The 55771-nt window shown below is 71.1% G+C and carries 50 protein-coding genes (2 of these 50 cut by a window edge); 24 read left to right on the plus strand and 26 right to left on the minus strand.

What is annotated here, in order from left to right:
- On the plus strand, positions 1–224 hold the end of the coding sequence (locus tag ACIPTO_RS13690) for an abortive phage infection protein (protein WP_401191482.1). 949 nt of this gene lie to the left of the window's left edge; the window shows 224 of its 1173 coding nt (coding positions 950–1173); its start codon lies beyond the left edge, outside the window; the stop codon is at positions 222–224.
- Here ACIPTO_RS13690 and ACIPTO_RS13695 read toward each other — a convergent pair.
- Positions 176–703 (minus strand): GNAT family N-acetyltransferase, encoded by a 528-nt coding sequence (locus ACIPTO_RS13695; RefSeq protein ID WP_401191484.1) that lies wholly within the window; start codon positions 701–703, stop codon positions 176–178. The two genes, ACIPTO_RS13690 and ACIPTO_RS13695, sit on opposite strands and share 49 nt — an antisense overlap.
- 285 nt (positions 704–988) lie before the next feature.
- Here ACIPTO_RS13695 and ACIPTO_RS13700 point away from each other — a divergent pair, with 285 nt between their 5' ends.
- The 9 genes from ACIPTO_RS13700 to ACIPTO_RS13740 all read left to right on the plus strand — a co-directional run bounded on the left by ACIPTO_RS13700 (position 989) and on the right by ACIPTO_RS13740 (position 9999).
- Positions 989–1753: an SCO2525 family SAM-dependent methyltransferase gene (locus ACIPTO_RS13700; RefSeq protein ID WP_366313711.1), complete on the plus strand. Its 765-nt coding sequence runs from the start codon at positions 989–991 to the stop codon at positions 1751–1753.
- A gap of 84 nt (positions 1754–1837) precedes the next feature.
- Positions 1838–3679: an SCO2524 family protein gene (locus ACIPTO_RS13705; RefSeq protein WP_401191486.1), complete on the plus strand. Its 1842-nt coding sequence runs from the start codon at positions 1838–1840 to the stop codon at positions 3677–3679.
- A gap of 3 nt (positions 3680–3682) precedes the next feature.
- On the plus strand, positions 3683–4600 hold the full coding sequence (locus tag ACIPTO_RS13710) for an SCO2523 family variant P-loop protein (RefSeq protein ID WP_366313715.1): 918 nt from the start codon (positions 3683–3685) through the stop codon (positions 4598–4600).
- Positions 4597–5580: an SCO2522 family protein gene (locus tag ACIPTO_RS13715; protein WP_401191488.1), complete on the plus strand. Its 984-nt coding sequence runs from the start codon at positions 4597–4599 to the stop codon at positions 5578–5580. Before ACIPTO_RS13710 ends, ACIPTO_RS13715 begins: the two co-directional genes overlap by 4 nt.
- 1 nt (position 5581) lies before the next feature.
- On the plus strand, positions 5582–6550 hold the full coding sequence (locus ACIPTO_RS13720) for an SCO2521 family protein (protein ID WP_401191490.1): 969 nt from the start codon (positions 5582–5584) through the stop codon (positions 6548–6550).
- 168 nt (positions 6551–6718) lie between these two features.
- Complete coding sequence (locus ACIPTO_RS13725) at positions 6719–7669, plus strand: hypothetical protein (protein WP_401191492.1); 951 nt, start codon at positions 6719–6721, stop codon at positions 7667–7669.
- A 384-nt stretch (positions 7670–8053) separates the two neighbouring features.
- Entirely contained in the window at positions 8054–8269 is a 216-nt protein-coding gene (locus tag ACIPTO_RS13730) for a hypothetical protein (RefSeq protein WP_366313723.1), read from the plus strand.
- Positions 8270–8330: 61 nt separating this feature from the next.
- Positions 8331–9080 carry a DNA repair protein RecO gene (gene recO, locus ACIPTO_RS13735; protein WP_366313725.1) on the plus strand — a complete coding sequence of 250 codons (750 nt, stop codon included), beginning with the start codon at positions 8331–8333 and terminating at the stop codon, positions 9078–9080.
- A 73-nt stretch (positions 9081–9153) separates the two neighbouring features.
- Positions 9154–9999 carry an isoprenyl transferase gene (locus ACIPTO_RS13740; RefSeq protein ID WP_366314479.1) on the plus strand — a complete coding sequence of 282 codons (846 nt, stop codon included), beginning with the start codon at positions 9154–9156 and terminating at the stop codon, positions 9997–9999.
- A 125-nt stretch (positions 10000–10124) separates the two neighbouring features.
- Here the strand turns inward: ACIPTO_RS13740 and ACIPTO_RS13745 are convergent, their stop codons facing one another.
- From ACIPTO_RS13745 to ACIPTO_RS13760, 4 genes are read right to left on the minus strand one after another with little or no spacing between them, the layout of a single operon-like run.
- A complete protein-coding gene (locus ACIPTO_RS13745; RefSeq protein WP_200686659.1) occupies positions 10125–10535 on the minus strand; it encodes a Fur family transcriptional regulator in 411 nt (136 codons plus the stop codon).
- Positions 10536–10594: 59 nt separating this feature from the next.
- Positions 10595–11497, minus strand: coding sequence for a metal ABC transporter permease (locus tag ACIPTO_RS13750; protein WP_366313727.1), 903 nt, complete (start codon positions 11495–11497; stop codon positions 10595–10597).
- A complete protein-coding gene (locus tag ACIPTO_RS13755; RefSeq protein WP_401191496.1) occupies positions 11497–12297 on the minus strand; it encodes a metal ABC transporter ATP-binding protein in 801 nt (266 codons plus the stop codon). Before ACIPTO_RS13755 ends, ACIPTO_RS13750 begins: the two co-directional genes overlap by 1 nt.
- A 7-nt stretch (positions 12298–12304) precedes the next feature.
- The gene (locus ACIPTO_RS13760; RefSeq protein WP_401191499.1) at positions 12305–13261 is read right to left on the minus strand and encodes a metal ABC transporter substrate-binding protein; all 957 of its coding nucleotides are present in this window, start codon (positions 13259–13261) and stop codon (positions 12305–12307) included.
- A gap of 185 nt (positions 13262–13446) precedes the next feature.
- On the opposite strand from ACIPTO_RS13760, the gene ACIPTO_RS13765 reads away from it, so the two are divergent.
- Positions 13447–14829: a glycine--tRNA ligase gene (locus ACIPTO_RS13765; RefSeq protein ID WP_366313731.1), complete on the plus strand. Its 1383-nt coding sequence runs from the start codon at positions 13447–13449 to the stop codon at positions 14827–14829.
- A 66-nt stretch (positions 14830–14895) separates the two neighbouring features.
- Here ACIPTO_RS13765 and ACIPTO_RS13770 read toward each other — a convergent pair whose 3' ends face one another.
- On the minus strand, positions 14896–15942 hold the full coding sequence (locus ACIPTO_RS13770) for a chitinase (RefSeq protein WP_401191501.1): 1047 nt from the start codon (positions 15940–15942) through the stop codon (positions 14896–14898).
- Positions 15943–16119: 177 nt separating this feature from the next.
- Here ACIPTO_RS13770 and ACIPTO_RS13775 point away from each other — a divergent pair, with 177 nt between their 5' ends.
- Both ACIPTO_RS13775 and ACIPTO_RS13780 read left to right on the plus strand, forming a co-directional pair.
- Positions 16120–17130, plus strand: coding sequence for an aldo/keto reductase (locus ACIPTO_RS13775; protein ID WP_401191504.1), 1011 nt, complete (start codon positions 16120–16122; stop codon positions 17128–17130).
- A gap of 26 nt (positions 17131–17156) precedes the next feature.
- Positions 17157–17738 carry a TetR family transcriptional regulator gene (locus tag ACIPTO_RS13780; RefSeq protein WP_401191506.1) on the plus strand — a complete coding sequence of 194 codons (582 nt, stop codon included), beginning with the start codon at positions 17157–17159 and terminating at the stop codon, positions 17736–17738.
- Positions 17739–17756: 18 nt separating this feature from the next.
- Here ACIPTO_RS13780 and ACIPTO_RS13785 read toward each other — a convergent pair whose 3' ends face one another.
- From ACIPTO_RS13785 to ACIPTO_RS13800, 4 genes are all read right to left on the minus strand, one after another.
- Positions 17757–18146 carry a hypothetical protein gene (locus ACIPTO_RS13785; RefSeq protein ID WP_366313739.1) on the minus strand — a complete coding sequence of 130 codons (390 nt, stop codon included), beginning with the start codon at positions 18144–18146 and terminating at the stop codon, positions 17757–17759.
- Between the two features lie 86 nt (positions 18147–18232).
- Positions 18233–19381, minus strand: a complete 1149-nt coding sequence (locus ACIPTO_RS13790) for a serine hydrolase domain-containing protein (protein WP_401191509.1) — start codon at positions 19379–19381, stop codon at positions 18233–18235.
- Positions 19382–19453: 72 nt separating this feature from the next.
- Positions 19454–19660 (minus strand): hypothetical protein, encoded by a 207-nt coding sequence (locus tag ACIPTO_RS13795; RefSeq protein ID WP_401191512.1) that lies wholly within the window; start codon positions 19658–19660, stop codon positions 19454–19456.
- A gap of 135 nt (positions 19661–19795) precedes the next feature.
- A complete protein-coding gene (locus ACIPTO_RS13800) occupies positions 19796–21223 on the minus strand; it encodes an MFS transporter (protein WP_366313745.1) in 1428 nt (475 codons plus the stop codon).
- Between the two features lie 101 nt (positions 21224–21324).
- On the opposite strand from ACIPTO_RS13800, the gene ACIPTO_RS13805 reads away from it, so the two are divergent.
- The gene (locus ACIPTO_RS13805) at positions 21325–22275 is read left to right on the plus strand and encodes a helix-turn-helix transcriptional regulator (protein WP_401191515.1); all 951 of its coding nucleotides are present in this window, start codon (positions 21325–21327) and stop codon (positions 22273–22275) included.
- Between the two features lie 69 nt (positions 22276–22344).
- On the opposite strand, the gene ACIPTO_RS13810 is transcribed toward ACIPTO_RS13805, so the two are convergent.
- The gene (locus ACIPTO_RS13810; protein WP_401191518.1) at positions 22345–23790 is read right to left on the minus strand and encodes an MFS transporter; all 1446 of its coding nucleotides are present in this window, start codon (positions 23788–23790) and stop codon (positions 22345–22347) included.
- A 97-nt stretch (positions 23791–23887) separates the two neighbouring features.
- Here ACIPTO_RS13810 and dusB point away from each other — a divergent pair, with 97 nt between their 5' ends.
- Complete coding sequence (gene dusB, locus ACIPTO_RS13815; protein WP_401191521.1) at positions 23888–25066, plus strand: tRNA dihydrouridine synthase DusB; 1179 nt, start codon at positions 23888–23890, stop codon at positions 25064–25066.
- Positions 25067–25084: 18 nt separating this feature from the next.
- Here dusB and ACIPTO_RS13820 read toward each other — a convergent pair whose 3' ends face one another.
- From ACIPTO_RS13820 to ACIPTO_RS13830, 3 genes are all read right to left on the minus strand, one after another.
- On the minus strand, positions 25085–26653 hold the full coding sequence (locus ACIPTO_RS13820) for a sulfatase-like hydrolase/transferase (RefSeq protein ID WP_401192126.1): 1569 nt from the start codon (positions 26651–26653) through the stop codon (positions 25085–25087).
- A gap of 745 nt (positions 26654–27398) precedes the next feature.
- On the minus strand, positions 27399–29336 hold the full coding sequence (locus tag ACIPTO_RS13825; protein ID WP_366313755.1) for a glycogen debranching N-terminal domain-containing protein: 1938 nt from the start codon (positions 29334–29336) through the stop codon (positions 27399–27401).
- Positions 29333–30871 carry an MGH1-like glycoside hydrolase domain-containing protein gene (locus ACIPTO_RS13830; protein WP_401191524.1) on the minus strand — a complete coding sequence of 513 codons (1539 nt, stop codon included), beginning with the start codon at positions 30869–30871 and terminating at the stop codon, positions 29333–29335. The genes ACIPTO_RS13825 and ACIPTO_RS13830 overlap by 4 nt, the downstream gene beginning before the upstream one ends.
- A 78-nt stretch (positions 30872–30949) precedes the next feature.
- On the opposite strand from ACIPTO_RS13830, the gene ACIPTO_RS13835 reads away from it, so the two are divergent.
- Both ACIPTO_RS13835 and ppdK read left to right on the plus strand, forming a co-directional pair.
- Entirely contained in the window at positions 30950–32152 is a 1203-nt protein-coding gene (locus tag ACIPTO_RS13835) for an ROK family protein (protein WP_366313759.1), read from the plus strand.
- A 406-nt stretch (positions 32153–32558) separates the two neighbouring features.
- Positions 32559–35279 (plus strand): pyruvate, phosphate dikinase, encoded by a 2721-nt coding sequence (gene ppdK, locus ACIPTO_RS13840; RefSeq protein WP_401191527.1) that lies wholly within the window; start codon positions 32559–32561, stop codon positions 35277–35279.
- Between the two features lie 130 nt (positions 35280–35409).
- Here the strand turns inward: ppdK and ACIPTO_RS13845 are convergent, their stop codons facing one another.
- Positions 35410–35922, minus strand: a complete 513-nt coding sequence (locus ACIPTO_RS13845) for an excalibur calcium-binding domain-containing protein (protein ID WP_401191530.1) — start codon at positions 35920–35922, stop codon at positions 35410–35412.
- 168 nt (positions 35923–36090) lie between these two features.
- On the opposite strand from ACIPTO_RS13845, the gene ACIPTO_RS13850 reads away from it, so the two are divergent.
- Complete coding sequence (locus ACIPTO_RS13850; RefSeq protein ID WP_401191532.1) at positions 36091–37017, plus strand: oxidoreductase; 927 nt, start codon at positions 36091–36093, stop codon at positions 37015–37017.
- 37 nt (positions 37018–37054) lie between these two features.
- Here the strand turns inward: ACIPTO_RS13850 and nirD are convergent, their stop codons facing one another.
- Positions 37055–37423, minus strand: a complete 369-nt coding sequence (gene nirD, locus ACIPTO_RS13855; protein WP_401191535.1) for a nitrite reductase small subunit NirD — start codon at positions 37421–37423, stop codon at positions 37055–37057.
- Positions 37420–40035, minus strand: a complete 2616-nt coding sequence (gene nirB / locus ACIPTO_RS13860) for a nitrite reductase large subunit NirB (RefSeq protein ID WP_401191537.1) — start codon at positions 40033–40035, stop codon at positions 37420–37422. Before nirB ends, nirD begins: the two co-directional genes overlap by 4 nt.
- A 358-nt stretch (positions 40036–40393) precedes the next feature.
- Between nirB and ACIPTO_RS13865 the strand changes: the two genes are divergently transcribed.
- The 3 genes from ACIPTO_RS13865 to ACIPTO_RS13875 are packed head-to-tail and all read left to right on the plus strand — an operon-like array spanning position 40394 to position 43017.
- The gene (locus ACIPTO_RS13865) at positions 40394–40909 is read left to right on the plus strand and encodes a hypothetical protein (RefSeq protein ID WP_401191540.1); all 516 of its coding nucleotides are present in this window, start codon (positions 40394–40396) and stop codon (positions 40907–40909) included.
- 10 nt (positions 40910–40919) lie between these two features.
- On the plus strand, positions 40920–42317 hold the full coding sequence (locus ACIPTO_RS13870; RefSeq protein WP_401191543.1) for a sensor histidine kinase: 1398 nt from the start codon (positions 40920–40922) through the stop codon (positions 42315–42317).
- A gap of 52 nt (positions 42318–42369) precedes the next feature.
- Positions 42370–43017 (plus strand): response regulator transcription factor, encoded by a 648-nt coding sequence (locus ACIPTO_RS13875; RefSeq protein ID WP_366313773.1) that lies wholly within the window; start codon positions 42370–42372, stop codon positions 43015–43017.
- Between the two features lie 123 nt (positions 43018–43140).
- On the opposite strand, the gene ACIPTO_RS13880 is transcribed toward ACIPTO_RS13875, so the two are convergent.
- Together ACIPTO_RS13880 and ACIPTO_RS13885 are read right to left on the minus strand one after the other, a co-directional pair.
- The gene (locus ACIPTO_RS13880; RefSeq protein WP_401191545.1) at positions 43141–43758 is read right to left on the minus strand and encodes a class F sortase; all 618 of its coding nucleotides are present in this window, start codon (positions 43756–43758) and stop codon (positions 43141–43143) included.
- Positions 43759–43870: 112 nt separating this feature from the next.
- Positions 43871–44389, minus strand: coding sequence for a hypothetical protein (locus ACIPTO_RS13885; RefSeq protein ID WP_366313777.1), 519 nt, complete (start codon positions 44387–44389; stop codon positions 43871–43873).
- A 350-nt stretch (positions 44390–44739) separates the two neighbouring features.
- Between ACIPTO_RS13885 and ACIPTO_RS13890 the strand changes: the two genes are divergently transcribed.
- On the plus strand, positions 44740–45336 hold the full coding sequence (locus ACIPTO_RS13890) for an NADPH-dependent FMN reductase (RefSeq protein ID WP_401191547.1): 597 nt from the start codon (positions 44740–44742) through the stop codon (positions 45334–45336).
- Positions 45337–45431: 95 nt separating this feature from the next.
- On the opposite strand, the gene ACIPTO_RS13895 is transcribed toward ACIPTO_RS13890, so the two are convergent.
- The 4 genes from ACIPTO_RS13895 to ACIPTO_RS13910 all read right to left on the minus strand — a co-directional run bounded on the left by ACIPTO_RS13895 (position 45432) and on the right by ACIPTO_RS13910 (position 50259).
- Positions 45432–45677: a hypothetical protein gene (locus ACIPTO_RS13895; RefSeq protein ID WP_366313781.1), complete on the minus strand. Its 246-nt coding sequence runs from the start codon at positions 45675–45677 to the stop codon at positions 45432–45434.
- Positions 45678–46025: 348 nt separating this feature from the next.
- Complete coding sequence (locus tag ACIPTO_RS13900) at positions 46026–46943, minus strand: S-4TM family putative pore-forming effector (protein ID WP_401191549.1); 918 nt, start codon at positions 46941–46943, stop codon at positions 46026–46028.
- A gap of 171 nt (positions 46944–47114) precedes the next feature.
- Positions 47115–49331, minus strand: coding sequence for a hypothetical protein (locus tag ACIPTO_RS13905; RefSeq protein WP_401191551.1), 2217 nt, complete (start codon positions 49329–49331; stop codon positions 47115–47117).
- 202 nt (positions 49332–49533) lie between these two features.
- Complete coding sequence (locus ACIPTO_RS13910; protein WP_401191553.1) at positions 49534–50259, minus strand: TetR/AcrR family transcriptional regulator; 726 nt, start codon at positions 50257–50259, stop codon at positions 49534–49536.
- A gap of 176 nt (positions 50260–50435) precedes the next feature.
- Here ACIPTO_RS13910 and ACIPTO_RS13915 point away from each other — a divergent pair, with 176 nt between their 5' ends.
- Positions 50436–51944 (plus strand): MFS transporter, encoded by a 1509-nt coding sequence (locus tag ACIPTO_RS13915; RefSeq protein ID WP_401191556.1) that lies wholly within the window; start codon positions 50436–50438, stop codon positions 51942–51944.
- A gap of 89 nt (positions 51945–52033) precedes the next feature.
- Here ACIPTO_RS13915 and ACIPTO_RS13920 read toward each other — a convergent pair whose 3' ends face one another.
- The 3 genes from ACIPTO_RS13920 to ACIPTO_RS13930 form a co-directional block, all read right to left on the minus strand.
- The gene (locus ACIPTO_RS13920; protein ID WP_401191558.1) at positions 52034–52534 is read right to left on the minus strand and encodes a GNAT family N-acetyltransferase; all 501 of its coding nucleotides are present in this window, start codon (positions 52532–52534) and stop codon (positions 52034–52036) included.
- Between the two features lie 34 nt (positions 52535–52568).
- Positions 52569–53483, minus strand: a complete 915-nt coding sequence (locus ACIPTO_RS13925; protein ID WP_401191561.1) for an aminoglycoside phosphotransferase family protein — start codon at positions 53481–53483, stop codon at positions 52569–52571.
- A 92-nt stretch (positions 53484–53575) separates the two neighbouring features.
- The gene (locus ACIPTO_RS13930; RefSeq protein WP_401191564.1) at positions 53576–55219 is read right to left on the minus strand and encodes a M4 family metallopeptidase; all 1644 of its coding nucleotides are present in this window, start codon (positions 55217–55219) and stop codon (positions 53576–53578) included.
- 134 nt (positions 55220–55353) lie between these two features.
- On the opposite strand from ACIPTO_RS13930, the gene ACIPTO_RS13935 reads away from it, so the two are divergent.
- Positions 55354–55771 carry the 5' portion of a gamma-glutamylcyclotransferase family protein gene (locus ACIPTO_RS13935; RefSeq protein WP_366313796.1) on the plus strand. Its footprint extends 5 nt past the window's final position, so 418 of the gene's 423 nt are visible here — the first part of the coding sequence; its start codon is at positions 55354–55356; its stop codon lies beyond the right edge, outside the window.

Raw genomic sequence — 55771 nt, forward strand, 5'->3', positions numbered from 1 at the left:
TGGCCTTCGAGTTCGTCACCCCGGACGCCCCGCACCGCGCCCACGACCCCCGCCACGACCTCGACATGGCGAGCTACGCCCTCACCAGAACCGTCAAGGACCGTCCGTACGAACCGGGTTCACCGTGGCACTGGGAGCCCAAGGAGGCGTTCCACGCGCTGGCGGGGCGGTACCGTCAGAGGGCGAGTGTCATGAGGAGGCGGTGCTCGCCCGGCCCGAAGTAGTCCTTGAGCACGCCCTGTTCGGACGAGAACCCCAGCGAGCGGTACAGCATGATCGCGGCGGCGTTCGTCGGTTCCACCGTCAGGCGGACCTGGTGGACGCTCTCCGTGCGCAGCCGGCGCAGGGCCTCGACCATCAGGCGCCGGCCCAGCCCGTGGCCCTGCTGGTGGGGTGTGACGGCCAGGCTCATGATCCAGCTGACGTAGCCGTCCGAGGTGCTGACGAAGAGGATGTAGCCGAGGAGGCCCTCGCCGTCGTCCAGGACGAGGATGCGGTCGCCGTGGATGTCGCACAGCTGGCGGAGCACGAAGGTGGGGTACGGCTCCTCGGGGAAGGCCTCCCTGTCCACGCGCAGGAGTTCGGGCAGGTCTGCCTCGGTGATGCCCCTGAGGGTCAGGTGCCGGTCGGTGCGGTCGGCCAGGAATGCCTGTTCAGTGCGGCGCCCTACTGAAGGGAAACGTTCCTCCGGAAAGGGCGTCATTCTGCCTCCTGCGGGTAGGAAGTCAATGATGTGTTGACGGCTCGGGTGACTCGTACGGGTGGTACGGGCGAGACGCGTGTGTCCTGCCTTTCTGGTGTGTTCAGCAGGGTTCCACCCATCTTGAGTGGGGCAATCCGGCAGTTCAAGGCCGAATCCGGTCTCTTCAATGTATTCGCCACGATGCGCCCCTCGTGCGCCCCGGCCGTACCTGTGAGGTGGCATGGATTGCGCCGCGAAATTGACGAGTGGTGTACGCCGTGCCCGTGATGTTGTTAGGGTGGACTGGTGAAAAACGCGGAAGTCGCCTGGAGCGCGTTCGATTCGATCGCATATGTGGATCACAACTACCGTGACCTGCAGGCGGAGGACGCCGAGATCCTGACCATTGTCAGGGATCATTTCGCGGGCCATTTCCGGAATCAGGGCGTCGGCCCGGTCTACGGTATCGACGTGGGCGCCGGCGCCAATCTCTACCCCGCACTGTCCATGCTCCCGTGGTGCGACGAGATCACCCTCGTCGAGCGCTCCTCCTCGAACGTGGCCTACCTGGACAGCCAGGTCGACTCCTACGCCCGGAACTGGGACCAGTTCTGGGACGCCCTGTGCGGGAACGAGGACTACGCAGCCTTCGACATCGACCCCCGCGCACGGTTCCGCGAGGTCGTCAAGGTCGAGCAGGGCAACATTTTCGGACTCGAACGCTTCGGCGGCCGGTGGTCCATGGGCACGATGTTCTTCGTCGCCGAGTCGATGACCTCCTCGTACCAGGAGTTCACCCTGGGTGTGGAGCGTTTCATGTGCGCCCTCGCCCCCGGCGCCCCCTTTGCGGCCGCATTCATGGAACACTCCAAGGGTTATCACACGGGTGAGCAGTTCTTCCCCGCGTGCGACGTGGGGGAGGGCGAGGTGCGGGAGAGTCTTGAACCATTCGCGGACGAGTTCAAGGTGCAGCGGCTGAAAAGCGCGGCCGTGGTCCGGGACGGATATTCGGGAATGATCCTCTCCTATGGCTGGCGCGGGAATTCGGAGCCACAGGTTCCGATCGGCTGACAGGACGGTCGACCGGTGAATCTTCACAACAGAAGAGGGATATTCCTCGGCTGATGGCAGTGCGGTCTGTGTGAGGGGCATGGAATGGAGATCAAGCCGCGGCAGCATCTGCTGGACATCTGGCAGGCGGTCGCCCGCTACTCCTTCGACGGGGGGCAGTGGGCATGGGGGAAATGGGGCGGTGAGAGCAGCGTCGCCGACGCCGAGCGGCTGCTCTGCCTGCTGTACCCGGCGACCGAGCTGCCCTCGTTCCGGCTGGACGACCCTGACACCACGCTGACCGACGTGCAGCAGACGCTGAAGCGGGCGGGCGGGCGGCTGGAGATCCCGGCCAACCTCGTCACGGCCGCCGTCGAGTTCATGCGCACCCACACGGACGGCAAGAGGCCCACGTTCGCGGGCGGTTACTACTTCCAGTCCCGGGACAAGGAGCAGGACCTCACCGAGGAACAGCGCCAGCTCGGCGTCACCGACTCGTTCTCGATGTCCATCACCCTCTGTCTCGCCCTGCTCGGCTTCCTCAAGGTCTACGAGTCCAAGACGCGCCGCGGCGACATGCAGGAGACCATCCGCGACCTGAGGATCGCGACCAGCAACCGGCTCACCGCCGCCATGGTCAGCCTGCTGCGGTCCTTCACGGTCAACGTCTACGACACCGACTCCTCCCAGGGCCAGACGCTCTGTGAACTCCTCGGCCAGGGACAGCTGTCGACCCGTCAGGTGACGGAGCAGTTCCAGCGCCGGTTCCGGCCGCTGCGCGCCGCCATCATCGAGAGCTTCATCCTCGGCGTCGACGTCCAGGAGGCGCTCAAGGACGAGAGCCAGCTCTTCGAGTGCGGCTGGGCCTGGAGCCTGGTGCGGGACGCGCCCGAGGTGGAGACCGACGAGGCCATCGGGCCGCAGCCCGGCGGCGTCGCCAACCCGGTGCCGTACCTCTACTTCACGGTGGTCGCGCTCGACGGCATCCAGGACCTGTTCTCCGACCGCACCCTGACCCTCGGCCTGCTCAACGCCGAACAGCAGAAGCTCGCCGAGGCGCTGCGACTGCGCTGGGAGATCACCCAGCAGTACTGGTCGCGCATCGCCCGCTTCGACGGCGACCGCTGGCCCCTGGAGGACATCCCCTGGCGTACGACGGGACAGCGGCTGGAGTCGGAGTACTTCTCGCTCTCGGTCGCCGCGATCCTCGTGCACGACCTGATGCGCCGCCGGGCCACCGACGACGACCTGACCCGCACCGTCCGCGTCATGGAACGCCTCGCCGAGCGCGGCCGGATCACCAGCCGCATGACGCGCGACGACCCGATGATCCAGCTGCACAACCCGGGCGTCACCCTGCCCCTCCAGGGCGGCGGCACCATCGGCCCGCCGATGGACTGGACGATGAGCGACTTCTCGGCCCAACTCCTCAAGCGCACCGTCCAGTTGTGCACGCTCTCCCGCAACCTCACCGCACACGACCGGCTGCTCAGGCTGGCCGAGGACATCTTCGGCCATGTGTGGCGCCGCCGCATGGGCGAGGGCGACGGCGTCGGCCTGTGGGACAACGTGCACGCCATCTACCCCGAGGCCTCCCTCACCGACGGCCCGGTGTCCTGGAGCATCACGGAGCGGGTCACCGAGGTGATGGTCCAGGTCCACAACATGTACGCGCAGCCACCGATCCGCAGCCTCGAACTCACCGAACTGGCCAAGGCGTTGCTCAGCGAGTCCACCCACCTCCTGGGCAACGAACAGATGGCGCCCGCCCCCAACTCCGACGGCAAACGGGGCATGCAACTGCGGGGCATCGAGGTCAAGTTGCGCCGCGCCCGCGCCCTCATCGACGAACAACCCGGCACCGCCTACTCGTTGGCCCTCGACGTGCTCGGCCAGCTCGACGCACTCGCCCGCGCCCGCGAGGCCGCCGCGGTCCAGGGAGTGTGAGCCGTGCTGATCTTCGCGGCCTCCGACAAGGGAGGCACGGGCCGCTCCGTCACCAGCGCCAACCTCGCCTACCAGCGGGCGCTGACCGGGGACGACGTCTGCTACCTGGACTTCGACTTCGGCTCGCCCACCGCCTCGGCCGTCTTCGACGTGCCCGAAGCCCGCCAGGCCTCCGAGGACCGCGGACTGCACTCCTACCTGATAGGCGAGATCAGCGAGCCCGTCCGCATCGACGTCTGGGCCGACACCGAACACCGGGTCCTGCGCAACCAGCCGCCCGGAGCGGGCCGGCTGATCCTCATGCCGGGCGACCTCAGCGGCGGCGAGTTCGCCACCTCCGGCGACAATCTGCGCCGCTGTGTGGACCTCCTGCTGCGCCTCAACAGCGAGTTCGACCTGATCGTCGTCGACCTCAGCGCCGGCCGCAGCTACGCCGTCGACATGGTCCTCGCGGCCACCTCGCAGCGCGCGATGAGCGGCGTCGAGGCCCGCTGGCTGGTCTTCCACCGCTGGACCCGCCAGCACGTGGAGGCCGCGGCCAGCCTGGTCTACGGCAAGCGCGGCATCCTCGCCGGCGGCGTCGCCCGCGGCCACGACGAGGACGCGCTGCGCGGCGCGATCCGCTTCGTACGGGCCGCCGTACCCGATCCCGACTCGGCGCTGTGGTCGCAGGCCACGCCCACCCAGTCGGCGTGGATGGAGCAGTGCGACACCGAGCTGAAGCACCTCGCCTCGCACCACGGCATCGGCTACAGCCAGGTGCTGGGCTCGGTGCCGCTGGAGCCGGTGCTCCAGTGGCGGGAGCAGCTCATCACCGACGAGGACGTGCTGGACAGCCAGATCGCCACCATGGAGACCTGGCAGGCGCTCAGCGACCTCGCCGCGCGGCTGACCGACGACAAGTACTGGGAGGAGGCATGACGGACGCCGTCTTCCGGGAGACCACCGCGGATCCGCGCACCCAGTCGGTGCCGTTGGCCCATCTCTCCCTGGAGCTGGGCCACTTGTACATGGAGGACTTCGAGGCGGGCCCCGAGCGGCTGCGCGAGCACTTCGCCGAGGTCCGCATCTGGGTGGAGGCGGCCCGCGCCTCCGCCGCCCGCCGCACCAGCGGCAAACGCCCGCGGATCAGCACCTGTTTCCTCATCGACGACTACTTCAGCCGCTTCTCCACGCCCGCCGAACTCGTCCCGCTGGTCCTGGAAGAGGCCGAGAAGGCCGGGCTCGTCATCGACTACCTCGCCCGCGAGTCGGGCTGCGCGGTCGCCGACCGCATCGAACTGGCCGAGTCCGTCATGCACCGCCTCGTCGAGTCCCCGCCGCCCGGCAGCCACGGCTCCCGCCCGCCGGTCAGCCAGACCGGCTGGCTCGCGAACGGCGAGCGCACCACCCCGACGCGCAGCGCCCTGGCGGAGATCGTCACCTGGCAGCCCCCGCACGAGACCGCGGCCCGCAACCACTCCGTCTTCATGGACGTCGAGCTGTGGTCGGAGACGGACAAGGGCCGCCTGTGGTCCTGCCCCTTCCTGGCCGCCGTATGGCAGTTGGCCCGGCTGGGCCTGCTGCGGCACCTGGGCGAGCCGGTGCTCGTCCCGCAGATCTGGACCGGCGGGGACTTCCCGCGCGACTGGGACCGGCTGCCGCCGCTGCTCCAACTCAGCGACACCCGCGTCCCGTTCAGCGCCTACCGCACCTGCACGCTGATGGCGAACCGCTTCGTCGCCGTGGAGGACGCCGTGCGGCTCATCCTCGACCAGGTGGACGTGGACTCCGTCGCGCTCGAACAGGTCGCCAAACGGTCGGCGGGCGAAGGCGTCGCGGTACCGGAGGCGGTGGCCCAGCGCGCCACCTACGTGTTCTACGAGGAGCCCGCCGACCCGGGCCCGCAGGACGGGACATGACATGACGACTCCTGGACGGCCCGCGCGCCCGGTCCTCGCCTGCGGCGAGGTGCGCACCGGCCTGCTGCCGTCCTTCCAGGCGCTGGACGGCCGCGCCGCCGCCCAGCTCCTGCGGCTGCGCGCCGACGAACACGTCCGCGTCTCCGAGCGGCCCAACCTCTACGCCCTCTCGCCCGAGGTTCTCACCGGCGTGGACTGCCGGCTGCCCACCTCCAACGGCGCCAAGGTCAGGGCCGTCGGCACGGTGGCCGCCCGCGCGGCGCTCACCGAGGGCCGGGTGCTCCAGTCCACCGCCTACTTCAGCGCCCCGGCCGCCGGCCCCGACGTACGGCAGCCCTGGGGGCACTACCTCGTCCGCCCCGGGGTCGTCGAACCGTTCGGGAAACTGCCCGAACAGGCCACGGCGGACGGTGTGCTGCGCGGCGGCGGGCGCGGCGAGCTGGACCTCGGGATGATCGCCGAGGGGCTGCTGGCACAGCTGGTGCGCCACCCCCTCCTCGACCACAAGGCGCCCTTCAAGTCCCGCCGCACCCAGCTGCGGTGGGCCGCGCGGCAGGCGCCGGAGGGCGAGGACGCCACCCTGGACCGCTTCACGCTGGCCGAAGACGGCCTGCGGACCGTGGAGTTGAGAGTGCCCGAGGGCACCGAGACCGCCGCGGTCGCGGGGCTCTGCGAAGACCTCGCGTTGCACGACTGGCTTTTGACGACGGTGGTGCACATGCTGGAGAACAGCCGGCTCGGTGCGGCGGACGGGCCCGCGGCGGTCCTGGCGCTGCGCCCGGCCGTGGATCACCTGCTGCATCTGTGGATGCCGCGCGCGCACGTGGACCGCACGCTGGGACACCTGTGGGACGTACTGGAGCGGGAACCGGGCTTCAGCCGCCAATGGGAGAACCTTCGCCAGCGTATCCGGGACCAACTGGCCATACAGGCCATTCCGTTGCTGCACCAGGCGCTGAGCACGCGCTGACGGGGCGGCACGAACCGCATATCCGACGGGGGAGAGGCTCACATGAACGGAGTGACGACACCGGGGGCGGGACCAGGGACCGTTCCACAGCAGAACCACGACCAGCGCGCGTCCAGGCTGTTCATCAGGACGGGGGTCGCGGTCTTAGCGGGAGTGGCCGCGTTCTTCGTGACCAACGTCCTCAACGAGAACGACGGCGACCTGTGGCAGTGGACGATGTCCATCGTCCTCGGCTGCGCCACGCTGATCGTGCAGCTGCTCGTGGACTTCGGGGAGCGGCTGGAGGCCGTCCAGGAGAGCCAGAAGAGGCGCATCCGGGACATGAAGGACAGCCTCTCCAGCCACCACACCGAGATGCGCGCGGCGGTCGAGGAGAGCTTCGCGAAGATCAACGCGGCGACGGAGCTGTACAGCAAGGTCGACGGCTCGGTGCTGCGCTCGGACGAGGTGACCCGGCTGGTGCTGGGCTACACGAAAGTGGGCGAGCAGGGCGCGAGCATCGTGAAGGCCTTCGCCGAGGAGGAGTTGGGCCGTCTCGCGCTGCTCATGGAGAGTCTCGGCAACGGCACGGCGGACTGCCCCGGCGAGAACCACGAGTGGCTGATCGACCTCACCAAGTGCGTCAAGCGCACCCTCTACGCCACCAGCACGTCCGTCGACCGCGACTTCTGGTCCAGCGAGCCCGCGCGCCGCTATCTCGCCGCCCAGGAGACGGCCATCAAGTCCCGCCGGGTGGAGATCCGGCGCGTCTTCCTCGTCGACGAGGAGTCGGAGGTTACCGGCAGCCTCCGCCAACTCTGCGAGAGGCACCGCAAGTTCGGTATCGACGCGCGTATCGCGGTCCGTGCCCTCCTCGAACCGACCGCCCAGATCAACTCGCTGAACGACTTCATCATCTTCGACGGCGAACTCTCCTACGAGACCGAGCCCGACATCCGCGTCATGCCCGCCAAGACGACCCTGAAGATGACCCACGAACACGTCGAGGAACGCATCAACCGCTTCAACGTGCTGTGGGAGGCGACGGAACCGGACGCCCAGCCGGGCCCGGCGCCGAGTGTCAGTCCGGCCCCGGAACCCCGGGTGCACGCGCCGGGCGGCGGCAGCACCCGGTCGTAGCCGCCGCGGTCGGTCCCCGTCCGCCGACGGCCCCGAAAAGGGGCGTCGGACGACGGGCGCGGGATGACGGCGTGGGATCGGCGGCGCCGGATTTCGGAATTCCGTCAAACCGGTTGGCCGCCCTTTTCCGTACCGTCCGAAAGGCCCGTTCGAGCTGCCCCGGCGGCTTTTCCCGGCTGTCCGACGTCAAGCATTGGCCAATGCCAACACCCGTTTCCCACAAGGAACTTGTGGTCGACAGACTCCTGCCGAGTGTAGGGGCGGAAGGGGTTCGTGAAGTGGAGAAGCGTGAAACTCCGAAAGGGAGGGGAGCCAGGTGTGGGCACACTGATCTGAGGCGAAGGACACCTTGATGGAATTGCGGGTTCGGGTGCGAGGAGAGCGATGAAACCGCCGGTCGGATCGGTCGCCATGGACACCCGTACCGGACGAGTGGGCATCGTCATGGGGCACGAGGGGCCTTACGTCCAGCTCCGCCCGTACGGTGGCGGGCGGGAGTGGGACGTCGAGCCGGCCGCGCTGCGGGACGCGACCCCGGCCGAGCGGCTGAGCGCGGCCACCGCCCATGCGAACGCCCGAAGCCGCGGTGAGGTCCCCTGACGGGTCCCCGGATGCCCCGACGCGTCCCGGGGCCGTGAAGCCGTAAGGGACAATGGGCGTCATGAGTCTGTTCCGCGACGACGGCATCGTGCTGCGCACCCAGAAGCTGGGTGAGGCGGACCGGATCATCACGCTGCTCACCCGGGGTCACGGGCGGGTGCGCGCGGTGGCGCGCGGGGTGCGGCGGACCAAGTCGAAGTTCGGGGCGCGGCTGGAGCCGTTCTCGCACGTGGACGTCCAGTTCTTCGCGCGGGGCAGCGAACTCGTCGGCCGCGGGCTGCCGTTGTGCACCCAGAGTGAGACCATCGCTCCGTACGGTGGCGGGATCGTCGCCGACTACGCGCGGTACACCGCCGGCACGGCGATGCTGGAGACCGCCGAGCGGTTCACCGACCACGAGGGCGAGCCCGCCGTGCAGCAGTACCTGCTGCTGGTGGGCGGGCTGCGGACACTCGCCGGTGGCGAGCACGCCCCGCATCTCATCCTCGACGCGTTCCTGCTGCGTTCCCTCGCCGTCAACGGCTACGCGCCGAGCTTCGGGGACTGCGCGAAGTGCGGGATGCCGGGCCCGAACCGGTTCTTCTCCGTCGCGTCGGGCGGGGTCGTCTGCGCGGACTGCCGGGTGGCCGGGAGCGTCGTACCCTCACCGCAGGCCCTGGAACTCCTCGGTGCGCTGCTTACGGGAGACTGGGAGACGGCGGACGCCTGCGAGGCGCGGCACGTGCGGGAGGGCAGCGGCCTGGTGTCCGCCTATCTGCACTGGCACATGGAGCGCGGACTGCGCTCACTGCGGTACGTCGAGAAGTCGTAGCACGTCGTGAGACACAGCTAGACACAGCAAGACACAGCAAGAGGCACCAAGAGGCATGAGGAGCGAGAAGCACATGGCCGTACGCGGGATCCTGGGGCGCCAGCGGCGCGAGTACACGGCGCCGGAGCCGCACCCGTCGGGGGCCACCGCGCCGAAGCTGCCGGGTGAGCTGATCCCCCGGCACGTGGCGATCGTCATGGACGGCAACGGACGCTGGGCGAAGGACCGCGGGCTGCCGCGCACCGAGGGCCACAAGGTCGGCGCCGAGCGGGTCCTCGACGTGCTCCAGGGCGGAGTCGAGATGGGGGTCGGCGCGATCTCGCTGTACGCCTTCTCCACCGAGAACTGGAAGCGGTCGCCCGACGAGGTGCGCTTCCTCATGAACTTCAACCGCGACTTCATCCGCAAGACCCGCGACACCCTCGACGAACTCGGCATCCGGGTGCGGTGGGTGGGCCGGATGCCCAAGCTGTGGCGGTCGGTCGCCAAGGAGTTGCAGATCGCGCAGGAGCAGACCAAGAACAACGACGCGCTCACGCTCTACTTCTGCATGAACTACGGCGGCCGGGCCGAGATCGCCGACGCGGCAAAGGCGTTGGCCGAGGACGTGCAGGCGGGCCGGCTGGATCCGGCCAAGGTCGACGAGAAGACCTTCGCCAAGTACATGTACTACCCGGACATGCCCGAGGTCGACCTCTTCCTGCGCCCCAGCGGCGAGCAGCGCACCTCCAACTACCTGATCTGGCAGAGCGCCTACGCCGAGATGGTCTTCCAGGACGTCCTGTGGCCGGACTTCGACCGCCGCGACCTGTGGCGTGCCTGCGTCGAATTCGCCCAGCGCGACCGGCGGTTCGGCGGCGCGGTGCCGAACGAGAAGCTGCTGGAGATGGAGAAGAACATGCGGGGCGGTTCGCTCTAGAGCCCGCCGGGAGCTGCGTTCCGGCCTGTCCGGCGTTGGAGGACAAGGCCGTTCAGGCCGAAGCGGGGGTCTGGGGGCGGCAGCCCCCAGGGACGCTCACCCCGGCCCACCCGCACAGAGCCCGGTCAGCCCGCGGCGCACTCCGCGCAGGTCCCGAAGATCTCCACCGTGTGGGCCACGTTCACATACCCGTGCTCCGCGGCGATGGCCTCAGCCCACTTCTCGACGGCGGGTCCCTCGACCTCCACCGCCTTGCCGCACACCCGGCACACCAGGTGGTGGTGATGGTCGCCCGTGGAGCAGCGGCGGTACACCGACTCGCCCTCCGACGTGCGCAGCACGTCGACCTCGCCGGCGTCGGCGAGGGACTGGAGGGTGCGGTAGACCGTGGTCAGGCCGACCGAGTCACCCTTGTGCTTGAGCATGTCGTGGAGTTCCTGGGCGCTGCGGAACTCGTCGACCTCGTTGAGCGCCGCCGACACGGCGGCACGCTGGCGGGTGGATCGTCCCTTCACGGGCGGGCCGGCCGTCGTCACCGTTGCCTCCTCACGTCTGCACTTTGCCGAGCCATTGTGCCAGCCCGGGCTGTGCAGGGTCAGACGCCGACCTCGTCGGCGGCCCCCCGTGTGGCCGGAATCGCGCACTCCACCGGGTCCCCCGCGGGTCGCGCGGCGGCCGCCGCCCGGGCCCGGCGCCGGGCCAGCGGGGTCGCCAGCGCGGTGAGCGCGATGAACGCGGCGATCGTCAGGAGCACGATCGTCGCGCCGGGCGGGACGTCCTGGTAGTACGAGGTGACGGTGCCGCCGACGGACACGGTCACGCCGATGACGCCCGCGATGGCGAGGGTCGCCCCGAAGCTGCGGGTGAGCTGCTGTGCGGCGGCGACCGGCACCACCATCAGCGCGGAGACCAGGATCAGGCCCACGACACGCATCGCGACGGTGACGGTGACGGCCGCGGTGACCGCCGTCAGCAGGTTCAGGGCGCGCACGGGCAGGCCGGTGACGCGGGCGAACTCCTCGTCGTGGTTCACGGCGAACAGCTGCCGCCGCAGCCCCAGCGTGACCACGATCACGAAGGCGGCGAGGATGCCGATCGCGGTCACGTCGGACTGCGAGACGGTGGAGAGGGAGCCGAAGAGGTACGAGTTCAGGTTGGCGTTCGAGCCGCCCGGCGCGAGGTTGACGAACATCACGCCGCCCGCCATGCCGCCGTAGAAGAGCATGGCGAGGGCGATGTCGCCGCGGGTCTTGCCGTACCAGCGGATCAGTTCCATCAGGACCGAGCCGAGGGCGGAGACGGCGGTGGCCATCCAGACGGGGGAGGCGTTCAGCAGGAAGCCGAGGCCGACGCCGGTCATCGCGACGTGACCGATGCCGTCGCCCATGAGGGGTTGGCGGCGCTGCACGAGGTAGATGCCGATCGCGGGGGCGGTGATGCCGACCAGGACGGCGGCGATGAGCGCCCGCTGCATGAAGGCGTAGTCGAGGAGGTCCATCAGCTCAGCAGTCCCGTGCGGATCGGTTCGGCGTCCGCCGCGTGCGGGTGGACGTGGTCGTGGCCCGGCAGAGCGTGCTGGCCGAGCGCGCGCGGCGGCGGGCCGTCGTGCTGGACGCAGCCGTCCCGGAGGACCACGGCGCGGTCGATCAGCGGTTCCAGCGGGCCGAGTTCGTGCAGGACGAGCAGTACCGTCGCGCCCTCGGCGACCTGGCGGGTGAGCGTGTCGGCCAGCACCTTCTGGCTGGCGAGGTCCACGCCCGCCATCGGCTCGTCCATGATGAGGAGTTCGGGTTCGGCGGCGAGCGCGCGGGCGATCAGCACCCGCTGGTGCTGGCCGCCGGAGAGCGCGTTGACGGAGTCCTTGGCGCGGTCCGCCATCCCGACCAGCTCCAGGGCGTGCCGTACGGCCTCGTGGTCCGCCTTGCGGAGCACGCCGAAGCGGGCGCGGGAGAGGCGGCCGGAGGCGACGATCTCGGTGACGGTGGCGGGGACGCCGCCCGCGGCGGTCGTGCGCTGCGGTACGTAGCCCACGCGCCGCCACTCCCTGAAGGCGCGGCGCGGGGTGCCGAACAGCTTGATCTCGCCGCCGCTGAGCGGGACCTGGCCGATGACCGTGCGGATCGCGGTCGACTTGCCGGAGCCGTTGGCGCCGAGCAGCGCGACCACCTCACCGCGGCGCACGGTGAGGTCGATGCCGCGCAGGACGGGGCGTGCGCCCAGTTCGGCGCGGACTCCGCGCAGCGATATGACGGGCTCGCTCATCAAGTCGCTCATCAACTCGTCCTCCGTGCTGGCCATTTGCTGGTCATTTGCTTCCCAGGGCCTGTTGCAGGGCCTTGAGGTTGGCCTGCTGGACCGAGAAGTAGTCCTTGCCGCGGGACTTGGCGGTGATGCCCTCGATCGGGTCGAGGACGTCCGTCTTCAGGTGCGCGTCGGCGGCGATGGTCTTCGCGGTCTTGTCGCTGACGAGCGTCTCGTAGAACACCGTGGTGACGCCGTCGGCCTTGGCCATCTTCTCAAGTTCCTTCACGCGCTGGGCACTGGGCTCCGACTCGGGGTCGAGGCCGTTGATGGCCTCCTCGGTGAGGCCGTAGCGCTCGGCGAGGTAGCCGAAGGCGGCGTGGGTGGTGATGAACACCTTGGTCTTCGTGTCGGCCAGGCCTGTCTTGAACTCGGTGTTGAGGGCGTCGAGTTTCTTGACCAGGGCCGCGGTGCGCGTCCGGTAGTCGGCCGCGTTCTTCGGGTCGGCCTTCTCGAAGGCCTTGCCGACGCCCTCGGCGACCTGGGCGTAGCGCACCGGGTCGAGCCAGATGTGGGGGTCGAGGCCGGCCAGCTCGTCGTTCTCCGAGGTGTCGTGCGAGGCCGCGTGGCCGCCGACCTCGTTGCCGTGCTTCTCCAGCGTGGTCAGGGAGGCGGCGTCGATCTTCGTCCTGACCTCGGACTGGCTCACCGCGTCGTCGACGGCGGGCTGGAGGTTCTTGAGGTAGAGCACCGCGTCGGACTCCCCGAGCGCGGCGGTCTGCTGCGCGCTGATCTCCAGGTCGTGCGGTTCCTGGCCGGGCTTCGTCAGGCTGGTGACGTGCACGTGGTCGCCGCCGATCTGCTCGGCGAGGTACTGCAGCGGGTAGAACGCCGCGACGACGTCGAACTTGTCCGTGTTGGCGGCGGACGCGCTGTCGGAGCAGGCGGAGAGGGTCCCGAGACCGAGGGCGGTGGCCGCGGCGATGGCGATCCCGGATATGTGGCGTCGTCGTACGTTCATGACAGTCATTTTCAACTGAGATGGAAACCGTTGTCAACAAGCCCTGGGTGGGGAACCGATTTGATAAGGGGGAGGGCAGCGCCGGTAACCTAAGTCATTCGCCCGCCCGTCTCCCGACCGCCGCCCCTCATCGAGGCGCTTCGCGTCGCCCCTCCTTACCGTCCATTCGTCATGAAGAGAGCATCGTGGCCGCCGACAAGATCGACACCATCGTCAGCCTGAGCAAGCGCCGTGGCTTCGTTTTCCCTTGTAGTGAGATCTACGGCGGCCAGAAGGCCGCCTGGGACTACGGACCGCTGGGTGTCGAGCTCAAGGAGAACCTGAAGCGTCAGTGGTGGCGCTACATGGTGACGTCGCGCGAGGACGTGGTCGGTATCGACTCGTCCGTCATCCTGGCCCCCGAGGTCTGGGTCGCGTCCGGCCACGTCGCCACGTTCTCGGACCCGCTCACCGAGTGCACCGCGTGCCACAAGCGGTTCCGCGCCGACCACCTGGAAGAGGCGTACGAGGCCAAGCACGGCCGCCTCCCCGAGAACGGCCTGGCCGACGTCAACTGCCCCAACTGCGGCAACAAGGGCCAGTTCACCGAGCCCAAGCAGTTCTCCGGCCTGCTCTCCACCCACCTCGGCCCGACGCAGGACACCGGCTCCGTCGCCTACCTGCGCCCCGAGACCGCCCAGGGCATCTTCACCAACTTCGGCCAGGTGCTGACCACTTCGCGCAAGAAGCCGCCGTTCGGCATCGCGCAGATGGGCAAGTCCTTCCGCAACGAGATCACGCCCGGCAACTTCATCTTCCGCACCCGCGAGTTCGAGCAGATGGAGATGGAGTTCTTCGTCAAGCCGGGCGAGGACGAGAAGTGGCAGGAGTACTGGATGCAGGAGCGGTGGAACTGGTACACCGGCCTGGGCCTGCGCGAGGAGAACATGCGGTGGTACGACCACCCCAAGGAGAAGCTCTCCCACTACTCCAAGCGCACCGCTGACATCGAGTACCGCTTCCAGTTCGGCGGCAACGAGTGGGGCGAGCTGGAAGGTGTGGCCAACCGCACCGACTACGACCTGACCGCCCACTCCAAGGCCTCCGGCCAGGACCTCCTCTTCTTCGACCAGGAGGCCCAGGAGCGCTGGACGCCGTACGTCATCGAGCCGGCGGCCGGTGTCGGCCGGGCGATGCTGGCGTTCCTGCTCGACGCGTACGTCGAGGACGAGGCGCCCAACGCCAAGGGCAAGCTGGAGAAGCGGACCGTGCTGCGGCTCGACCACCGCCTCGCCCCGGTGAAGGTCGCGGTGCTGCCGCTGTCCCGGAACCCGGAGCTGTCCCCGAAGGCGAAGGGCCTCGCCGCCGCGCTCCGGCAGAACTGGAACATCGAGTTCGACGACGCGGGCGCGATCGGCCGTCGTTACCGCCGTCAGGACGAGATCGGTACGCCGTACTGCGTGACGGTCGACTTCGACACGCTCGACGACAACGCGGTGACGGTCCGCGAGCGCGACTCGATGAAGCAGGAGCGGGTCTCCCTCGACCAGATCGAGGGCTACCTCGCCGGGCGTCTCGTCGGCGCCTAGGGTCGACTCCGCCTGAACGAAAGGCCGGACGGGCTGCATGCCCGTCCGGCCTTTCGCATGGGGGTCTCAACGGCCTTGCAGGGCCTTCACGTTGTCGCCGAACGTCCAGTTCTTCGAGCCGTCCCAGTTGATGGACCAGGTCATCAGGCCCTTGAGGCTCGTGCCGTAGTGCTTCCAGGCCTGGGAGACCAGGGACGGCGCCATGTAGCCGCCGCCCGCGCCCGACTGGGCGGGCAGGCCCGGGACCTGCTTGTCGTAGGGCACCTTGATCGTCGTGCCCTGGACGACCAGGCCCTTGTTGAGGCAGTCGGTCTGGGCGGTGAAGCCCGCGACGGTGCCCGCCGAGTACGAGTCGCCGGAGCAGCCGTACATGCTGCCGTTGTAGTACTGCATGTTGAGCCACCACAGGCGGCCGTTGTCCGCGTACTTCTTCACGATCGGGAGATACGCGCCCCAGATCGAGCCGTACGTGATGCTCCCGCCGGTGACGTAGGCGGTCTCCGGGGCCATCGTCAGGCCGAAGCCGGCCGGCATCTGGCCGAGGATGCCGTCGATGATGCGGATCAAGTTGGCCTGGGACGTGGAGAGTTGGTTGATGTTTCCGCTGCCGACCAGGCCGGTCTCGATGTCGATGTCGATGCCGTCGAAGTTGTACTTCTTCAGGATCGGCACGATCGTCGCGACGAACCTGTCCGCCACGGCGGTGGAGCTGAGGTCGATGCCGGCCGCCGCGCCGCCGATCGACATCAGGACGGTCTGGCCGGAGGCCTTCGCCGCGCACATCTCGGCGGGCGTGGCCACCTTCACCCCCGCGTCCATGCCGTCCTCCCAGAGGGCCGTTCCGTCGGAACGGATCACCGGGAAGGCCGCGTTGATCACGTTGTAGCCGTGCGCGGCGATACGGGAGTCGGTGATCGGAGTCCAGCCGAAGGGCGGGTGGACGCCGTTGGAGGAGCCGTCCCAGTTCTCCCAGTAGCCCTGGAGGACCTTGCCGGCCGGGCGGGACTTGACGGCGCAGGTGTCGGCCGCGGACGCGGTGGGGGCGGTGGCGATCGAGAGGGGGACGAGGAGGGTGGCCGCGGCGAGGGCGGCGGTGACAAGGCGACGGAGCATGCGAGGCCTCCCGGTGGGGGTGCGGTGAGGTGTCGTGCGTCGTAGACATGACAGTGCTCGTGGTCCAGACCTTTCGTCAAGAGGTCTGTACCAATCGATCGCGTCGGCGTCGGGTGGGCTGACAAGTATGGAATGACAGATATTGAAATCTGTCAGCTGTCATGCAAAGGTGGACCCATGACGATCCCCACACGCACTCTCGGAACCACCGGCCCCCAGGTCTCCGCCCTCGGCCTCGGCTGCATGGGCATGTCCGCGCTCTACGGCGAGGCGGACCGCACCGAGTCCATCGCCACCGTCCACGCGGCCCTCGAAGCGGGCGTGACGCTCCTCGACACCGGCGACTTCTACGCCATGGGCCACAACGAGATGCTGATCGGCGAAGCCCTGCGCACCGCCCCCGCCGCCCGCCGCGAACAGGCCCTCACCAGCGTGAAGTTCGGGGCCCTGCGCGACCCGGCCGGCGGCTGGTCCGGCTACGACGGCCGCCCCGCCGCCGTCAAGAACTTCGCCGCCTACTCCCTCCAGCGCCTCGGCGTCGACCACATCGACGTGTACCGGATCGCCCGGGTCGACCCCGGCGTACCGATCGAGGAGACCGTCGGCGCCATCGCCGAACTCGTCGAGCAGGGGTACGTCCGGCACATCGGACTCAGCGAGGTCGGCGCCGACACGATCCGCCGGGCCGCCGCGACCGCGCCGATCGCGGACGTCCAGCTGGAGTACGCGCTGATCACCCGTGGCATCGAGGACCGCATCCTGCCCGTCACCCGCGAGCTGGGCATCGCCGTCACGGCGTACGGCGTGCTGTCCCGGGGCCTGATCTCCGGGCACTTCACGCCCGACCGGCAGCTCGGCGCGAGCGACTTCCGGGCGCACTCGCCGCGCTTCCAGGGCGAGAACCTCCAGCACAACCTGACCCTGGTCGAGCAGCTGCGGAAGCTCGCCGAGCAGAAGGGCGTCTCCGTCGCCCAGCTCGCCATCGCCTGGGTGCTGTCGCGGGGCGAGGACATCGTGCCGCTGGTCGGCGCGCGGACCCGGGAGCGGCTGGCGGAGTCGCTGGGCGCGCTGGACGTCGTCCTGGACGCGGAAGACCTGGCGGCGATCGAGGCGGCCGTACCGGCGGACTCCGCGGTGGGCGACCGCTACCCGTCGGCGATGATGGCGCACCTCGACAGCGAACGCTGATCCGGCCTGCGGGTACGGTCTTCGTCATGGCACCGAGCGAGACCCTGACCGCCGAGCGCATCCTCGAAGCGACCGAGGAGGTGCTGCGCCGCCACGGCCCGGCGAAGGCCACCGTGGTGGACGTGGCCCGCGCGCTCGGCGTCAGCCACGGCACCGTCTACCGGCACTTCCGCACCAAGGCGGCGCTGCGCGAGGCCGTCACCAAGCGCTGGCTCGACCGGACCTCGGAGACGCTGTCCGGTTTCGTGACGGAGGACCGCGACCCGGAGACGCGGCTGCGGAACTGGCTGGCGGGGCTGTTCGACGCCAAGCGGAAGAAGGCGGGCGGCGATCCCGAACTCTTCGCCACGTACTCGTTCCTCGCCGAGGAAGCGGGCGAGGCGGTCAGCGAGCACATCGCCGAACTCACCGGCCAGCTCACGGAGATCGTGCGGGCGGGCGTCGACAGCGGCGCCTTCACCGTCCCCGACCCGGCCGTGGCCGCCCGCGCGGTGTTCCAGGCCACGGGCCGCTTCCACGACCCCTCCTACGCCCGGGAGTGGCTGAAGCCGGGCGTGGAGGGGGAGTTCGGGGACATGGTGGAGCTGCTGGTGCGGGGGCTGCGGTGAACTCGCCGCCGGATCAGGTCAGTCGACCTTGACGGTGACGGTCGGGGAGTAGGTCGTGCCCGCCGCTATCCGCAGCTGCTCCTTGCCCTTGGTGTTGAGCTTCGCGGTGAGCGAGTAGCTGCTGCCGTTCTTGACCACGGTGGACGCGTTGAGCGCGTTCCACTTCCCGGACTTCTCGTGCTGGAGCACCAGCTTGGTGCCGACCTTCAGGCCCTTCGTACGGCCGGTGAAGGTCACCTTGTCGCCGGCCTTGACCGTGCTCCTGTCGGCCTTGACGGTGATCGAGCCCATGGCGCTCGGGCTCGGGGACGCGGCGAAGGCGCTCGCGGTCCCGGCCGACAGCAGGGCGAGACTCAGGGCACCGGCGGCGAGCGTACGGGTACCGCGACCGCGGAGTGTGACGTTCACGGGGACTCCTGTCGTTCGGTTGGGCGTTCGGCTGAGCACGCCCAACCATGCTGGGGCCGGTCGGCCGCGACGGCGAGTCGGGAGGATCAGCGCCCCGCCGTGGACGCCCAGAACTCCCGCATCAGCGCGGTCGGCGTCGGGCTGGTCATCGCGACCTGCGTCAGCAGGACCGTCACCGTGCCCGTGGGCGGGACCACGTGGGCGGCCGTGCCGGTGCCGCCGACCCAGCCGTAGCGCCCGGGGACGTTCCACGGGTCGACCGGATCGACGTCGACCTGGCCGCCGTAGCCCCAGCCCTGGCCCTCCAGGAAGAGGGCGGCGGCCTCGCGCTGGGCGGCGGGGAGGTGGTTGGTGGTCATGCGGGCGACCGAGGTGGGGGAGAGGACACGGGTGCCGTCCGGTGCGGCGCCGCCGGCGCCGAGCATGCGGTGGAAGGCCAGCAGGTCGTCGGCCGTCGAGACCAGGCCGCCGGCGCCCGAGGGGAAGGCCGGGGGCCGGCTGAAGCCGCCGTCCGGGGTGTCGGCCCGTACCAGAACGCCCGGCTCGCCCGGGGTGTAGGCGGTGGTGAAGCGGGACCGCTCGGACTCCGGCACCGCGAACCCCGTGTCCGTCATGCCCAGCGGCCCGAAGAACCGCTCCGCCAGGAAGTCGGGGAAGGACGAGCCCGAGGCGCGGGCGACCAGGACGCCCTGGATGTCCGAGCCGGTGTTGTACAGCCACGCGGCGCCCGGCTGGCGCACCATCGGGACCCGGGCCAGCCGGGCGAGCCATTCGTCGGGGTCCGGCTGCAGATAGGGCGCGCGGCCGTCCTGCTGGAACGAGAGCAGCGCCTGGACCGCCGGCAGGAAGAAGTCGTCGGGGAAGCCCCAGCCGGCCCGGAAGCTCAGCAGGTCCTCGACCGTGACCGGACGCTCCGCCGGGACCACGTCGTCGACCGGCGAGGACGGCGTACGGGCCACCACCGGCTTCGCCAGCTCCGGCAGCCACTCCGCCACCGGGGCGTCCAGCGCGAGCCGTCCGTCCTCCACCAGCGCCAGCACCGCGGCGGCCGTGACCGGCTTGCTGACCGAGGCGATCCGGAAGATCGAGTCGCGGGCCATCGGAGCGGTGCCCTCGACGTCGGCCGAGCCGACGGCGACCACCTCGACGTCGTCGCCGCGGGCCACCAGACCCACCGCGCCCGGCACGGTGCCGTCGTCGACACGCCGCCGCAGGGTGTCCTGGAGAGAGCTCATGAGTCGGCCTTCCGGTCCGGGGAGTCGTATCCGGTACGACTCTCCCCGCCCCGCGAACTCATCGCTTCCCGGTCACTCGGCGGACCGGTCCACCGTCGCCCGGTGCTCCTCGGCCAGATGCTCCTCCGCCTTCAGCCACGGCAGGAACTGCGCGCTCTTCTTCCAGCCGCACGTGTCGCACACGATCATGCGCTGCGCTCCCTTGCGCTGCACGCGGACGACGTGTTCCCGCCCGTGCTCGTCCCAGCGGCTCACTTTGCTCGTGTTGATCTGCAACATGCGCCTCGCCTCCGTTCGGGACTGTCCGGCAAGGAGTGTGCAGCAATACCAACATCAACAGGGCGTGATTCACGCCGAGTTGTCCAAGCTGTGAGCATGACATCCCGGATGGTGTCCGGGATGTCACGCGCCGGGTCAGCCGATCGTGCGCGGCAGCCGCAGGCTCAGCAGGCCGGTCAGCACGACCCCCGCCAGCTGTGCCGACAGCGTGATCGCCAGCGCGTCCCGCATGCCCATGCCCGGGACCAGCGAGAGGAAGAGGGTGCCGAGGGTGGCCACGCCCAGCGCCAGCGCGGACTGCTGGGTGGTGACCATGACACCGGCGCCCACACCGGCCCGGGCGGTCGGCACCTCGGACAGGATGATGCGGAAGATGATGGGCAGCTGGAGCGCCTGACCGGCACCGGCGACGGCCGCGCCCGGAAGCAGTTCGACGAAGCCGAGGTGCGGCCAGGAGCGCCACACGGCCAGCACGATCAGGCCCAGGCCCACCGCCTGGACGACCGCACCGGCGGTCACCACCCGCGTGCCGTACCGGTTCACCAGCCGCGGCCCGGCGAGCGAGGCGAGGAAGAACGTCACCGCCAGCGGGACCAGAGCCAGGCCGGCGGCGACCGGGCCGAGCCCCGCGCCGCTCTGCAGCGCCACCGCGATCACGAACATGAAGCCGCTGAAGCCGATCGCGAACGGCACGATCATCACCAGCCCGCGGCGCAGCGAGTCCAGCGCCAGCAGACTCGGCGGCACCAGCGGTGTGAGCCCCTGCCGGTCGGCCCGGCGCTCCACCGCGTAGAACGCCGACGCCAGCCCCGGGAACGCGGCCAGCGACAGCCACGTCCACAGCGGCCAGCCCGCGGCCCGGCCCTCGGTCAGCGGCACCAGCAGCGCCAGCAGGGACGCGGCGAGGAGGAGGGTGCCGGGCACGTCCACCGGCTCCGGGTGCGGGGAACGCGTCTCCGGCACCACCTTCGCGGCCAGGAACAGGCCGACGACGACAACCGGCACGTTCACCAGGAACACCGCGCGCCAGCCGGTGCCGGCGATGTCGGCGGCCACCAGCACCCCGCCGAGGATCTGGCCCGCCACCATGGCGAGCCCGGCGGTCGCGCCGTACAGGCCCATCGCCTTGGCGCGGCGCGGGCCCTGGGTGGCGGCCTGGATGGTGGCGAGGACCTGCGGGAGCATCGCCGCGGACGCGGCGCCCTGCGCGATCCGCGCGGCGACCAGCGTCCAGGCCGTGGGCGCGAGCCCGCACGCCAGCGAGGTCAGCCCGAACGCGGCCATCCCGCCCAGGAACAGCCGCCGCCGGCCGAACAGGTCGCCGAGCCGGCCGCCGAGGACGAGCAGCACGGCGTACGCGACCCCGTACCCGGCGACGACGAGTTCGAGGACGGCCTCGCTCGCCGAGAGGTCCCTGCCGATGGTCGGCAGGGCCACGTTCACGATGAAGAAGTCGATGAGGGGCAGCGCCGCGGCCAGCAGCACGGTGAACAGTCCGAGGCCGCTGAGCACGGGTGCAGCCGCCGGGGATCGGACGGTGCGGGAAGTGATGGTTTCGGTCACGCTGCCGAGCGTGCGCCTTCCGGGAGACGGGTACCAGAGTGTTCTTATCCTGGTAGAAGGACTACCTGGAAACAGGATGCGGGCGGCGGCAGACTGGAGCGATGACGACGATGGCAGAGGAGACCGGGGCGGGAGCGGCGGTGGCGCCGGGGCCGGCGGCCGGCGCGGTGACCGGTGCGGTGACCGGGGCGAGTGCCGACCCGGGGGCCGCCCCGCAGAACGCGTCGACCGTCCGGCGTCATGAACTCGCCGCGTTCCTGCGCCACCGCCGGGAGCACATCACCCCCGAGCAGGTCGGCCTGCCGCGCGGCACCCGGCGCCGGACACCCGGCCTGCGCCGCGAGGAGGTCGCACAGCTCGCCGCGGTCGGGGTCACCTGGTACACGTGGCTCGAACAGGCCCGGGACATCCAGGTCTCCGTGCAGGTCCTCGACGCCCTCGCCCGCACCCTGTTCCTGGACGGCAGCGAACGCTCCCACCTCTTCCAGCTCGCCGGTGCGACCGACCCCCGGCCGGCCACGAGCTGCGCGGTCGTCACGCCCGCCCTCCAGGCGATGCTGGACCAGCTGGACCCGATCCCGGCCTGCCTGCAGAACAGCAGGTACGACATCCTCGCGCACAACCGCACCTACGGGATGCTGCTCTGCGACCTGGACGCCGTCCCGCCGGAGGACCGCAACTGCCTGATCCTCTCCTACACGCACGCCGAGTGGCAGTCGTCGATCGTGCACCTGGAGAAGAGCCAGCGCCTCATGGCCGCCCGTTTCCGCGGCGCCATGGCCGATCACCTCGCCGACCCCACCTGGAAGACCCTCCTCAAGCGTCTGCGCACGTCCCCCGAGTTCCGCGAGATCTGGGACCGCCACGAGGTCATGGGCGCCAGTCCGCGCCGCAAGGAGTTCCGCAACACCCACGTGGGCCGCCTCACGGTCGACCACACGGACCTGTGGCTGGGCCCGTCGCGGGGCCCGCGGATGGTCACCTACGCCCCGGCGGACGAGGAGTCACGGGAGCGCCTGGAGACGCTGCACGAACTGGCGCGGGCGAGGTAGGCCCACCCGGGGGCGCGGGGAACTGCGCGACAAGCCCCCACGCACCCGCAACCCGCAGCACCCGCAGAACTAGGCGCTGATCCCCGCCGCTTCGCGCACCTCGACGGACGACAGCTGATCAGCCGTACGCTCGGCGGTCCGCCGGGCCCACACCCCACTGGTCACCGCACCGAGCACCAGCACGGCCAGCCCGCACGCCACCAGAATCCACCACCCGGGCCGGGCCGCGGAGACGAACGTCTCCTTGTACGACGACGCCGACACCCCGGAAGCCAGCACCGCGCCCACCACGGCGACCCCCAGCGTCTGCCCCAGCTGCCGGCTGGTGGACGCGACGGCCGCCGCGACCCCGGCCTGCGCCCGCGGCATCCCGGACACCGCGGTGTTGGTGATCGGCGCGTTCACGAAACCGAACCCGATGCCGAACAGCGCGTACCCGATGAACCGCGAGACCCCGGACGTCTCCGCCTCGAACCCCGCGAACAGCACCGCACTCGCCGTCATCGCCGCCCCCGCGATCAACAGGGACATGCGCGGACCGTGACTGCCGACCAGCCGCCCGGATATCGGCGCGCACAGGAAGGTGGGCACGGCCATCGGCAGCATCCACAGACCGGCGTGCAGCGCGTCGAGGCCCACCACGTTCTGCAGGTACAGCGTGGACAGGAACAGGAACCCGCCGAGCGCCGAGAACGCGCTGATCGCGATCACCGTCGCCCCGCTGAACGGCGCCGAACGGAAGAACCGCAGGTCGATGAGGGGTTCGTCGCGCCGGGGCTCGTACCAGAGCAGCGCGACGAGTGCGGCCAGCGCGAGGATCGCGAACGGCAGGATCGAGGTGAACCCGGAGTCCGGCGCCTCGATGATCGCGTACGTCAGCGAGCCGAACAGGGCGATGACCAGGAGCTGGCCGACCGGGTCGGGACGGCGGGCCTTGGGCGCGCGGGACTCGGGGATGAACTTCAGGGTGAGCAGCAGGGCGGCCAGGCCCACCGGCAGGTTGATCCAGAAGATCGAGCGCCAGCCGACCGAGTCCACCAGCAGCCCGCCGATCAGCGGGCCCGCGGCCATCGATATGCCGACGACCGCGCCCCACACGCCGATCGCCCGGGCGCGCTCGCGCGGCTCGGTGAAGGTGTTGGTGATGATCGACATCGCGACCGGGTTGAGCATCGAGCCGCCGACCGCCTGGATCATGCGGAACCAGATCAGCGAGTCCAGGTCGGGTGCGACGGAGCAGAGCAGCGAGCCGAGGCTGAAGACCACCAGGCCCACGACGAAGACCCGTTTGCGGCCGATCCGGTCGGCCGTCGAACCCGCCAGCATCAGCAGGGAGGCCAGGACCAGGGTGTACGCGTCGATCGTCCACTGCAGACCGGAGGTCGACGCGTGCAGATCGGTCTGCATCGCGGGCAGGGCGACGTTCAGGATGGTGACGTCCAGGCTCACGATCAGCAGACTCATGCAGCAGATCGCGAGCACCAGCTGTCGGCGGCGATGGCTGAGCTCGGGCATGCGCACCATCGTACGCCAAACTCGATAGTGCGGCTAACTAATTACCGATACATGGTCCTGTGGCCGGGTACCCGGCGCGGTGCGGGACAATGGAGCAATGTCCACGCCCGTCGCCCCGCTCGCCTCCCCGTCTGCCGCCCCGGCCGTGTCGCCCCTGCGGATCGGTCCGCACGTCGTCTCGCCGCCCGTCGTCCTGGCCCCCATGGCCGGGATCACGAACGCGCCCTTCCGCACCCTGTGCAGGGAGTTCAGCGGCGGCAAGGGCCTGTTCGTCAGCGAGATGATCACGACCCGGGCGCTGGTCGAGCGCAACGAGAAGACCATGCAGCTGGTCCACTTCGACGCGAGCGAGAAGCCGCGCTCGATCCAGCTGTACGGCGTGGACCCGGCGACCGTCGGCAAGGCCGTCCGCATGATCGCGGAGGAGGACCTCGCCGACCACATCGACCTGAACTTCGGCTGTCCGGTGCCGAAGGTCACCCGCAAGGGCGGCGGCTCCGCGCTGCCGTACAAGCGGAACCTGCTGCGCGCGATCCTGAAGGAGGCCGTCAGCGGGGCCGGTGACCTGCCCGTCACCATGAAGATGCGCAAGGGCATCGACGACGACCACATCACCTTCCTCGACGCCGGCCGTATCGCCGTCGAGGAGGGCGTCACCTCCATCGCGCTGCACGGCCGCACCGCCGCCCAGCACTACGGCGGCACGGCGGACTGGGACGCCATCGCGCGGCTCAAGGAGCATGTGCCGGAGATCCCCGTGCTCGGCAACGGCGACATCTGGTCGGCCGAGGACGCGCTGCGGATGGTGCGCGCGACCGGGTGCGACGGCGTCGTGGTCGGGCGCGGGTGCCTCGGGCGGCCCTGGCTCTTCGCCGACCTCGTGGCCGCCTTCGAGGGGCGTCCGCAGGACGTGCTGAAGCCGTCGTTGCGCGAGGTCGCCGCCATCATGGTGCGGCACGCGACGCTGCTCGGCGAGTGGATCGGGGACGAGGCGCGCGGGGTCATCGACTTCCGCAAGCACGTCGCCTGGTACCTGAAGGGCTTCGCCGTCGGCAGCGAGATGCGCAAGCGGCTCGCGATCACCTCGTCCCTGGACGAACTCCGTTCCGGGCTGGACGAGCTGGACCTCGACCAGGCCTGGCCGGCGGGCGCCGACGGGCCCCGCGGCCGTACGTCCGGCAACAACCGGGTGGTGCTGCCGGACGGGTGGCTGAAGGACCCGTACGACTGCGCGGGGATCGGCGAGGACGCGGAACTGGACACGTCCGGGGGCTGAACGGCCCTCGCGGGCCGGTCAGTTCTTCTTCGGGTGGGGCGTCGAGCCGTACGCCGTGAGGAACTTGTCGCGGAACGCGCTCATCTTCCACACCGGGGCGTCGTGCGCGGGACGCAGGCCGTCCGTCCAGTTCCAGCTGTCGACCTTCTCAAGGACCTTGGGGTCCTTGGCGACGATCGAGATCGGGACGTCGCGGCTGGCGTGGTTGCCGCTGACCCGGGCGATCGGCTGGTGGTCGCCGAGGAAGACGAGCACGGTGTTGTCGTTGCCGTAGCGCTCCAGCCACTGGGTCAGGGAGTTCACCGAGTACTGGATCGACTTGCCGTACTCCTGGCGGGACTTGGTGGTGTCGGCGATGACGTCGGAGGCCTTGTTGCCGGCCTTCTCGATCGAGTCGAAGATCGAGCCGTTGCCCAGCTGGTCCCACGGGACGAGCTTCGGGATCGGCGCCCAGGGCTGGTGGCTCGACGTCAGGATGATCATCGACATCAGGGACTTGCCGTCGGCGCGGGGCTTGCTGTGCACCTGCTTCTGGAACTGCTCCAGCGCGTACTGGTCCGGCATCGTCGACCAGCTGAACTTCGGTCCCTTGTAGCCGAGTTGGAAGGCGTTATAGACCTTGTCGAGGCCGTAGAAGCTCTGCTCGGGCCAGCCCTTCTGGACGCCCGGCATCACCCCGATGGTGTCGTAGTCGCCGGTCTTCTTGAAGGCGTCGGTCAGGCTGAGGTGGTCGCTGGCCATCACCGTGCGGTAGCGCTGCTGGTTGCTGACCCACAGGCCCGACATGGTGGTGGAGTGGCCGAGCCAGCTGCTGCCGCCGTAGGTCGCCGAGGTCAGCCAGCCGCTCTTCGCGGCGAAGCCCGCCTTCGCCAGGGCCTTGGTGTCGGCGGCGAGGGTCTCGTCGACACCCGGCGCCATGATCGGATCCTCGATCGCGCTCCGGCCGTAGCTCTCGATGAAGGTGAAGATCATGTCCTTGCCGCGCAGGTCGGGGACGAGCTGGCTGCCCGGGGTGTTGCCGAAGGCGTCGACCTTGGCGACCTTCTTGAACTCGGCCTCGTCGCGCAGGGTGTTGCGGACGGCGACCGTGCGGAGCTTGAGGATCGCGGCGGTGTGGTCGGCGGCGAGCGGCACCCCGGAGACCTGGAGGCCGAACGCCGTGCAGGTGATCCAGACCGTGCCGGCGATCAGCGCGCCCCGGGACGCGTGGGCCTTGTGCGCGGCGAGCAGGTTGGCGAGGCGGACGGTGGCCAGCGAGACCAGGACGATCAGCAGTACGACGAAGAGGATCAGGCCGACCGTGATGGCGGTGGTGGCCGCGCCGCCGAAGGTGTCCTTGAGATAGCTCTGGGCGTCGGCGAACAGGCTCCAGTCCAGGATCACGTTGAAGCCGCGGCCCAGGTATTCGTTGAAGCCCATGTCGAGCATGTTCAGGATCGCCACGACGGCGGTGAGCACGCCGGAGAGCGCCGCCACCACGATCCGCGGCCGACGCGGCAGGCTGATCAGCACGACCGCGCCCATGATCGCCTCCGCCGGGAGCCGTATGAACTCCGTGGGCTTCAGGCTGTTCACCGTCGTCGGCATCTGCAGACAGACGTAGACGAGCGCGGCGGCGAGGACGGTGACGGTCCAGGAGAGCACGCGGGCGGCGACGGGGTGCGTTCCCCGCCAGGCCCGTACACGGCGGCGGAGGCCGAGGGGACTGCTCCAGGTTCGGGGGGCGGGGGCGGGGGCCGCGTCCGGGTCGGCGTCGGTGGCCGAGGCGTCGGCTTCGGCTTCGGCTTCCGGGGCGGGTACCTCGGAGTCGGGGGAGTCGGTGGAGTCCGGGGTGCTGGAGTCGGGGGTGGTGTCGGCGTGCTCGGTCGTTCCGGACTCGGTGGCGCCGGACGCGGCCTTGGGCACGGTTCCGGAGGCGGGCTTCGCCGTGGCGTCGGACGGCGCTTCCCCGGCCCCGGACTCGGACTCGGCACCCGCGTCGGCGTCGGCTTCGGCAGTGGGCTCGGTCTCGTTCACGGCGCCGGTCCCCGCGCCCGCGGAACCCCCGTCGTCCGCCCCTGACCCGGTCTCCTTCGTGCCGGAGGCGTCCGGTGCCGGTTCCTCGGCGGTGTCCGGCGGCAGTACCTCGCTATCGGCTGCCCCGGCCGTCTTCGCTGTCTGGCGTGTGCTCGTGTGCTGAGGCAACCCGGAGGTCCTTCCGTGCGAGGCCCGTGATCGGAGGAGAGGGGCGGTCCGATGGGGAGGCAGGACCGCCGCTCTTCCGTACGAGTCGCCCCGGGCCCCTGTTCACGGAACTGGGCAAACACCCGGCAAACGCCTTATCACCGTTGTGTCACGCGCCCCCGACCGCCGTGAGCAGCGCCAACGGGGCCGCCGCCGAACGGGATTCCCGGACGCACGCGTGCGGGTAGGGAACCGGCTCGGGACGGGTGTCACGGCCGTAGCCCGCGAGGACCTCCGGGAGACGGTGACCGGTCGCCGTCGCCGCGTCGACCAGCGCGTGCGCGACCGTCCGGGCCTCGTCGTGCAGGCCGTAGCGGGCCAGGCCGAGGGTGATCAGCGCGTTGTCGTGCGGCCAGACCGAACCCCGGTGGTAGGAGAGCGGGTGGTACGCCGCCTGGCCCGACGCCAGCGTCCGGACGCCCCAGCCCGAGAAGAAGTCCGGGGCCAGGAGCCTGCGGCCGACCAGTTCGCCGTACTCCTTGTCCAGCAGCCCGGACCAGAGCAGATGGCCCGCGTCCGACGCCAGCGCGTCCACCTGGCGGCCCTCGCCGTCCAGGGCCAGCGCCGGGAAGGAGTGCTCCCGCATCCAGAAGTCCCGCTGGAAACGGTCCCGCAGGTCGGACGCGGCCTGCTCCAGGAGCGCCGCGTACGTCTGGTCCTCCCACACCGTCCGCGCCACCCACGCCGTGCGGCGCAGCGCGTCGTACGCGTACCCCTGCGCCCCCGCCGCCGTCACCGGCCCGCTCGCCCGCGTGCCGTCGGCGCCGCAGATCGAGCCGGGGGAGTCCTTCCAGTTCTGGTTGGCCAGGCCGCCCTCGTCGGCGCGGTAGACCAGGTAGCCCCGGGACGTCAGGCCGCCGTGGTCCAGCATCCAGCCGATCGCGGCGCGGGCGTGCGGCTCCAGGCGCCGGGCCAGCGCCGAGTCGCCGGTCTGCTCGACGTACGCGCCGAGCAGCACCAGGAACAGCGGGGTCGCGTCGACCGAGCCGTAGTACCGCCCGTACGGCACCTGCCCGAAGTGCGCCAGCTCGCCGTGCCGCACCTCGTGCACGATCTTGCCGGGCTGGGAGACCGACTCGGGGCCCACGGCCGTCGCCTGGGTCGCGGCGAGCGCGGGCAGGGTGGCGGCGGCGAGTCCGGGGCGGTACGGGAGCGCGAAGAGGGAGGTCAGGAGGGCGTCGCGGCCCAGCAGGGTCAGGAACCACGGGGCCCCCGCCGCCGGTACGCGCAGCTCCTCGCCGTCCGGGCCCTTCGCCGGGACCTGGAGCGAGGCCAGGTCCGCCAGGCCCCGCGCGCAGGCGGCGGCCAGCTCCGGCCAGCCGGTGGGGAAGGCGACGCCCTGGACGAACTCGCCCTCCAGCGCCATGAGTTGATCATTCAGCGCGGACGGTGAGCGCGGTACCCGGCGGGCCCGCTCGTCGCCGTGCGGGCGGGCCAGGACGCGCAGGGTCAGCTCGGCGGTGCCGTGCGGTTCGAGGTCCAGCGTCCACACCAGGCGGCGGGCGCCGGTGCCGGTCTCCTCGACGCCGTCGGGCGCGGGCTCGGCCGTGACCGTCGTACGGGAGTGCCATTCGCCGCGCTGGTAGGCGAACTCCACGCCGTCCTCCAGGACATGGCGGGAGCGGGTGACGCCGGTCTTGGCGTAGGTGCGGTGGTCGGAGCGGAGTTCGAACTGGTCCGTGAAGTCGGCGTCGGCGGTGACCGCGAGCCGGACCGTGGTCGGCACCGGGCGGTTGCTCGTCACCTTCAGCGACTCGACGAACGCGCCGTCGCCCACGGCCTGTTCACGGAAGAGCGTGTGCGCGGGCGGCTCCTGGCGGCCACCGCGCGGGACGAGGACACAGCGCGCCAGATCCCCGTCGGCCACCGGCGTCAGCGCCTCCGGCACCGCGCCGTCCACCGTCAGCTGCCAGCGGCTCAGGTGCCGGGCGTCCCGGACGAATAACCCGTCCGGGGAACTGCCGCCCCGTACGCCGCTGATGTCCCCGCCGTCGCCCACGGCCGCGAACGTCCCGCCGTGCACGAGCAGATGATGCCGGTCCGTCATCCCCGGTCCCCTCCCTTGACTCCGCCTGCGACCTCGGCCTCGCCGCCGTTCGCTTCGGTCACCTCTGTGTCGCGCGCTTCTGTGCCACGCCTGTCGAACGTGCCGGGGCCCGCGCCGGACACGCCGGGTCCGGGGGGCTCGTGGAGCAGATCGAGGGTCAGTGCGGCGGTCCAGCTGAAGCCGGTCGCGCCGCACGCCTCGCCGTCGTACGGGTCGACGTACTCGGCGAAGTCGGTGGCGTCGGCCGTCTCCAGGAACGCCGTGCGCAGCGCGTCCGCCCGGGCCCGCTCGCCGTGCAGCCGCAGGCCGCGCTCCAGCAGCCAGCCCGTGTTGAACCAGGCCGGGCCGCGCCAGTACCGGCGTGGATCGAAGGCCTCGCCCGACAGGTCGTAGCTGGGCGGGAGTCCGGTGCTCACGCCGAGGCCGAAGTGCGGGCCGGACGCCGTCCGCACGAGGGCGGTGGCGATGTCCCGGGGCAGGTCGGGCAGGAGCAGCGGGATCAGTCCTGAGACGCTGCGCTCGGCCATCAGGCCCTCGCCGCGTACGTCGCGGCAGAAGAACATGCCCTCCGCCGGATCCCACAGCCGGTCGATGAGCACCCCGGTGAGCCGCTCCGCGCGCGCGTGCCGGGCCGTGCCGGTCGCGCCCAACTCCCGTGCGATCCGGGCGAGTGCGTGCTCGGAGGCGATGAGCAGGGCGTTGAAGGACGGGTCCTCCACCGCGAACTCGCCCGCCCCGTCGGCGTACCGGCCGTCCCGGTAGTCCGTCGCGAGGCGCACGTAACGGCCGTAGTCCAGGTCCGTGGGCCGGTCCTCGGGGGCCCCGTGGTCGAGGTCGGCGCGGCGGAAGGAGCGGGCCGGGGCGGGCGTGATCCGGCTCAACGGGGCGTCCCAGCAAGGGCTGTTGTCCATACCCTGTTCCCAGGGGTGCACGACGGACGCGAGGCCGCCCCCGCCGAGGTCCCGCCGGTGCAGCAGATAGCGGTGCCAGGCGGCCAGCCGGGGGTAGACGCCGGCGAGGAAGCCGCGCGCGCGGGACAGGCCCGGGTCGGCGCGGTGGACCAGCCAGGCGGCGAGCGCGTGGACCGGTGGCTGCACGATGCCGGAGGTCTGTACGGTGCGCGGGGCGCCCGCCGGGTGTCCCGCGGCCGAGGAGCGCCAGAAGTCGGGGCTCGGGAAGTACGCGTCGAGCGGCACGGAGGGGTTGAAGACGATGTGCGGGACACGGCCGTCGCCCCACTGGGCGGCGAGCAGCGTCTCCAGTTCCCGCTGCGCCCGCAGCGGCGAGAGGTGCCGCAGACCGATCGCGATGAACGCGGAGTCCCAGGACCACTGGTGCGGGTACAGGCCACGGGAGGGCACGGTCGAGGCGCCCGTCCAGTTCGCTTCCAGCACCGCGGCGGCCCTGAGGTGCAGGGACGTCGGCAGGGGCGGCGGATCGTATACGAAGGTGCGTTCCTCGGGGAGGGCGGTGAGCTGGGCGGTGCGATCCACTCGGGACTCCACGAAACACGTCGTGCCGACCGGTTCGGTCATGGCTACCGTAGGGTTACGTCTATTTAACACGCAAAACTCAATATGTAATGCAGGGTTGAGAAACACAAGGGGGTGCGCATGACGGGACGAGGTCAGGGGAGCGCCGGAGATCTGCTCGAACTGGTGCGCACCGGGCGCGCGACGACCCGGGGCGCCCTCCAGCAGGTGACCGGACTCTCCCGCGCGACCGTCGGCCAGCGCCTGGACCGGCTCTTCCGCGCGGGCTGGCTGCGCGAGGGCGCGGGCGGCCCGGTGGACTCCCCGCTGGGCGGCAGGCCGTCGATCACCCTGGAGTTCGACGACGCCCACGCCGTGGTCCTCGCGGCGGACCTGGACACCCGCCACGCGCGTGCGTGCGTCCTGTCCCTCACCGGCGAGATCCTCGCGGAGCACGGCGGCACGCTCGTCATCGAGGACGGGCCGGACGCCGTACTGGGTGAACTCGGCGGCTGGTTCGCCGAGTTGCTGGAGAAGGCGGGGCACCGGGCGGCCGAGGTCTGCGGGATCGGGCTCGCGGTGCCCGGACCCGTCGACAGCGAGACCGGCCGCGTGGTCCAGCCGCCGATCATGCCCGGCTGGGACGGCTACGACATAAGAGGCCGGCTGGCCCGTGCCTTCACCGAGCGGACCGGCGCCCCGCGGGTCCCGGTCCTGGTCGACAACGACGCCAACCTCATGGCGTACGGCGAACAGCGCACCGGCCACCCCGACTGCTCGGCGTTCGTGCTGGTCAAGGTGTCGACGGGGATCGGCGCGGGGGTCGTGGTCGGCGGCTCCGTCTTCCGGGGGATCGACGGCGGCGCGGGCGACATCGGCCACATCCGGGTCCCGGCGGGCGCGCAGGCGCTGTGCCGTTGCGGGTCCTACGGCTGTCTCGCCGCCGTGGCGAGCGGCGGCGCCGTGGCGCGACGGCTGACCGAGTCCGGGGTGCCGGCGGCGTCCGGCTCGGACGTGCGGGACCTGCTGGCGTCGGGGCACCCGGGAGCGGCGGCGTTCGCCCGCGAGGCGGGACGGCAGGTCGGGGACGTCCTGGCGACCGTGGTGACGCTGCTCAACCCCGGTGTGCTGATGATCGCCGGAGACCTGGCGGGAACGTCCTTCCTCACCGGCGTGCGCGAGCTGCTGTACCAGCGGGCGCTGCCGCGCTCGACCGCTCATCTGCACGTACTGACCTCCCGGCTCGGTGAGCGGGCGGGGCTGGTGGGGGCGGGGGCGATGGTCGTGGAGCACCTGTACGCGCCGGAGCGGGTCGAGGAGCGGCTGCTCGCGCTGGGGATGTGACGTCCGCGTTTCCGTCGCGGGAACGCGTCCGGATGGTGAAATCCGGTCGGGTGTGGAAGCGTGATTCTCGCCACCTTTGATAGGGGTGGCGCTCAGGTGAGCGGATCTTGCGCGGCTGCACTTCTCCAAAGGGTGGCACTCCGTGCCACCCTTTGATCGTTCATCGATCGAAAACAGTCGAGCCGTGAGCCGCTCATGTGAGCGCAAAAGTGTGCCGGTGATCCATGGCGCGTTCAAGAAGTGAAAACATCCGGCGGTATTCGCTTGCCGAGCTTTGACTTTCGATCCGCTGGCGGACTACCGGTTACAGACGCATGACATGCAAGTGGACGTACCCAGGCGCCTTCGATCTGGGTATGTTCCTGGCCGTCAGGGCAGCCACCCGCGTCCCGAGGAGTCGAGACCCGTGTCGGAAAACAAAGAACCCCACGTAGTGAAGTTCGTCTACGACTTCACCGAGGGAAACAAGGACCTCAAGGACCTCCTCGGCGGCAAGGGTGCCAACCTCGCCGAGATGACCAACCTGGGCCTTCCCGTCCCTCCGGGTTTCACCATCACCACCGAGGCGTGCAAGACGTACCTCGACAGCGGGGACGAGCCGGCGGCACTGCGTGACGAGGTGAGTGCACACCTCGACGCCCTTGAAGCGGCGATGGGCAAGCAGCTCGGGCAGGCCGACGACCCCCTCCTCGTGTCGGTCCGTTCCGGGGCGAAGTTCTCGATGCCCGGCATGATGGACACCGTCCTGAACATCGGCCTCTCCGACAAGTCCGTGCAGGGCCTGGCGAAGCAGGCGGGCGACGAGCGCTTCGCGTGGGACTCCTACCGCCGGCTGATCCAGATGTTCGGCAAGACCGTCCTCGGCGTCGACGGCGACCTCTTCGAGGAGGCGCTCGACAAGGCCAAGGACGCCAAGAAGGTCACCGTCGACACCGAACTGGACGCGGCCGACCTCAAGAAGCTGGTCACCCGGTTCAAGCGGATCGTCAAGGCCGAGGCGGGCCGCGACTTCCCGCAGGACCCGCGCGAGCAGATGGACCTCGCGATCCACGCGGTCTTCGACTCCTGGAACACCGACCGCGCCAAGCTCTACCGCCGCCAGGAACGCATCCCGCACGACCTCGGCACCGCCGTCAACGTCTGCTCGATGGTCTTCGGCAACCTCGGCCCCGACTCGGGCACCGGCGTCGCCTTCACCCGCGACCCCGCGAGCGGCCACCAGGGCGTCTACGGCGACTACCTGCAGAACGCGCAGGGCGAGGACGTCGTCGCCGGCATCCGGAACACCGTGCCCCTGGCGGAGCTGGAGCGGATCGACAAGGCGTCGTACGACCAGCTCATGCGGATCATGGAGACCCTGGAGAACCACTACAAGGATCTCTGCGACATCGAATTCACCATCGAGCGCGGGCAGTTGTGGATGCTCCAGACGCGGGTGGGGAAGCGGACGGCGGGTGCGGCGTTCCGTATCGCGACCCAGCTCGTCGACCAGGGACTCATCGACGAGGCCGAGGCGCTCCAGCGGGTCAGCGGGGCACAGCTGGCGCAGCTGATGTTCCCCCGCTTCGACGAGGACGCCAAGGTCCAGCAGGTCGGCCGGGGCATCGCGGCCTCACCGGGCGCGGCGGTCGGCAAGGCGGTCTTCGACTCGTACACCGCGGTCAAGTGGTCGCGGTCCGGCGAGAAGGTGATCCTCGTCCGCCGGGAGACCAACCCCGACGACCTCGACGGCATGATCGCGGCCGAGGGCATCCTCACCTCGCGCGGCGGCAAGACGTCCCACGCGGCCGTCGTCGCCCGCGGCATGGGCAAGACCTGTGTCTGCGGCGCGGAGGAGCTGGAGGTCGACACCAAGCGGCGCCGGATGACGGTGCCGGGCGGGCACGTCGTCGAGGAGGGCGACGTCATCTCCATCGACGGCTCCAGCGGCAAGGTGTACCTCGGCGAGGTCCCGGTCGTCCCGTCCCCGGTCGTCGAGTACTTCGAGGGCCGGATGCACGCGGGCGCCGACGACGCCGACGAACTGGTCGAGGCGGTCCACCGGATCATCGGCTACGCCGACCGCGTACGCCGGCTGCGGGTCCGCGCCAACGCCGACAACGCCGAGGACGCGCTGCGCGCCCGCCGCTTCGGGGCGCAGGGCATCGGCCTCTGCCGTACCGAGCACATGTTCCTCGGCGACCGCCGCGAACTGGTCGAGCGGCTGATCCTGGCCGACACGGACACCGAGCGCGAGGAGTCCCTCAAGGCGCTTCTCCCGCTCCAGAAGGCCGACTTCGTCGAGCTGTTCAAGGCGATGGACGGACTCCCGGTCACCGTCCGCCTGTTGGACCCGCCGCTGCACGAATTCCTGCCGGACATCACGGAGTTGTCGGTCCGCGTGGCACTGGCCGAGTCCCGCCAGGAGTCCCACGAGAACGACCTCCGCCTCCTCCAGGCGGTCCACCGGCTGCACGAGCAGAACCCGATGCTGGGCCTGCGCGGCGTACGCCTGGGCCTGGTCATCCCCGGCCTGTTCACCATGCAGGTGCGGGCCATCGCCGAGGCCGCCGCCGAGCGCAAGGCGGCCAAGGGCGACCCGCGCGCCGAGATCATGATCCCGCTCGTCGGCACGGTCCAGGAGCTGGAGATCGTCCGCGAGGAGGCCGACCAGGTCGTCGCCGAGGTCGAGGCCGCGACCGGCACCTCCCTGAAGCTGTCGATCGGCACGATGATCGAACTCCCGCGCGCCGCCCTGACAGCGGGCCAGATCGCCGAGGCCGCCGAGTTCTTCTCCTTCGGCACGAACGACCTCACGCAGACGGTGTGGGGCTTCAGCCGCGACGACGTGGAGGCCTCCTTCTTCACGGCCTACCTGGAGAAGGGCATCTTCGGGGTCAGCCCCTTCGAGACGATCGACCGCGACGGCGTCGGCTCCCTGGTCGAACTCGCCGCGAAGGCGGGCCGCGAGACCCGCCCGGACCTGAAGCTCGGCGTCTGCGGCGAACACGGCGGCGACCCCGAGTCCGTCCACTTCTTCCACGAGGTCGGACTGGACTACGTCTCCTGCTCCCCGTTCCGCATCCCGGTGGCCCGGCTGGAGGCGGGGCGTGCGGCCTCGGTGGCGCAGGGGAGCGACCACCGGTAGGGCGTACGGGATCCAGGACCCCCGGGACTCCCGCCGGCCGGCGCGACCCTCACCGACGCGGCGGCGGTTCCGGATCACGGGAGCGGGCGGCACCCCTGTGCGGGGGGTGCCGCCCGCTCCGCCGTCGGTGTCACTCGCAGGCGACCCCGTCCCCGTCCCGGTCGAGGTGGGAGTCGTAGCCCGGGTCGCCCACGTGCAGGGGCGTGACACCGGCCGCGCGGGCCGCGGTGCAGTTCTGGTAGTAGGCGCTGCCGCCACCGGAGCCGGAGCCGCCCGAACCGGAACCGGAGCCCGAACCGGAGCCGCTGTCCACGGCGGCGGCGGTGACCGTCTTCGTGACCTTGAGGGTCTTCGTCTCGGTGACCGTGGGGGCGGGGGCCGGAGTGGCGGTCTCCGTCGCCGTCGCCGTGACGGTCGCCGTCGGCCGCGGACCGGCCGCCGCCGGCTTCGCGTCGGCCGTCGTGTCGGTCTTCGTGTCGGTCTTCGTGTCCTGGCCCGAGCCGCCCGCGCCGATGCCGATGAGGAAGGCCAGCGCGAGGGCGGGCAGCACATACCGCTTGCGGGCCCAGCGGGGCGCCGGGCGGACCGGCTGGAACGGCGGCTGCGGCTGCGGCATGGGTGGTGTGGCGTACGGATGTGTCATCTCGTCCCCCTGTGTCCGGTGAGACATGGACCGTATTGCCCCGGTGAGGGCGGTGAGGGAGGAGTGACCATCTCGTGATGGAGGTGTCGCTCGGTGTGACAGCGGCGGCGCCGGCTCTCGTACGCTGATCTCCCGACCGCTCGCCGACGCTCGTGAGGGAGCCCGCCCATGTCCGGCTGGAACGAGAAGGACATCCCCGACCAGCACGGCCGGGTCGCCGTCGTCACCGGCGCCAACAGCGGGATCGGCCACATCACCGCGCGCGAACTGGCCCGCCGCGGCGCCCGGGTCGTGCTCGCCTGCCGCAGCGAGGCGCGGGGGAGCGAGGCCGCCGACCGGATCGTCGCCGAAGTACCGGGCGCCGAGGCCGAGTTCGCCCGACTGGACCTCGCAGACCTGTCCTCCGTACGGGAGTTCGCGGCCAGGTTCCCCTACGAGCGGCTCGATCTGCTCGTCAACAACGCCGGGGTGATGGCGCTGCCCCGCGGCACGACGGTGGACGGCTTCGAGACGCACTTCGGGGTCAACCACCTCGGGCACTTCGCCCTCACCGGACTGCTGCTGCCCGCGCTGCTCGACGCGCCCGCCGCCCGGATCGTCACCCTCTCCAGCTTCATGCACGTGCTCGCCGACATCGACATCGACGACCTCGACAGCGAGCGCCGGTACGGCCGTTGGACCGCCTACGCGCGCTCGAAGACCGCCAACCTGCTCTTCACGCACGAGCTGGCACGGCGGCTCGCGGCGGCCGGTTCCCGGGTGGTCGCGGCCGCCGCCCACCCCGGCTACGCGGCCACCAACCTCCAGACCGCGGGCCCGCGGGCGGAGGGCCGCAAGGGCGCCGAACGGCTCATGGAGCTCGGCAACCGCGTCCTCGCCCAGTCCGCGGAGGCCGGTGCGCTGCCCTCCCTCCACGCCGCCACCGCCCCCGGCGTCCGGCCTGACGCGTTCCTCGGCCCCCGTGTCGCGATGTGGCGCGGGTCGCCGGCCCGGTCCTGGCGGGCCCCCTGGACCCTCGACGACGCGATGGGGCGACGCCTGTGGGCCGCCTCGGAGGAGCTGACCGGAGTCGTCCACGACCGGCTCAAGGCCTGACCGGCCCCGTCGTGCTGCGCGGCGCGGCGACGGGGCGTCACGGCCGGTCCGGCACCGGGTTCGCCCGTACCCCGTACGTCGCCACCCGTACCGCCGCGTCGTCCAGGCATGCGCCGGAGATCAGGTCGAACCGCTGCTTGAGCAGGGGCGACGCGACGAACGGGCGGCCCCGGTGGGTACCGGTCAGGCCGCGTGAGAGGACCGCCGCGCCACTGAACGGGTCGCGGTTGTCGATGCCGTAGAGACTGCCGGAGCGGTCGCGGAACAGGGCGACCTGGGAGCCGTCGGGCAGCAGGGCCGCCACCCCGCGGCCGGGCGTGAGCAGGCTGAGGTCGCAGATCGTGAACCAGCCCTCGGCGAGCTGGAGTTGGACCTTCAGGTCGGTCGTCTCGGGGGCCAGGGTCATCGCTGGGCGCTTCCTTCCAGGACGTCTGCGGACTGCTGGGGCCGCATGCCGATGGCCAGCAGCGGCAGGTCGGGCTTGATCTGGTCGCGCTCGGGCACGAAGCCGACGACCGGGTCCGGAGTGTCGGGCGCGTTCACGAACGACACGAACCGGGCCAGCTTCCCGGGGTCCTCGACGGTCGCGGCCCACTCGTCGCGGTACCCGTCGACATGCGCGGCCATCAGCGCCTCCAACTCCCCGCAGATACCGAGGGAATCCGCCACGACCACCTCCCGCACATGGTCGAGGCCGCCCGGAATCCGCTCCAGCCACACGCTCGTGCGCTCCAGCCGGTCGGCCGTGCGGATGTAGAACATGAGGAACCGGTCGATCAGGCGCACCAGTTCGGCATCGGACAGGTCCTTCGCCAGCAGGTCCGCGTGGCGCGGAGTGGCGCCGCCGTTGCCGCCGACGTACAGGTTCCAGCCGGCCGCGGTGGCGATGATCCCGAAGTCCTTCGACCGGGCCTCGGCACACTCGCGGGCACAGCCCGACACCGCCGACTTGAGCTTGTGCGGGGAGCGCAACCCCCGGTAGCGCAGCTCCAGTTCGATCGCCATCCGGACCGAGTCCTGGACGCCGTAGCGGCACCAGGTCTGTCCCACGCAGGACTTGACGGTCCGCAGCGCCTTTCCGTACGCGTGCCCGGACTCGAAGCCTGCGTCCACCAACCGGGCCCAGATCAGCGGGAGTTGTTCCACCCGCGCGCCGAACAGGTCGATGCGCTGGCCGCCGGTGATCTTCGTGTAGAGGCCGAAGTCGCGGGCCACCTCGCCGATCACGATGAGCTTCTCCGGGGTGATCTCGCCGCCGGGGACACGCGGGACGACCGAATAGGAGCCGTTCCTCTGCAGGTTGGCTAGGAAGTGGTCGTTGCTGTCCTGAAGCGCCGCCTGCTCGCCGTCCAGGACATAGCCGCTCGCGCCGATCACCGGGGCGAGGGAGGCGATCACCGAGGCGACCGTCGGCTTGCAGATCTCGCAGCCGTCCCCGCCCCGGGCGCCCGGACGGCCGTAGCGGTCCAGCAGATCCTGGTAGGAGGCGATCCGCAGCGCGAGGACGATCTCGTGCAGCTCCTCCCGGGTCTGCGCGAAGCAGCCGCACAGCCCCTTGTCGACCTCGACGCCGTTCGCCTCCAGCTCGGCGGTGACCAGCTGGCCGAGCACCTTGACGCAACTCCCGCAGCCCGTACCGGCCTTGGTGCACTTCTTCACCTCCGGCACGCTCGTGCAGGAGTGCTCGGTGACGGCGCCGCGGACCGCGCCCTTGCTGACGTTGTGGCACGAGCAGACGACCGCCGCGTCGGGCAGCGCCGAGGGCCCCAGCTGCACGGCGTCCCCGGAACCGGCCGGAAGCACCAACTGCTCGGGGGAGACCGGCGGTACGGACCCCGTGAACGCGCGGAGCGTGCCGTACGCGTCCGCGTCGCCGACCAGGATCCCGCCCAGCAGCTCACCGCCCCGGCCGATCACCAGCTTCTTGTACGTCCCCGCCCGCGCGTCCGAGTAGACGACGTCGAGGCAGTCCGCGGTGGCGCCGTGCGCGTCGCCGAAGGACGCCACGTCCACCCCGAGCAGCTTCAGCTTGGTCGACAAGTCGGCGCCGGTGAACGCCGATTCGTCCCGCGCGATGGTCGCGGCGGCCGTCTCCGCCTGCTCGTAACCGGGCGCCACCAGCCCGTACACCCGGCCGTCCGCCGCCAGCGCGCACTCGCCGATCGCGAACACGTGCGGGTCGTCGACCGTACGGCACTGCTCGTCGACCGCGATGCCGCCGCGCTCACCGACCGACAGGCCGCAGGCGCGGGCGAGTTGGTCGCGGGGACGGACTCCGGCGCTGAACACCACCATGTCCGTGCGGAGTTCGGAGCCGTCCGACAGCCTCATGCCGGTGACGGCACCGTCCGCGCCGGTCAGGATCTCCTGGGTGCCGACGCCCGTGTGGACCGTCAGGCCCATGTCCTCGACGGTGCGCAGGAGCGCGGCGCCGCCGCCCGCGTCGATCTGCACCGGCATCAGCCGCGGCGCGAACTCCACGATGTGGCTGGTGAGTCCGAGCCCCTTCAGCGCACCGGCCGCTTCGAGGCCGAGCAGTCCACCGCCCACCACGGCACCCGTCGTCGCCCGCGACCCGGCGTACGCCTCGATCGCGAGCAGGTCCTCGATCGTGCGGTACACGAAGCAGCCCTCGGCGTCCTTGCCGGGGACCGGCGGCACGAACGGGTACGAGCCGGTGGCCAGGACGAGGACGTCGTACGCGACCGACAGTCCCGAGCGGGCCGTCACCGTCCTCGACACGCGGTCGATCGACTCCGCCGGGTCGCCCACGTGCAGCTCGATCCCGTGATCGCTGATGAACTCCGCGTCCGTGAGCGAGAGTTCCGCGGGCGTGCGGCCCGCGAAGTACGAGGTGAGCTGGACGCGGTCGTAGGCCGGGCGGGGTTCCTCGCACAGCACGACCACGCGGTGCGTGCCGGTCAGGCCGCGCTCGGCGAGCGCTTCGAGGAAGCGCTGACCGACCATGCCGTGGCCGACGAGCACGAGGGTGGGCACCACAGGCGGATTCGAGGTCATGCCGAGGAGCCTGCGACTCCGGTGTTACCCGACCGCATCACCCCTGTTTCCCGCGAGGAACGCTGCCCTCAGCGGAAGCGTGCGGGGGGTGTGAGGGAGCTGGGGGCGCGCCGGGGAGGAGTGTGAGGCCGGGGTCGGGGCGGGGCCGGGGCGGAGTCGGCGCGCGCCGGTTCGGTTAACCGAACCCCCAGGTCCCGTGCAGGCACCATCGTGTACGGCGGGCGGCGCCGGAAAGCTGGAGACATCGGTTCACAGCAGTTCACACGGACTGCGCCGACACACGGAGAACCGACTCCACACAGACCGACTCCACGTAACCGGCTCCACGTACGCCGACCCATGTGCAGGGGGACGCACCATGACCACCGCCCCGGACCCGACCTCCACCCACGTCCGCGACCTCGTCCACGCACCGTTCACCGCCGCCACCTGGCGCCGCACCGCCTACGCGCTCCTCGCCCTCCCGCTCGACCTCGCCTGCATCCCGCTCGCCCTCCTCGGCGCCCCCACGGCCCGCTGGCAGCGCGGCCTCGTCCACCGCTTCCTCGCCCCCGACCGCACCGACCCCACCGGTCCCACCGGCCTCCCCGGCAGGCCCCGCGCGGGCGGCCTGCCCCACGCCCTCCTCGCCACGCCCCTCAACCTGGTCACCGCCTTCATCACGCTCTACGGCTGGGCGATCGTGCCCCTCAACATCGGCTGGCCGCTCCGCGCGGGCGACGACTACTCCGGCGCCTGGGGCGGTCCCACCTTCGCCGGGGCCTGGGCCTTCCACGCGGTGGTCGGCGGCATCGGCTTCCTGCTGCTGATGCCGTGGGCGGTGCGCGGCCTGACCGCCGTGCAGTTCCGTGTCGCCCGGTCGCTCCTCTCCTAGGTTGATCCCCATGCCGAGCCTCCGCTCCCGCCTCCGTTCCCGTCTCCGTTCCCTCGCCACCGCCACCTTCGGCCGCCGCGCCCTGTCCGCCGTCCTCTACGGAGTGATCGCCCTCCCGCTCGCCCTCGCCGGCTTCTTCCTCACGCTCGTCGGGCTAGTGTTCGGCGGAGCGCTGTCGGTGACCACGCTCGGCCTGTGGCTGCTGGCGGTCACCGTGCGCGGCGCGCTCGCGCTGGGCGCGCTGCAACGGGGTCTCGCGCAGCGGTTGCTCGGCCTGGAGATCGAGCGGCCGGGCGGGCCGGGAGCGGAAGCCGGCGGGGGCGGTGGGGTCGACGGGAGCGGCAGCGGCAGGACCGGCACAGGCATGCCCGGCATGACCGGCACCGGGACCGGTGGCGCCTCCGCGATCCTCGGGTGGCGGCGTGGCATCCTGCTCGACCGAACCGGCTGGCGAGCGGTGGGCTGCGCCCTGTTGACTCCGTTCACAGCCGTTTTCGCGTACGCCGCCGTCGTCATCGGTTACGTCTACGGCGTCCTGTTCACCCTGCACCCGCTGCTCAAGCGCTGGAACTACAACACGGTTCACAGCGCCGACGGCTCGACCCACCGGGTGTCACTGGCGTTCTTCGGGCAGCAGCTCGACTCCTGGCCGCGCTGGTTGATTCCGTTCACAACAGGTCTGCTGCTGCTGGCCGTCGCCCCCCTGATCCTGCGCTACGCCCTCGGCCCGCAGCGCGCCCTGATGACCGTGCTGCTCGGCCCCGACGCCGCGACCCGCCGCATCCGCACCCTGGAGGAGACCCGCGCCCGGGCCGTCGACGACGCCGCGCAGACCCTCCGCCGTATCGAACGCGACCTGCACGACGGCACCCAGGCCCGCCTCGTCGCCCTCGCCATGCATCTCACCCTGATCCGGGAACTGGTCACCGCGGGCGCCGCACCCGACCGCGTCCTCACCGTCGTCGACACCGCGCGGGGCAACGCCACCCAGGCCATCTCCGACCTGCGCCACCTGGTCAAGGGCATCCACCCGCCCGTACTCGACGAGGGACTGCCCGCCGCCCTCACCACCCTCGCCGCCGACAGCGCCCTCCCCGTCGCCCTCACCACCGACATCGGTACCCGCCCCACCCCGGCCGTCGAGACCATCGCCTACTTCTGCGCCGCCGAACTCCTCGCCAACGCCACGAAACACGCCCGCGCCACGGCCGCCGCCGTCGACGTCACCGCCCGCGACGGCGTCCTGCGGCTGCGCGTCACCGACGACGGACAGGGCGGCGCGACGGTCGGCGCCGGTTCCGGACTCACCGGCCTGCTGGCCCGGGTCCGCACGGTCGACGGCACACTGACCTGCGACAGCCCACCCGGAGGCCCTACGGTGGTCACGGTCGACCTGCCCCACGGCTGACCCCGTGCCCGGGCCGACCCGACCCGGCCGGACCCCACCCGAACGGAGCGGCATGCGCGTCGTCATCGCCGAGGACTCGGCCCTGTTGCGCGACGGCCTGGTCCAGTTGCTCCGGCTGCGGGACGTGGAGGTGGCCGCGGCGGTGGACGACGCCGAGGCCCTGCTCACCGCGGTGGCGGCACACGAACCGGACGTCGCCGTCGTGGACATCCGCCTCCCGCCCACCCAGACCGACGAAGGCGTACGCGCCGCCGTGGAACTGCGCGAGCGGCACCCGGGGACCGGTGTCCTGCTGTTCTCGCAGTACGTCGAGACGACGCACGCGGCCCAACTCCTCGGCAACCCGGCCGGTTTCGGATATCTCCTCAAGGAACGGGTCGTGGACATCGGGGAGTTCGTCGGCGCGCTGGAACGCGTGGCGGCCGGCGGTACCGCGCTGGACCCCGAGGTGGTGGCCCAACTCTTCGGCGCCGCGCGGCGGTCCACCGCCCTCGACACCCTCACGCCCCGCGAACGCGAGGTCCTCGCCCTCATGGCGGAGGGCCGCACGAACCACGCGATCGCCACCGCGTTCACCGTCTCCGAACGAGCCGTGGAGAAGCACGTGGCGAACATCTTCACCAAGCTCGACCTGCCCCCGACGGAGACGGGAAACCGCCGAGTGCTCGCGGTGCTCCGCTACTTGGAGACGATCCGCTGACGACGCCGACCGGTTCGACGCCGACGCCGAATCGGTCGGCATCCCGGACCACCGCGCGACCAGCCCCGACGCACCAGCGGACCAAGTACAGCCTCGCCCTCACCGGCTCACCGGCTCACCGGCTCACCGGTTCCCGCTCAGGTGCGCGAAGACGACGACGTTCCCCTGATATCCCGTCGCCCGCGAATACCCGCCCCCACAGGTGATCACCCTCAACTCGGGCCGCCGCGCGGCCCCGTACACCTTCTGGTCCGGAAAGCGGCTCGCCCGGTACACCTCGACCGCGTCCACTGTGAACAGCGCGACGCTCCCGTCCAACCGGTCCAACTCGATCGTGCCGCCCTTCTTCAGGGCGCCGAGGTCGTAGAAGACGGCAGGGCCGTCGGCGTTGTCGACATGGCCGGCGACGATCGCCGTACCCGTCTCACCGGGGGTCGTGCCCGCCTCGTACCAGCCCGCGAGGTTCTTCTTCGCGGCCGGGGGCACGTCCAGGCTGCCGGTGGAGGTCAGTCCGAGGCCCATCAGGGGGGCGTCCACATGGATGGCCGGGATACGGATGCGGTCCGGCGGCGACGGCGGCAGCGGACGGGCCGCGGTGCGCCCGGCGACCGGGTCCGGCCTGGCCTCGGCGGCGGACGGCTGCGGCGGGGAGTTCGTCTCCGAGCCGTTGGCCAGCAGCCACGCGCCCGTGCACAGGGCGACCACGGTGACGGCCCCTATCGCGGTGTTGCCGAGTCGCATTGCGCACCCCTCTCCCGTAACTGCCCCGCGCCCCCTCCGGGTCGCGAGGGGCGTCGGACCCGGAGGGGGAGGGGACATGCGGTACCGGCGGACGGACAGCGGAGGGTGTCCGTCAGAACCTGTCGCCTCTCGCCCGGCGATGCAGGAGCCAGGTACCGCCCGCGGCGGCGACGGCGAGAGCCGCCACACCGGCCGCGGTCTGCACGGGGTCGGGGCCCAACGCGCCACCGACCCCCGTCTTCACACTGCCCCGCGGCTGCACCTGCTGCCGCATCGAGGCCAGCGTCACCATCAGATCGCCGGAGACCTCCCGGCCGTCCGCGCACTTCGCGACGATCTCGTACGTCCCCGGCTGCGCACTCGGCGGCACCTTGAACTGCCCGATCGCGTCGCCCTCGTGCGCGCTCGGCGCCAGCGTGAACGTGCCGGCGCCCACCGCGCCGGCGTCACCGGCGGCCGTACCGTCGTCGCCGCACGCCGCCGTGTTCACCGTGACGTCGCCGCCCGGCACGGCGCTCGAAGGGAACACCTCCAGGCTGCCGGTCTCGCCGCCGTACGCCGGTGCGGTCGCGAGACCCGCGGCGGCGACGGCGAGCGCGGTGCCGGTCAGCAGACGGGCGGTACGACGCATCGGTGCTCCTCCGAGCTGTGGGTGGCTGCCCTTCCGAGGTAAGTGGCACCGGGCCGAGCCCGCTTCCTGAGCGGGCGTCGGAAATGCGGTGAACGGGTGTCGGGAAGCCGCCCGGTCGGCCCACACCCGCCGCCGTTTCGGCAGGTCATAGAGGTGCGGCGGGTCCGCGCGAACCCGTCCGGGAGAAGAACCCGAAGAGCGCAAGCGGCGCGTGTGAACGGGTGACCGGGCGTCAGGGGAGGGCGGGGCGGGGCGGTGTAGGACGGGGAGAGCGGCGGCGGGCGGCGGAGAACCCCGGGAAAGACGGCCGCCCTTGACCTGAACAATGGTTGAGGTACCAGGCTGCCCGCATGGACACCGACCTCACCCCCGCGCCGCCGCTGAACGTCACCGTCGTCATCGGCAGCAACCGCCACGGCCGCTTCGGCCCGGTCGTCGCCGACTGGCTCCTCACCCATGTCCGCGACCACCTCGACCTCACCGTCCAGGTCGTCGACGTCGCCGACACCGGCCACCTGCCCACGACCCTCGCCCCGACCCCGGAGGCCACGGCCGCACTCGCCGGCATCACCCCGAAACTCGCCTCGGCCGACGCCTTCGTCGTCCTCACCCCCGAGTACAACCACTCCTTCCCGGCCGGCCTCAAGAACCTCGTCGACTGGCACTTCACGGAGTGGCGCGCCAAGCCCGTCGCCCTCGTCTCCTACGGCGGCCTCGCGGGCGGCCTGCGCGCGGTGGAGCACCTGCGCCAGGTCTTCGCCGAACTGCACGCCGTGACGGTCCGCGACACCGTCTCCTTCCACAACGCCGGCGCGGCCTTCGACGACGAGGGCCGTCTCCGGGACGCCGCGGCCCCGGACGCGGCGGCGAAGGCGATGCTGGACCAACTGGTGTGGTGGGGGCGGGCGTTGCGGGACGCGCGCCAGGCCCGGCCGTTGACCTGGTGACATACGGCGAGGGGGCGGCCGACACAGGTCGGCCGCCCCCTTCACACCGTCACGGACGGCCCGGTGCGCTGCCCGGCCGGAGCCGGGCGGACGTCTCAGTGACCGAAGATGCCCTGGAACGTGCCGCGGTCCCAGTCGTGGTCCGTCTTGCTGGTCGAGGCGTAGACGGGACCGACGTGGTTGATGACACCGGCGAACATGGTGGTGTCGGTGTGGCCGGAGCCCTGCGAGCCGGTGCCCGAGACGACCCCGCCGTCGTCGTGGGCGAGGGCGGCACCGGCGCCGCCGAGCAGGATGCCGACGGCGAGGACGGACGTGGTCAGGGCGGAACGCATACGCATGACTACTCCCAAGGATCTCTGGACGACGCACCGCAAAACAGGCACGCCGGTCGGTTCGACACCGCAAACGATCACCGAGAACGCCGTGCCGGACCGCCGCCGCCACGTGAATCACCCCCTGATTCACCCGAACGGGAACCTGCCTCTGGCATAAGCGCCGCAGCACCGGGTCGTCCGCGTGCACGTCAGGGGAAGGCGGTCCGTCCGCCGGGGGAGGCGCGGGTGAAGATCGAGGAGCACCGCTACACCGCCCGCCCGACCGAGCCCACCGTCGAACCGAACCCCTCCGCTACGTCCTCTGGGGTGAGCCCGGCGTCGTACGGGCTCACTTCACCGCGACCGCTCCGGTCAGAGCGCCGGGTCGGCGGCCGTCCGGTCCAGTTCCCGCATGGCCTGTACGAAGTCCTCCCGGTCCGAGTCCTGGAACCGTCTGAAGAACCAGTTGGGCACCCGGACCTGCCCGAGTCTGGTCCGGAGCAGTACGTCCTGGATCTGTCGGGCAAGGACGAGCAGTCCCGGGACATCCCCGGGAGGGCGCCCGCGCGACACGTGCTCGCGCATCGCGGCCAGGAGCACCGACTCCGCGTGCTCGCGAGCCCCGGCCGTGTCCCGCTGCGCCACGGCGGTCTCCAGGCCGAGCAGCAGAAGTCCCAGTGACGGGACGAACCAGTGGAGCAGCAGGTCGGACACGGTCATCGACCGCGCGAGACCGGTTCCGACGCCCGCCATGCTCCAGAGCACCAGACCGCACGAGACGGTCGTGGCGTACCGGCGGCGTACCCGGGCGCCCCAAGCGAGCGTCTGCAACTGGCAGGCGAAGACGTCCAGCGGGCGGCTCAGCGCGGTGGCCTCGTAGAAGTAGTCGTGCAGCCGCGATTCGGGTGCCGAGTACCGGCGCGCCACTCGGCCCACCTCCTGGGCGGCGGGTGGGGCGCCGCCCGCCGCCACGGTGTTCCAGGGGAGCCCGAGCAGGCGGATGTCGAACATCTCCTGGAGCAGAGCCGCGCGCCGCATCTCCCCGACCCCCCACAGCCGGGCCCCCGCCGCGTACGCGAGTGCCCACAGGAGACCGAGCAGGGTGCCCGGTGTCTTCAGCACGGGTGCGAACACACCCGCCACCCCCACTGCGGCGAGGAACACCGAGAGCGAGACGTGCGCTGAGGCGAGCCGCTTGGCCCGATGGTGCGACACAGAGGCCGCTTTGAGGAGTACCAGCAGGTCGGGGTCGTTCTGCCGCTCGAAAATCGGTGTGCCCGGTGCCGTCACGGCTTCCCCCCCGGATGCGCTGACGCGCCGCCGCGTGTGCGCAGCGGTCGGCCCGACGGCGTACCGACCGCGTGGGGAGTAATGCCCAGCCGCCGCTGCGGCCATGCGCCGGACCGAGACGCCGAGGTGGTCGAGTGCCGGCGGCCTGGCGCGGACCGGGGGACCGGAGGGTTACAGGTCCCACACCTCCAGCCGTCCCTCGGTGCTGAGCATGGCGATCAGCGTGCCGTCCCGGGCGATGGCGATGTCCGCGTAGGTTCCGGACTGGCGCAACTGGGTGCCGCCGTCGATGGTCGGGGTGGACAGTCGTCCCCGCCGGAGCCAGAAGAGCGTGCCCGTCTCGGTACAGACCAGGCGCATCCACTTCGCGCCGAGCGCTTCGTCGGCCTCCCGGTCGGTGAGTCTGCGGCGGTAGACCTCTCGCCCGTCGTCGGTGCTCCACACGACGACCTCCTCGAAGGTGACGCACCCGACGTGGCTGCCGGAAGGGGAGACGGCGAGTTGCAGACCCGGATCGGGGGTCATCATCTGGAGGACCTTGTTCCTGAGGTGCGGAATGCTGTTGCTCACGCTCCGCCGGAGCGGCGGGCGGCCCCGCCGGTGGATGTGCACCTCCCGCGAGCGGGCCATGGCCACGACGGATGCGTCGATACTGACAGCGCTCGCGGCCATCGAGGGCGGGCAGGGCAGTGCCTCGATCGGTGCTCCGTCCTCGTAGTCGCGGACGGTCAGGTGTTTCTTGTCATGGGTGGCGAACACGTCGCCGCCGCTGGTGACCAGGAAGTGGTCGCCGTTCTGCAACGGGACCGGCGGAGACCGGAAGGCTCCGCCCGCCTGCGGGAAGTGCACGATCTCCAGTTCCTTCGGGCGGGCCACCACCACACTGTGCGTCAGGGAGGCCACCAGAGACTGATGGCCGAGTCGTTGCCGGGGAGAGCGGCCGCTGGTTCCGGGGAGCGGGTCCCCGGAGGCGGTCCAGCGGCGGATCCCGCCCTCGCCGTCGACGGCCACCACCGTGTGGTGGGGGCCGAATCCGACGACGGCCCGGTCGTCCCGTACGCCTGTCTCCGTCTGCCACCGTCGGCGCCGAGGCTCCTGATCCGGCACGAAGTCTGTTTGCCGGTCGCGCCCAGCCGAGCCCGCCTGCCCGAAACCCGCCATGGTGAAGGTGTCCCGGCCCGGCTCCAGGACCGGTGGCCGGGCCCCGGCGTCCTTCACCTGAGTCCGTGCCAGTACTTCGCCGCTCGCGTGGGCCGCCAGCCGCGCGAACCATGTGCGCCCGGCCTCGCTGATGTTGGTGTACGTCGTGAACCGTAGAGCCGTCACCGTCAGCGAGAGCAGGAACTGGACGTCCCAAGGGTCCCTCCAGCGGCGCATCGCCTCGCGGGCGGTGTCGCGCACGGCTGCCACTCGGGCCGCGGCGTCCGGGACGATGTCGGCGCGATGGGAGGCGTCCGGGTCGACGATGAACCTGAGGAGCGCATGCCGCTGGTCGGGCGGCAGTTCGTGCCTGTGGTTCACGTGTGGCACCAGAGTGGACAGGAGCAGGGTGGCCACATCGCGACCGAGATCCGCGTTCTTGCTGAAGGTGCACATGTCGATGAGGCGGTACAGGTGCGGCTGTGCCACCTTCTCCAGCCGCGGTACGAGAATGTTGTCGAGGTGGAGGTCTCCGTGACCGAGCGCCCGCAGGACCGGGACCGTCGGGTCCGCGAGCGCGGGGTGCGCGTCTTTGACCAGCAGATACGGATTGGGCACCCGCATGCCGTCGCTGTAGAGCCAAGGGAGCGAGGGACCGAGGACTCCCAGGCCCCGGCCGAACGCCTGGAGGGAGCCGCCGCTCGTCCACAGGTCGGCCAGTTCACGGTGGAGGAACTCGGACACCTTCATCTGTACCGGGACGGCGTGCCTCAGGGTGGCTTCGTTCCATTCGGTCAGCAGTCCCCGGACCACCGTGGTGACTACCTGGTTCTGTTCTTCCCGGACCAGGGACCCCGACGGTGTGGCGTCGAGCAGGCTGTCCCCGGCGACCTCCTGGAACATCACGGTCCTGCCGTCGGGAAGGTCGAGAGGCGAACACGGCTGGCCGACCAAGTGGTTGCGTGAGAACTCCGGCGCGGCATCCAGGGCTTCCGTATGGGCAAGCACCTCTCTGGCGGGTGCTCCGGCGGGAATCACCTTGATGACGAGCTGGTGGGGCGGGGGTGCGACGGAGGCCGCCAGGAGCACGGCGCCTGTGTAGCTGCTGCCGGTCGCGGTCCACAACGGGCGTCGAAGGCGAAGCTCGGACCAGCCGTACTTCTCACCCTGACGCAGGAGTTCATCGACGACCTCCTGTCCACAGACATTCCGGATCGACGCGATGTCCTCCGGCGAAATATGCAGCACGAGAAGCCCTTCGGCGGGAGGGTTCGGAAGGTGACTGCCAGCCTGCCAGGCCAGGAGATCGCGTGAGTGCGGTATCGCCCGGAACGTCCGTCGGCGGACCGAAGCGAACGCGAGGCCGGCCGCTTCCTCGTCCTCGTCGGCACCGCCCGTACCCTCACCGCCCCTGCGGACCCGGCGTATGGGGGCGACCCTGAGGCGGCTTCTACCGGGCCAGCCGCAGGGACAGCCCGTCCAGGACGACATCGAGGCCGTAGGCGAACTTGGCGTCGCGCAGGGCCGCCGGGTCGGTGGGTGTGGTGGCCGAGTCGGCGTAGGAACCGGCGAGATGGGTGTGACCGGCCGCCGCCTGCCGGGCGGCCGGCATCAGGCGGGCGATGAAATCCGCCTCGCTCTCCCCGGACCGCGCGACCGTGGTCAGCCAGGCGGCCTCGGTCGTGCTCATCCCGATCGTGTACGACAGCACGGCGTCGATCGCGCCGCTCGGCTCGGTGAAGCCCACGGCCGTGAACAGCGCCGCGAGCCGCTCGCTGAAGGCCATGAGGTTCGGGCCGAGGTAGGCGAGCCCGGCCTGCCCGAGCACCGAGGACAGCCAGCGGTGCCGTAGCGCGGTCGTACGGAAGGAGGCGGCGGCCTCGGTGACGGCGGCGCGCCAGTCGGCGGCGTCCGGGGCCGGGACGTGGATCTCGGCGGCGACCTCGTCGACGGCCAGCTCCATCAGCTCGTCCTTGGTGGCGACATGGCGGTAGAGGGAGGTCGCGCCGGCGTTCAGGCGGGAGCCGAGCTTGCGCATGCTCAGCGCCTCGATGCCGTCGGCGTCCAGCATCGCGATCGCCTCGCGGACGATCGCGTCCCGGCTGAGCGCGGGCTGGTCGGGGGCGCGCTGCTCACGGGCCCACACGGAGGGGATGGGCTTCGTCCTGGCGGCCATGGGGGCTCCTTCGTGCGGGCTGTGCGGGCGGTGCGAACTGTGCGTACGTCGTTCGCGTCCAGCGTACAGAGTTCAAGGATTGCGCACACTGTTCCTCTATGCGTACAGTGTGCGCACCGAGGGAACGGTGTACGCGCAGCCGGTCGGCGAGCGTGATCTGATCTGGAGGAAGCCCCATGGAGACCCGGAACCCGCGACGCTGGTGGATCCTCGTCGTGCTGTGCCTCAGCTCGCTGGTGCTGGTGGTCGACAGCATGGCGCTGACCGTGGCGGTGCCGTCGATGACCGAGAGCCTCGGCGCGAGCGCCCAGGACACGCAGTGGATCCTCGACTCCTACGTCCTGGTCTTCGCCGGCCTGCTGCTGACCTCCGGCAGCCTCGGCGACCGCTTCGGCCGCCGGAAGGTGATGCTGATCGGCCTGGTGCTGTTCGGGGCGGCGTCACTGGCGGGCACGTTCTGCACCAACCCCGGCGAGGTGATCGCCGTACGGGTGGCGATGGGGACGGGCGGGGCGCTGATCATGCCGTCGACGCTCTCGATCCTCATCACCGTCTTCGACGCGGAGGAACGCGCCAGGGCGATGGCGGCGTGGGGCTCGGTGTCGATGCTCGCGCTGGTCGGCAGTCCGGTGCTCGGCGGCGTCCTGATCGACCACTTCTCGTGGCACTCGATCTTCTTCCTCAACGTCCCTGTCGTGGCGCTCGCGCTGGTGGCCGGTGTGACGCTGATGCCGGAGTCCAGGGGGCCCTGGCGGAAGCCGGACCCGCTGGGCGCGGTGCTGTCGGCGGTCGGCATGACGGCGCTGATCTGGTGGATCATCGAGATCCCGCAGCACGGCGCGTTCGGCGGCCGGAGCCTGGTCACCCTCGCGGTGGCGCTGGCGGGTCTGGCCGGATTCGTGATCTGGGAGAACGTCACGCCGACCCCGATGGTCCCGCTGGTCCTCTTCAAGCACCGTGATTTCAGCGGCGGTTCGCTCTCCCTGACCCTGGTCCAGATCGGCAACGGCGGCCTGCTGCTGGTCCTCACCCAGTACCTGCAGTTCGTCCTCGGCTACTCACCGGTGAAGGCGGGCCTGGCCTTCGTCCCGCTCGCGGTCACCGCGCTGGCCGGCAACGCGGCGGGCGCCAGGTTCACGGCGACGTACGGCCACCGCTCCCTCGTCCTGGTGGGCATGCTGGTGATGGCGTCCTCCTTCGCCCTGCTGACGACGGTCACGGCCGACACCGGCTTCACCGTCCCGGCGGTCGCCCTCGGACTCCTCGGCCTGGGCGCGGGCCTCGCGATGCCGGCCGCGGTGGGTGCCCTGATGGGCACGATCCCGGAGGACGAGGCGGGCGTCGGCTCGGCCCTCAATGACACGATCCAGCAAGCGGGTACGGCCCTGGGCATCGCGATCCTCGGCTCCCTCCTGTCGAGCGGCTTCGCCGACGAGATGCCCTCCGGTACGTCCGACACGGCCCGCCACTCGATCGGCGGGGCGCTGGCCGCGGCGCACGGGGACGCGGGGCTGGTCCGGACGGCTCGCGAGGCGTTCACGGACGCCATGTCGACGACCTTCATGGTGAGCGCGGCCGGGGTCGTGGCGGCGGCGGTGCTGGCGGCCGTGGTGATGCGGGACGGGAAGCGGCGGCCGGTGACCGGGGCCCAGGAGGAGCCGGCGGAAAGGGAGTTGGCCGCCTGACCCGGGCCGTCCTCCACCCGCCCGGGCACGTCACCGCCCGGCGCGCCCGGTGCAGCCGCCCCCAACTCGCTTGTCCGGGCGTGGACTTCTCACAAGGCCCGTTCCATGCACACCAGGTGATCCCGGCCGTCCCACGACTCGACGACGGTGAAGCCGAACCGTTCGTAGAGGGCGACCGCACCGGTCCGCCACGCCCACACCGACAACCGCACGGCGTCCGCACCGCTCTCCGTCGCCTGCGCGAGCGCCGCGCCGAGGAGATCCGAGGCCACGCCCCGGCCCCGGAACGCCGGTTCCGTCCAGAGCCGCTTGATCTCCGACCGCCCGTCGACGGGGGCGGTCACCACCAGACAGCCCACCGCGGTGCCCCCGCTCACGGCGACCAGCACGACATCGTCGGCGAACGCGGCTCCCGGGTCCGAGACCTCCGCCCGGTACCGGTCCGGCAGCCCGTCCGGGTCGGCGACGGGCGTCCCCTTCTCGGCCTCCGTCCGCAGGTGGTACGCCGCCAGCAACGCGCCCACCCCGTCCGCGGCGGACAGGGCGCGGCCCGGTCGACGGACGAGGTGAACCGCACGCTGATCAGCCATGACGCCAAGTATCCAGGGACGCGGACCGCGCCCCTCACGGACCCGTGGCCCCGAACTCCGCCAGCGCTTCCCGCACCGCCCGGTGCCCCACCTCCGCCAGCACCGGATTCCGCCCGCCCCGGTAGTAGTGCTCCGCCACCAGCCCGAAGCGCAACGCCCACCCCCGCCCCCGGGCCCAGACCGCGTCCTCGAACTCGCCCGCCTCGCGGAAGAGTTCACGCGTCCCGGAGGAGAACAGGGCCCATGCGGGCAACGCGTCCGCCGCCGGATCGCCGGTTCCGAGGCCGCCGAAGTCGATGACCGCGCTGAGCCGGCCGGAGGTGGTGAGCAGATTGCCGGGCAGGAGGTCGCCGTGGAGCCAGACGGGGTCGGCCTGCCACTGGGGCAGGGCGAGGACGTCCTCCCAGGCGGCCGTCGCGAGCGCCGCGTCGTGGGTGCCGTCCGCGCCCAGGTCCTCGATCGCCTCACGAACCTCCGCGTCCCGCTCCCCGACCGGCCCGCCCCGGAACGACGTCGGCCCGCCCACCGCGTCCACCCGGCGCAGCGCGGCGACGAAACGCCCCAACTCGACCGCCGTGGCCGCTGGTTCGGCCGGCGGTGCGTCGTACGCGCTGCTCCCGTCCAGCCAGCCGTAGACCCCCCACCGCAGCCCGTAGCCGCCTCCCGGCGCACCCATCGCCAGCGGCACCGGCACCGCGAGCGGCACCCGCGGTGCCAGGCGCGGCAGCCACCGCTGTTCGGTCTCGATCTGCCGTGCCCCGCCCGGCAGTCGGGGCAGGCGTACGACCATGTCCTCGCCCAGCCGGTACATCGCGTTGTCGGTCCCGGCCGAGGCGACCCGGGTGACGGGCAGACCCGCCCAGTCCGGGAACTGCTCGCCGACCAGGCGGCGCACCAGCTCCGCGTCGATGTCGAGTTCGTCGGCGTGCATCCTGGCGCTGGCGGTCATGGGGCTCCGGTTCGTGAGGCGGCGGCACCGGAGCGTAGCCAGCCCGGGGCCGCCCGCGCCACGGCATTCCGCCGCCGCCTCAGGACCTCACCTCACCCCACGCTCACCGCGCTCCACGCCGCGCCCACCGCCGCGTACTCCGCACTCCCCACCCCGTAGAGGTCCCTGGCCGCGTTGAGGGTCGCCGTCCGGGCCCCGGCGTAGTTCGTCGAGGACGTCATGTAGACCGTCAGCGCCCGGTACCAGATGGCCCCCAGCTTGTCCCGCCCGATGCCGCTCACCGAAGAGCCGTTGCACGTGGGCGAGTTGTAGCTCACGCCGTTGACGGTCTTCGCGCCGCTGCCCTCGGCGAGGAGGTACGCGAAGTGGTTGGCGACCCCTGAGGAGTAGTGGACGTCCAGGTTCCCGACCGACGAGCTCCAGCAGTTGGCGGAGTTGCCGTCCTTGGAGGGCTGGTCCATGAACCGCAGCGCCGCCTTGCCGAAGCCCGGCCGCACGATCTTCTCGCCGATGAGGTAGTCGCCCAGGTCGGAGGAGTTGTTGGCGTACCACTCCACCAGCGTGCCCATGATGTCGGAGGTCGCCTCGTTGAGTCCGCCGGACTCGCCCGAGTACGTCAGCGCCGCCGTCTTGGACGTCACGCCGTGCGACATCTCGTGCCCGGCGACGTCCAGCGCCACCAGCGGACCGAGTTGCGTCCCGTCACCGTCGCCGTACGTCATGCAGAAGCAACTGTCGTCCCAGAAGGCGTTGTTGTAGCTGTTGCCGTAGTGCACGCGGTTGTACGAGCCCTTGCCGTCGCCCGCGATGCCGTTGCGGCCGTGCACGTTCTTGTAGTAGTCCCAGGTCACGTCGGTGCCGTACTGCGCGTCGACCGCCGCCGTGGAACGGTCCGAACTCGTTCCCGTTCCCCAGTGGTTGTCGGCATCCGTGAACAGCGTGGCCGGGGCGCGGCTGATGCAGATGCCGAAGATGCACAGGTCGGTCTTGTTCGCCGCGTCCCCCGTGTAGGTCCCGCCGCGGGTGGCGTCCTTGAGCTGGTACGTCGATCCCGACAGCGTCGTCTCCAGCGGCACCGTCCCGTTGTACAGCGACTGCCCGTCGCCTGCCGCGGTCTCCACACTGTCCCAGGCGTCGATCTGGGCGCCGGTGCGGGCGTCGGTCAGCACCGTGCGGGCGACCGGGTTGCCGAGCGAGTCCTTGGCGACCGCGTTCGTCCGCCAGGCGAGCTTCGGTGCGCCGTGCAGCGCGTCGACCGTCAACTGGGGCTTGGCCGTCACGCTCTTCAGCGCTTCGCCGAGATGCGCCGCCCGCAATGCGTTCACCGCCAGGTCGGCGGCCTTGGGGGCGGCCACCTTCGGCGTCACGGACGGCAGGGATATGGAGCTCCGGGTCGCCCGGTCGGCGCTGCGGTAGGTGCCGTTCGGTGCCAGGTGGACCACGAAGTCGCCGCCGAGGACGGGGAGCCGGCGGTACGTACGGTCGTAGCGGACGTGCTGGCTGCCGTCCGCGTCGACGATCACGTCACGGACCGACGTGTCCTCCGCGGCCGTGAGCCCGAGGCTCGCGGCGTGCGCCACCAGGGCGGAGGCGGCGTTCGCCATCGCACCGGCCCGGGTCGGCCGGTCGGCCGCGTGGGCGGTCGGGGCGAGGGTGGCGGCCAGCAGGGTCGCGGCACCGGCGGCGACACCGGCCGTGGCGAGCCGCGAACCCCGGACACGCCGTGTTTGACTCATCGTTCTCATCGGTCTCCTCGGGACGAAAGTGGGGGTGGGGAGAGGGAGGTGATGGTGGCTTAGATTTAAGGGGGCATGACATGTCATGTCCATAGCGCATACACAGGCAGAGGACAGCGAGGAGAAGGAGAGCGATGACGCCGCCACCCCTCCCCTTCTTCGTCTACGGCACCCTCCGCCCCGGCGAGCCCAACCACGACCTCTTCCTGCGCGGCCGTACGCACACCGAAGAACGCGCACGCCTCCACGGCGCCGCCCTCTACGACGGACCCGGCTACCCGTACGCCGTGGACGCCCCCGGCGCCGTGACCGTCGGCGAACTCGTCACCGCGCACCCCGAGGCCCACCCCCGACTGCTCGGCGAACTGGACCGGCTTGAGGAGTACGCCCCCGGCGACCCGGACAACCTCTACGAACGCGTCGTCCGCGAGGTCACCCGCGACACCGACGGCACGACCGTCCGCGCCTGGGTCTACCTCGCCGCCCCCGCCGTCACCGCCCGCCTGCGCACCCACGGCAAGCTGATCGAGGGCGGCGACTGGACCGGCCGCC

Source organism: Streptomyces sp. NPDC090083 (assembly GCF_044747445.1).
Taxonomy (GTDB): Bacteria; Actinomycetota; Actinomycetes; order Streptomycetales; family Streptomycetaceae; genus Streptomyces.

What these genes read in the sequence shown, in the direction of transcription:
- ACIPTO_RS13695 (WP_401191484.1), bottom strand. Translation starts at nt 703, where the DNA reads ATGACGCCCTTTCCGGAGGAACGTTTCCCTTCAGTAGGGCGCCGCACT.
- ACIPTO_RS13705 (WP_401191486.1), top strand. Translation starts at nt 1,838, where the DNA reads ATGGAGATCAAGCCGCGGCAGCATCTGCTGGACATCTGGCAGGCGGTC.
- ACIPTO_RS13715 (WP_401191488.1), top strand. Translation starts at nt 4,597, where the DNA reads ATGACGGACGCCGTCTTCCGGGAGACCACCGCGGATCCGCGCACCCAG.
- ACIPTO_RS13720 (WP_401191490.1), top strand. Translation starts at nt 5,582, where the DNA reads ATGACGACTCCTGGACGGCCCGCGCGCCCGGTCCTCGCCTGCGGCGAG.
- ACIPTO_RS13730 (WP_366313723.1), top strand. Translation starts at nt 8,054, where the DNA reads ATGAAACCGCCGGTCGGATCGGTCGCCATGGACACCCGTACCGGACGA.
- recO (WP_366313725.1), top strand. Translation starts at nt 8,331, where the DNA reads ATGAGTCTGTTCCGCGACGACGGCATCGTGCTGCGCACCCAGAAGCTG.
- ACIPTO_RS13740 (WP_366314479.1), top strand. Translation starts at nt 9,154, where the DNA reads ATGGCCGTACGCGGGATCCTGGGGCGCCAGCGGCGCGAGTACACGGCG.
- ACIPTO_RS13750 (WP_366313727.1), bottom strand. Translation starts at nt 11,497, where the DNA reads ATGGACCTCCTCGACTACGCCTTCATGCAGCGGGCGCTCATCGCCGCC.
- ACIPTO_RS13755 (WP_401191496.1), bottom strand. Translation starts at nt 12,297, where the DNA reads ATGGCCAGCACGGAGGACGAGTTGATGAGCGACTTGATGAGCGAGCCC.
- ACIPTO_RS13760 (WP_401191499.1), bottom strand. Translation starts at nt 13,261, where the DNA reads ATGAACGTACGACGACGCCACATATCCGGGATCGCCATCGCCGCGGCC.
- ACIPTO_RS13770 (WP_401191501.1), bottom strand. Translation starts at nt 15,942, where the DNA reads ATGCTCCGTCGCCTTGTCACCGCCGCCCTCGCCGCGGCCACCCTCCTC.
- ACIPTO_RS13775 (WP_401191504.1), top strand. Translation starts at nt 16,120, where the DNA reads ATGACGATCCCCACACGCACTCTCGGAACCACCGGCCCCCAGGTCTCC.
- ACIPTO_RS13780 (WP_401191506.1), top strand. Translation starts at nt 17,157, where the DNA reads ATGGCACCGAGCGAGACCCTGACCGCCGAGCGCATCCTCGAAGCGACC.
- ACIPTO_RS13790 (WP_401191509.1), bottom strand. Translation starts at nt 19,381, where the DNA reads ATGAGCTCTCTCCAGGACACCCTGCGGCGGCGTGTCGACGACGGCACC.
- ACIPTO_RS13795 (WP_401191512.1), bottom strand. Translation starts at nt 19,660, where the DNA reads ATGTTGCAGATCAACACGAGCAAAGTGAGCCGCTGGGACGAGCACGGG.
- ACIPTO_RS13805 (WP_401191515.1), top strand. Translation starts at nt 21,325, where the DNA reads ATGACGACGATGGCAGAGGAGACCGGGGCGGGAGCGGCGGTGGCGCCG.
- ACIPTO_RS13810 (WP_401191518.1), bottom strand. Translation starts at nt 23,790, where the DNA reads ATGCCCGAGCTCAGCCATCGCCGCCGACAGCTGGTGCTCGCGATCTGC.
- dusB (WP_401191521.1), top strand. Translation starts at nt 23,888, where the DNA reads ATGTCCACGCCCGTCGCCCCGCTCGCCTCCCCGTCTGCCGCCCCGGCC.
- ACIPTO_RS13820 (WP_401192126.1), bottom strand. Translation starts at nt 26,653, where the DNA reads ATGCCGACGACGGTGAACAGCCTGAAGCCCACGGAGTTCATACGGCTC.
- ACIPTO_RS13825 (WP_366313755.1), bottom strand. Translation starts at nt 29,336, where the DNA reads ATGACGGACCGGCATCATCTGCTCGTGCACGGCGGGACGTTCGCGGCC.
- ACIPTO_RS13830 (WP_401191524.1), bottom strand. Translation starts at nt 30,871, where the DNA reads ATGACCGAACCGGTCGGCACGACGTGTTTCGTGGAGTCCCGAGTGGAT.
- ACIPTO_RS13835 (WP_366313759.1), top strand. Translation starts at nt 30,950, where the DNA reads ATGACGGGACGAGGTCAGGGGAGCGCCGGAGATCTGCTCGAACTGGTG.
- ACIPTO_RS13845 (WP_401191530.1), bottom strand. Translation starts at nt 35,922, where the DNA reads ATGACACATCCGTACGCCACACCACCCATGCCGCAGCCGCAGCCGCCG.
- ACIPTO_RS13850 (WP_401191532.1), top strand. Translation starts at nt 36,091, where the DNA reads ATGTCCGGCTGGAACGAGAAGGACATCCCCGACCAGCACGGCCGGGTC.
- nirD (WP_401191535.1), bottom strand. Translation starts at nt 37,423, where the DNA reads ATGACCCTGGCCCCCGAGACGACCGACCTGAAGGTCCAACTCCAGCTC.
- nirB (WP_401191537.1), bottom strand. Translation starts at nt 40,035, where the DNA reads ATGACCTCGAATCCGCCTGTGGTGCCCACCCTCGTGCTCGTCGGCCAC.
- ACIPTO_RS13865 (WP_401191540.1), top strand. Translation starts at nt 40,394, where the DNA reads ATGACCACCGCCCCGGACCCGACCTCCACCCACGTCCGCGACCTCGTC.
- ACIPTO_RS13870 (WP_401191543.1), top strand. Translation starts at nt 40,920, where the DNA reads ATGCCGAGCCTCCGCTCCCGCCTCCGTTCCCGTCTCCGTTCCCTCGCC.
- ACIPTO_RS13875 (WP_366313773.1), top strand. Translation starts at nt 42,370, where the DNA reads ATGCGCGTCGTCATCGCCGAGGACTCGGCCCTGTTGCGCGACGGCCTG.
- ACIPTO_RS13880 (WP_401191545.1), bottom strand. Translation starts at nt 43,758, where the DNA reads ATGCGACTCGGCAACACCGCGATAGGGGCCGTCACCGTGGTCGCCCTG.
- ACIPTO_RS13885 (WP_366313777.1), bottom strand. Translation starts at nt 44,389, where the DNA reads ATGCGTCGTACCGCCCGTCTGCTGACCGGCACCGCGCTCGCCGTCGCC.
- ACIPTO_RS13890 (WP_401191547.1), top strand. Translation starts at nt 44,740, where the DNA reads ATGGACACCGACCTCACCCCCGCGCCGCCGCTGAACGTCACCGTCGTC.
- ACIPTO_RS13895 (WP_366313781.1), bottom strand. Translation starts at nt 45,677, where the DNA reads ATGCGTATGCGTTCCGCCCTGACCACGTCCGTCCTCGCCGTCGGCATC.
- ACIPTO_RS13910 (WP_401191553.1), bottom strand. Translation starts at nt 50,259, where the DNA reads ATGGCCGCCAGGACGAAGCCCATCCCCTCCGTGTGGGCCCGTGAGCAG.
- ACIPTO_RS13915 (WP_401191556.1), top strand. Translation starts at nt 50,436, where the DNA reads ATGGAGACCCGGAACCCGCGACGCTGGTGGATCCTCGTCGTGCTGTGC.
- ACIPTO_RS13920 (WP_401191558.1), bottom strand. Translation starts at nt 52,534, where the DNA reads ATGGCTGATCAGCGTGCGGTTCACCTCGTCCGTCGACCGGGCCGCGCC.
- ACIPTO_RS13925 (WP_401191561.1), bottom strand. Translation starts at nt 53,483, where the DNA reads ATGACCGCCAGCGCCAGGATGCACGCCGACGAACTCGACATCGACGCG.
- ACIPTO_RS13930 (WP_401191564.1), bottom strand. Translation starts at nt 55,219, where the DNA reads ATGAGTCAAACACGGCGTGTCCGGGGTTCGCGGCTCGCCACGGCCGGT.